Source organism: Aeromonas sp. 602396 (assembly GCF_049173735.1).
GTDB lineage: Bacteria > Pseudomonadota > Gammaproteobacteria > Enterobacterales > Aeromonadaceae > Aeromonas > Aeromonas veronii_A.
Genome location: NZ_JAAKSD010000009.1, coordinates 1 through 57,671, shown reverse-complemented (window position 1 = coordinate 57,671; position 57,671 = coordinate 1). Strand labels below are relative to the sequence as shown.

At 58.5% G+C, this 57,671-nt stretch carries 50 protein-coding genes; 29 read left to right on the top strand and 21 right to left on the bottom strand.

What is annotated here, in order from left to right:
* Positions 1 to 168 precede the first annotated feature (168 nt).
* The 15 genes from argS (at position 169) to mgtE (ending at position 17,949) form a co-directional block, all read left to right on the top strand.
* The gene (gene argS, locus G5229_RS12245) at positions 169 to 1,914 is read left to right on the top strand and encodes an arginine--tRNA ligase (RefSeq protein ID WP_421209205.1); all 1,746 of its coding nucleotides are present in this window, start codon (positions 169 to 171) and stop codon (positions 1,912 to 1,914) included.
* A 3-nt stretch (positions 1,915 to 1,917) separates the two neighbouring features.
* The gene (locus G5229_RS12240) at positions 1,918 to 2,760 is read left to right on the top strand and encodes an SPOR domain-containing protein (protein ID WP_421209204.1); all 843 of its coding nucleotides are present in this window, start codon (positions 1,918 to 1,920) and stop codon (positions 2,758 to 2,760) included.
* A 35-nt stretch (positions 2,761 to 2,795) separates the two neighbouring features.
* Entirely contained in the window at positions 2,796 to 2,990 is a 195-nt protein-coding gene (locus G5229_RS12235; protein WP_216952631.1) for a DUF1737 domain-containing protein, read from the top strand.
* A gap of 186 nt (positions 2,991 to 3,176) precedes the next feature.
* The gene (gene hslV / locus G5229_RS12230) at positions 3,177 to 3,710 is read left to right on the top strand and encodes an ATP-dependent protease subunit HslV (protein ID WP_005342555.1); all 534 of its coding nucleotides are present in this window, start codon (positions 3,177 to 3,179) and stop codon (positions 3,708 to 3,710) included.
* A 66-nt stretch (positions 3,711 to 3,776) separates the two neighbouring features.
* On the top strand, positions 3,777 to 5,105 hold the full coding sequence (gene hslU, locus G5229_RS12225) for an HslU--HslV peptidase ATPase subunit (RefSeq protein WP_033136355.1): 1,329 nt from the start codon (positions 3,777 to 3,779) through the stop codon (positions 5,103 to 5,105).
* A 259-nt stretch (positions 5,106 to 5,364) separates the two neighbouring features.
* Positions 5,365 to 6,006, top strand: coding sequence for a TetR/AcrR family transcriptional regulator (locus G5229_RS12220; protein ID WP_320656266.1), 642 nt, complete (start codon positions 5,365 to 5,367; stop codon positions 6,004 to 6,006).
* Positions 6,003 to 6,971, top strand: coding sequence for a secretion protein HlyD (gene hlyD / locus G5229_RS12215; RefSeq protein WP_216979734.1), 969 nt, complete (start codon positions 6,003 to 6,005; stop codon positions 6,969 to 6,971). Before G5229_RS12220 ends, hlyD begins: the two co-directional genes overlap by 4 nt.
* Complete coding sequence (locus G5229_RS12210; protein WP_421209203.1) at positions 6,968 to 8,737, top strand: ATP-binding cassette domain-containing protein; 1,770 nt, start codon at positions 6,968 to 6,970, stop codon at positions 8,735 to 8,737. The genes hlyD and G5229_RS12210 overlap by 4 nt, the downstream gene beginning before the upstream one ends.
* Complete coding sequence (locus G5229_RS12205) at positions 8,734 to 9,843, top strand: ABC transporter permease (RefSeq protein WP_323945981.1); 1,110 nt, start codon at positions 8,734 to 8,736, stop codon at positions 9,841 to 9,843. Before G5229_RS12210 ends, G5229_RS12205 begins: the two co-directional genes overlap by 4 nt.
* Positions 9,844 to 9,846: 3 nt before the next feature.
* Positions 9,847 to 10,935, top strand: coding sequence for an ABC transporter permease (locus G5229_RS12200; protein ID WP_421209202.1), 1,089 nt, complete (start codon positions 9,847 to 9,849; stop codon positions 10,933 to 10,935).
* Positions 10,936 to 11,231: 296 nt separating this feature from the next.
* Positions 11,232 to 13,778 carry a nitrite reductase large subunit NirB gene (gene nirB, locus G5229_RS12195; RefSeq protein WP_421209201.1) on the top strand — a complete coding sequence of 849 codons (2,547 nt, stop codon included), beginning with the start codon at positions 11,232 to 11,234 and terminating at the stop codon, positions 13,776 to 13,778.
* Entirely contained in the window at positions 13,778 to 14,095 is a 318-nt protein-coding gene (gene nirD / locus G5229_RS12190) for a nitrite reductase small subunit NirD (protein WP_039039697.1), read from the top strand. Before nirB ends, nirD begins: the two co-directional genes overlap by 1 nt.
* A 57-nt stretch (positions 14,096 to 14,152) precedes the next feature.
* Positions 14,153 to 14,965 carry a nitrite transporter NirC gene (nirC, locus tag G5229_RS12185; RefSeq protein WP_005340778.1) on the top strand — a complete coding sequence of 271 codons (813 nt, stop codon included), beginning with the start codon at positions 14,153 to 14,155 and terminating at the stop codon, positions 14,963 to 14,965.
* Between the two features lie 12 nt (positions 14,966 to 14,977).
* Positions 14,978 to 16,378, top strand: coding sequence for a siroheme synthase CysG (gene cysG / locus G5229_RS12180; protein ID WP_421209200.1), 1,401 nt, complete (start codon positions 14,978 to 14,980; stop codon positions 16,376 to 16,378).
* A gap of 146 nt (positions 16,379 to 16,524) precedes the next feature.
* The gene (gene mgtE / locus G5229_RS12175) at positions 16,525 to 17,949 is read left to right on the top strand and encodes a magnesium transporter (RefSeq protein WP_421209199.1); all 1,425 of its coding nucleotides are present in this window, start codon (positions 16,525 to 16,527) and stop codon (positions 17,947 to 17,949) included.
* A gap of 81 nt (positions 17,950 to 18,030) precedes the next feature.
* Here mgtE and G5229_RS12170 read toward each other — a convergent pair whose 3' ends face one another.
* A complete protein-coding gene (locus tag G5229_RS12170; protein ID WP_421209198.1) occupies positions 18,031 to 18,972 on the bottom strand; it encodes a hypothetical protein in 942 nt (313 codons plus the stop codon).
* A 358-nt stretch (positions 18,973 to 19,330) separates the two neighbouring features.
* Between G5229_RS12170 and G5229_RS12165 the strand changes: the two genes are divergently transcribed.
* Entirely contained in the window at positions 19,331 to 21,322 is a 1,992-nt protein-coding gene (locus tag G5229_RS12165) for a bifunctional 2',3'-cyclic-nucleotide 2'-phosphodiesterase/3'-nucleotidase (protein ID WP_421209197.1), read from the top strand.
* A 266-nt stretch (positions 21,323 to 21,588) separates the two neighbouring features.
* On the opposite strand, the gene G5229_RS12160 is transcribed toward G5229_RS12165, so the two are convergent.
* The 4 genes from G5229_RS12160 to G5229_RS12145 form a co-directional block, all read right to left on the bottom strand.
* Positions 21,589 to 22,554, bottom strand: a complete 966-nt coding sequence (locus G5229_RS12160) for an ABC transporter permease (protein WP_021230728.1) — start codon at positions 22,552 to 22,554, stop codon at positions 21,589 to 21,591.
* 2 nt (positions 22,555 to 22,556) lie between these two features.
* On the bottom strand, positions 22,557 to 23,675 hold the full coding sequence (locus G5229_RS12155; protein WP_005357011.1) for an ABC transporter permease: 1,119 nt from the start codon (positions 23,673 to 23,675) through the stop codon (positions 22,557 to 22,559).
* Positions 23,675 to 25,240 (bottom strand): ABC transporter ATP-binding protein, encoded by a 1,566-nt coding sequence (locus G5229_RS12150; RefSeq protein WP_075116180.1) that lies wholly within the window; start codon positions 25,238 to 25,240, stop codon positions 23,675 to 23,677. Before G5229_RS12150 ends, G5229_RS12155 begins: the two co-directional genes overlap by 1 nt.
* A gap of 85 nt (positions 25,241 to 25,325) precedes the next feature.
* Positions 25,326 to 26,324: a BMP family lipoprotein gene (locus tag G5229_RS12145; protein ID WP_005340803.1), complete on the bottom strand. Its 999-nt coding sequence runs from the start codon at positions 26,322 to 26,324 to the stop codon at positions 25,326 to 25,328.
* 506 nt (positions 26,325 to 26,830) lie between these two features.
* Between G5229_RS12145 and uvrD the strand changes: the two genes are divergently transcribed.
* Together uvrD and G5229_RS12135 are read left to right on the top strand one after the other, a co-directional pair.
* The gene (gene uvrD / locus G5229_RS12140; protein WP_041209786.1) at positions 26,831 to 29,002 is read left to right on the top strand and encodes a DNA helicase II; all 2,172 of its coding nucleotides are present in this window, start codon (positions 26,831 to 26,833) and stop codon (positions 29,000 to 29,002) included.
* Positions 29,003 to 29,182: 180 nt separating this feature from the next.
* Positions 29,183 to 30,142: a hypothetical protein gene (locus G5229_RS12135; RefSeq protein ID WP_421209196.1), complete on the top strand. Its 960-nt coding sequence runs from the start codon at positions 29,183 to 29,185 to the stop codon at positions 30,140 to 30,142.
* 91 nt (positions 30,143 to 30,233) lie between these two features.
* On the opposite strand, the gene G5229_RS12130 is transcribed toward G5229_RS12135, so the two are convergent.
* Entirely contained in the window at positions 30,234 to 30,764 is a 531-nt protein-coding gene (locus G5229_RS12130; protein WP_421209195.1) for an REP-associated tyrosine transposase, read from the bottom strand.
* 210 nt (positions 30,765 to 30,974) lie between these two features.
* Positions 30,975 to 31,412 (bottom strand): DUF2846 domain-containing protein, encoded by a 438-nt coding sequence (locus tag G5229_RS12125; protein ID WP_346215095.1) that lies wholly within the window; start codon positions 31,410 to 31,412, stop codon positions 30,975 to 30,977.
* Positions 31,413 to 31,454: 42 nt separating this feature from the next.
* On the opposite strand from G5229_RS12125, the gene G5229_RS12120 reads away from it, so the two are divergent.
* Positions 31,455 to 31,586, top strand: a complete 132-nt coding sequence (locus G5229_RS12120) for a hypothetical protein (protein WP_421209194.1) — start codon at positions 31,455 to 31,457, stop codon at positions 31,584 to 31,586.
* A gap of 31 nt (positions 31,587 to 31,617) precedes the next feature.
* Here G5229_RS12120 and ydfZ read toward each other — a convergent pair whose 3' ends face one another.
* Complete coding sequence (gene ydfZ, locus G5229_RS12115) at positions 31,618 to 31,815, bottom strand: putative selenium delivery protein YdfZ (RefSeq protein WP_421209193.1); 198 nt, start codon at positions 31,813 to 31,815, stop codon at positions 31,618 to 31,620.
* A gap of 310 nt (positions 31,816 to 32,125) precedes the next feature.
* Between ydfZ and G5229_RS12110 the strand changes: the two genes are divergently transcribed.
* Positions 32,126 to 32,626, top strand: a complete 501-nt coding sequence (locus tag G5229_RS12110) for a DUF1993 domain-containing protein (RefSeq protein WP_213387864.1) — start codon at positions 32,126 to 32,128, stop codon at positions 32,624 to 32,626.
* Positions 32,627 to 32,727: 101 nt separating this feature from the next.
* On the opposite strand, the gene G5229_RS12105 is transcribed toward G5229_RS12110, so the two are convergent.
* The 7 genes from G5229_RS12105 to G5229_RS12075 all read right to left on the bottom strand — a co-directional run bounded on the left by G5229_RS12105 (position 32,728) and on the right by G5229_RS12075 (position 38,971).
* Positions 32,728 to 33,240: a cupin domain-containing protein gene (locus G5229_RS12105; RefSeq protein WP_421209192.1), complete on the bottom strand. Its 513-nt coding sequence runs from the start codon at positions 33,238 to 33,240 to the stop codon at positions 32,728 to 32,730.
* A 125-nt stretch (positions 33,241 to 33,365) separates the two neighbouring features.
* Entirely contained in the window at positions 33,366 to 33,728 is a 363-nt protein-coding gene (locus tag G5229_RS12100; protein WP_421209191.1) for a cystatin domain-containing protein, read from the bottom strand.
* A 100-nt stretch (positions 33,729 to 33,828) separates the two neighbouring features.
* Positions 33,829 to 34,485: a DUF3313 domain-containing protein gene (locus tag G5229_RS12095; protein WP_421209190.1), complete on the bottom strand. Its 657-nt coding sequence runs from the start codon at positions 34,483 to 34,485 to the stop codon at positions 33,829 to 33,831.
* A 390-nt stretch (positions 34,486 to 34,875) separates the two neighbouring features.
* Positions 34,876 to 36,006, bottom strand: a complete 1,131-nt coding sequence (locus tag G5229_RS12090) for an ABC transporter substrate-binding protein (protein ID WP_219296747.1) — start codon at positions 36,004 to 36,006, stop codon at positions 34,876 to 34,878.
* A gap of 57 nt (positions 36,007 to 36,063) precedes the next feature.
* Positions 36,064 to 36,699, bottom strand: a complete 636-nt coding sequence (locus G5229_RS12085) for a LysE family translocator (protein WP_058059345.1) — start codon at positions 36,697 to 36,699, stop codon at positions 36,064 to 36,066.
* 40 nt (positions 36,700 to 36,739) lie between these two features.
* A complete protein-coding gene (locus G5229_RS12080) occupies positions 36,740 to 37,561 on the bottom strand; it encodes a helix-turn-helix transcriptional regulator (protein ID WP_005357044.1) in 822 nt (273 codons plus the stop codon).
* A 198-nt stretch (positions 37,562 to 37,759) separates the two neighbouring features.
* Positions 37,760 to 38,971: a 3-deoxy-D-manno-octulosonic acid transferase gene (locus tag G5229_RS12075; protein WP_421209233.1), complete on the bottom strand. Its 1,212-nt coding sequence runs from the start codon at positions 38,969 to 38,971 to the stop codon at positions 37,760 to 37,762.
* A 236-nt stretch (positions 38,972 to 39,207) separates the two neighbouring features.
* Here G5229_RS12075 and G5229_RS12070 point away from each other — a divergent pair, with 236 nt between their 5' ends.
* The gene (locus G5229_RS12070; RefSeq protein WP_421209189.1) at positions 39,208 to 40,269 is read left to right on the top strand and encodes a glycosyltransferase; all 1,062 of its coding nucleotides are present in this window, start codon (positions 39,208 to 39,210) and stop codon (positions 40,267 to 40,269) included.
* Between the two features lie 52 nt (positions 40,270 to 40,321).
* Positions 40,322 to 41,299, top strand: a complete 978-nt coding sequence (locus G5229_RS12065; protein WP_421209188.1) for a hypothetical protein — start codon at positions 40,322 to 40,324, stop codon at positions 41,297 to 41,299.
* 38 nt (positions 41,300 to 41,337) lie between these two features.
* On the opposite strand, the gene G5229_RS12060 is transcribed toward G5229_RS12065, so the two are convergent.
* The 4 genes from G5229_RS12060 to rfaD form a co-directional block, all read right to left on the bottom strand.
* A complete protein-coding gene (locus G5229_RS12060; RefSeq protein WP_421209187.1) occupies positions 41,338 to 42,414 on the bottom strand; it encodes a glycosyltransferase family 9 protein in 1,077 nt (358 codons plus the stop codon).
* On the bottom strand, positions 42,411 to 43,637 hold the full coding sequence (locus G5229_RS12055) for an O-antigen ligase family protein (RefSeq protein ID WP_421209186.1): 1,227 nt from the start codon (positions 43,635 to 43,637) through the stop codon (positions 42,411 to 42,413). Before G5229_RS12055 ends, G5229_RS12060 begins: the two co-directional genes overlap by 4 nt.
* Positions 43,638 to 43,640: 3 nt before the next feature.
* Positions 43,641 to 45,401 carry a polysaccharide deacetylase family protein gene (locus tag G5229_RS12050; RefSeq protein WP_421209185.1) on the bottom strand — a complete coding sequence of 587 codons (1,761 nt, stop codon included), beginning with the start codon at positions 45,399 to 45,401 and terminating at the stop codon, positions 43,641 to 43,643.
* 118 nt (positions 45,402 to 45,519) lie between these two features.
* Complete coding sequence (gene rfaD, locus G5229_RS12045) at positions 45,520 to 46,476, bottom strand: ADP-glyceromanno-heptose 6-epimerase (protein WP_005340846.1); 957 nt, start codon at positions 46,474 to 46,476, stop codon at positions 45,520 to 45,522.
* 158 nt (positions 46,477 to 46,634) lie between these two features.
* Between rfaD and G5229_RS12040 the strand changes: the two genes are divergently transcribed.
* The 5 genes from G5229_RS12040 to G5229_RS12020 all read left to right on the top strand — a co-directional run bounded on the left by G5229_RS12040 (position 46,635) and on the right by G5229_RS12020 (position 52,690).
* Positions 46,635 to 47,279 (top strand): TetR/AcrR family transcriptional regulator, encoded by a 645-nt coding sequence (locus G5229_RS12040; protein ID WP_100644767.1) that lies wholly within the window; start codon positions 46,635 to 46,637, stop codon positions 47,277 to 47,279.
* A 115-nt stretch (positions 47,280 to 47,394) separates the two neighbouring features.
* The gene (locus G5229_RS12035) at positions 47,395 to 48,585 is read left to right on the top strand and encodes a glycine C-acetyltransferase (protein WP_216952604.1); all 1,191 of its coding nucleotides are present in this window, start codon (positions 47,395 to 47,397) and stop codon (positions 48,583 to 48,585) included.
* Between the two features lie 55 nt (positions 48,586 to 48,640).
* Complete coding sequence (gene tdh, locus G5229_RS12030; RefSeq protein ID WP_005340852.1) at positions 48,641 to 49,669, top strand: L-threonine 3-dehydrogenase; 1,029 nt, start codon at positions 48,641 to 48,643, stop codon at positions 49,667 to 49,669.
* Between the two features lie 197 nt (positions 49,670 to 49,866).
* Positions 49,867 to 50,322 carry a c-type cytochrome gene (locus tag G5229_RS12025; protein ID WP_227341639.1) on the top strand — a complete coding sequence of 152 codons (456 nt, stop codon included), beginning with the start codon at positions 49,867 to 49,869 and terminating at the stop codon, positions 50,320 to 50,322.
* Between the two features lie 85 nt (positions 50,323 to 50,407).
* Positions 50,408 to 52,690 (top strand): putative bifunctional diguanylate cyclase/phosphodiesterase, encoded by a 2,283-nt coding sequence (locus tag G5229_RS12020; protein ID WP_216979758.1) that lies wholly within the window; start codon positions 50,408 to 50,410, stop codon positions 52,688 to 52,690.
* On the opposite strand, the gene rep is transcribed toward G5229_RS12020, so the two are convergent.
* Positions 52,687 to 54,699: a DNA helicase Rep gene (gene rep / locus G5229_RS12015; protein WP_421209184.1), complete on the bottom strand. Its 2,013-nt coding sequence runs from the start codon at positions 54,697 to 54,699 to the stop codon at positions 52,687 to 52,689. The two genes, G5229_RS12020 and rep, sit on opposite strands and share 4 nt — an antisense overlap.
* Before the next feature lie 181 nt (positions 54,700 to 54,880).
* On the opposite strand from rep, the gene G5229_RS12010 reads away from it, so the two are divergent.
* Complete coding sequence (locus G5229_RS12010) at positions 54,881 to 56,101, top strand: SufS family cysteine desulfurase (RefSeq protein ID WP_421209183.1); 1,221 nt, start codon at positions 54,881 to 54,883, stop codon at positions 56,099 to 56,101.
* Between the two features lie 13 nt (positions 56,102 to 56,114).
* Entirely contained in the window at positions 56,115 to 56,549 is a 435-nt protein-coding gene (locus G5229_RS12005) for a SufE family protein (protein ID WP_227341642.1), read from the top strand.
* A 21-nt stretch (positions 56,550 to 56,570) separates the two neighbouring features.
* Here G5229_RS12005 and tcdA read toward each other — a convergent pair whose 3' ends face one another.
* Entirely contained in the window at positions 56,571 to 57,407 is an 837-nt protein-coding gene (tcdA, locus tag G5229_RS12000) for a tRNA cyclic N6-threonylcarbamoyladenosine(37) synthase TcdA (RefSeq protein WP_421209182.1), read from the bottom strand.
* Positions 57,408 to 57,671 lie beyond the last annotated feature (264 nt).

The following is a 57,671-nucleotide window of genomic DNA, read 5'->3' as shown; positions in this document are numbered from 1 at the left end:
AGCACCATAATTTCCGTCCAATATTCTGGAATATGGCGCCAAACGCAGTGAAATATCCGCCCGACAGCGAGCGGCGGGTCATCCCTATAGTTTTCTCGAGCCGATGCGGGTAAAATTCACGCCCTTATATATCAGTCATTTTTCGACGCGCAACCTTGGTGGTCAGTTATGAAAGAGCATATTCATCATCTACTTGAACAAACGGTAGCCAATCTCAAGTCAGCAGGCGTCCTGCCGGCGGACCTGGAAGCCCGCGTGCAAGTAGACCGATGCAAGGAAAAAGCTCACGGTGACCTGGCCACCAACCTGGCCATGCTGCTGGCCAAGCCGGCCCGCAAGAATCCCCGTGAGCTGGCGGCGGCCATCATCGAGCACCTGCCTGCCTCCGACCTGATCGCCAAGGTCGAGATCGCCGGCCCCGGCTTCATCAACTTCTTCTTCGACCAGCGCTGGCTGGCCGGTCAGGTCGAGGCCATGGTGACCTCTGCCAACGCCAACGTACGGTTGCCCACGCCACAAACCGTGGTGGTGGACTACTCCGCCCCCAACGTGGCCAAAGAGATGGCGGTGCACCACATCCGCTCCACCGTACTCGGTGACGTGGCTGCGCGTGCGCTGGAATTCCTCGGCCACAAAGTGATCCGTGCCAACCACATCGGTGACTGGGGCACCCAGTTCGGCATGCTGATCGCCTATCTGGAGAAGATGTCCAACGAGCATGCCAGCGACATGGCGCTCAAGGATCTGGAAGCCTTCTATACCCAGGCCAAGCGTTGCTACGACGAAGACGAAGCCTTCGCCGAGCGCGCCCGTAACTACGTGGTCAAGCTGCAGGGCGGCGACGAGTACTGCCGTACCATGTGGAAGAAGCTGGTCGACATGACCATGGAACAAAACCAGATCAACTATGACCGCCTGAATGTCTCCCTGACCAACAAGGACATCATGGGCGAGTCCATGTACAACGACATGCTGCCGGAGATCGTGGCCGACCTGAAAGCCAAGGGGCTGGCGGTCGAAAGCGAAGGCGCCACCGTTGTCTTCCTGGACGAGTTCAAGAACAAGGATGGCGAGGCCATGGGCGTCATCATCCAGAAGAGCGATGGCGGTTTCCTCTACACCACCACCGACATCGCCTGTGCCAAATACCGTTATGAAACCTTGGGCGCCGACCGTGTCATGTACTTCATCGACTCCCGTCAGCACCAGCACCTGATGCAGGCCTGGACCATCACCCGCAAGGCGGGCTATGTGCCGGAATCCGTGCCGCTTGAGCACCACGCCTTCGGCATGATGCTGGGCAAGGATGGTCGTCCCTACAAGACTCGTTCCGGTGGCACCGTCAAGCTGGTTGACCTGCTCAACGAAGCGGAAGAGCGCGCCGCTGCCCTGCTGGAGAGCCGCAACAGCGACCTCTCTGCCGAAGAGAAGGCCAACGTGGTCAACGCAATCGCCATGGGCGCGGTCAAGTATGCGGATCTCTCCAAGAACCGCACTACCGACTACATCTTCGACTGGGATCTGATGCTGTCGTTTGAAGGCAACACCGCCCCTTACCTGCAGTATGCCTACACCCGTATCCAGTCCATCTTCCGCAAGGCTGGCGTCGATGCCGCTACCCTGACCGGCAATGTGACCCTGAACGAAGAGGCCGAAGAGGTGCTGGCCCAGAAGCTGATCCAGTTCTCCGACGCGGTCAATGGCGTGGCCGACAAAGGCATGCCGCACCTGCTCTGTACCTACCTGTACGAGTTGTCCGGCAACTTCATGACCTTCTATGAAGCCTGCCCGATCAACAAGGATGGCGTGGACGAGGCAACCCGTCAGAGCCGTCTGCTGCTTTGCGCCGCCACCGCCAAGGTGCTGAAACTGGGCCTCGGCGTACTGGGCATCCATACCCTGGAGCGCATGTAATAGATGGCAACCCGGGATTATGTCGGCAGCCGCCCACGACGTCGGGCGGGTGGTCGAAACAGCAAGAAAGCGGCCCCTCGCCGCTTTCCTGTTATTCCAGTGCTGCTGGTCGTGGCACTGCTGGCAGGCTTTGGTGGCTTCCTTTACATGATCAATGGCAAGGGCAGCGACGCCCCCACCATCGAAGAGCAGGTAAAGGCCAACAAGCCAAAACCACAGAACAACGGGTTGCCACAGGAGAAGTGGAGCTACATCGAACGGCTTGAGAACAAGCAGGTCGATGTTATCGAGCCACCGCCCCAGCCGGGCGTGCTGCCACCGCCCCCCGCCGATACTCTGACCCTGCAGCCGGAAAAGCTGCCGCAACCGGTACCGACCGACATTCCCCAACCGGGGACGCCCATCGGCCAGTCCAAACCCTATCAGACCAATCCGGCGACCACGCCTGACAACGGTGCGCCCGTTGCCAGCGCTCGGGAACAGGTGATCGATCGCCAGGCCGAACGGGAGCGAATGGAGCGGGAGATCCGTGCCGAGCTGGAGCGGGAGCAGGCCGAAGCGGCCAAGGCCAAAGCGGCTAACCCGCCAGCCCAGACCGCAGCCGCCGACAGCGGTCGCTATATGATGCAGTGCGCGGCTCTGCGCTCGCAGGATTCCGCAGAGTCGCTCAAGGCACGTATCGCCTTCACCGCCGGTCTCTCTTCCAGCCTGCAGGTGGTCAACACAGCCAACGGTACCGTCTACAAGGTGATGGTGGGCCCCTTCAACGGCAAGGCGGCCGCCGACGCGGCCAACGGCAAGCTGCAGAGCTCCGGCATCAGCGGCTGCATTGCCAAGAAGGGTTAGCATACTGTCAGGCTGAACCAGCAGAGAACCAGAACATGACAAATTCGAAACAGCCACCAAATGGCCTTCCGGTTTACCGCTTGATTACTGGGCCTGATGACGCGACATTTTGTTTTCGTGTCAGCGAGGCACTAGCTCAAGGCTACACGCTGTATGGTTCTCCCTCGGCGACGTTCAATGGCCAAACTGTGATCGTGTGCCAAGCGGTAGTCTGGTCTGAAACAACATAATGCGGACAGTGTGCAGCAGGGCCGGGTGGCAACACCCGGCCCTGTTCTTTTGGTGTCACTCGCACCCACGCTCTTTATTACCCCGTTTATCCCGACCAAAGGCAGGGTTGAAAAGCCCGTTTGCCATCCCCATCTTTCTTGCCATGCACAGTCAGGCCGTCATTCGGCTCAAGCGAGGTAAGTAAAGTGACTACCATAGTTTCAGTTCGCCGCAACGGTCAGGTCGTCATCGGTGGCGATGGCCAGGTCTCTCTTGGCAACACCGTCATGAAGGGCAACGCCCGCAAGGTTCATCGTCTCTATAACGGCAAGGTGCTGGCCGGTTTCGCTGGCGGTACCGCCGACGCCTTCACCCTGCTCGAGCGTTTCGAAGCAAAACTGCAGGCCCATCAGGGTAATCTGGAGCGCGCCGCCGTGGCGCTGGCCAAAGATTGGCGCACCGATCGCGCTCTGCGCCGCCTCGAAGCACTGCTGGCCGTGGCCGACGAACACAAATCCTTCATCATCACCGGCAACGGTGACGTGGTGCAGCCGGAGCACGATCTCATCGCCATCGGCAGCGGCGGCAACTTTGCCCAGTCCGCCGCCATCGCCCTGCTGGAAAACACCGAGCTGGATGCCAGGACCATTGTCGAGAAGTCCCTCAAGATTGCGGGCGACATCTGCGTCTTCACCAACGGCAACCACACCATCGAAGTGCTGGACTACGCCGCCAAATAAGGCCACCAGCCAAACCCAATTTCCCAAGGGGTGGGCACTGCCCGCCCCGGATACAGGAACACCATCATGTCCGAGATGACCCCGAGAGAAATCGTCCACGAGCTGGATCGTCACATCATTGGTCAGGCCGATGCCAAGCGCGCCGTTGCCGTTGCCCTGCGCAACCGCTGGCGCCGGATGCAGCTCAACGAAGAGATGCGCCATGAAGTGACCCCGAAAAACATCCTGATGATCGGCCCGACCGGTGTCGGCAAGACCGAGATCGCCCGTCGTCTGGCCAAGCTGGCCAACGCCCCCTTCATCAAGGTGGAAGCGACCAAGTTCACCGAAGTGGGCTATGTCGGCAAGGAAGTGGACAGCATCATCCGCGATCTGACCGATGCCGCCATCAAGCTGGTGCGCGAAACCGAGATGGAGAAGATGAAATACCGCGCCGAAGAAGCCGCCGAAGAGCGCATCCTCGACGCCCTGCTGCCCAACCCGCGCAACACTTGGGGTGAGGAAGAGAAAGCCGACAACTCCAACACCCGCCAGATCTTCCGCAAGAAACTGCGGGAAGGTCAGCTGGATGACAAGGAGATCGAGCTGGAGCTCTCCGCCTCCCCGATGGGCGTCGAAATCATGACCCCGCCGGGCATGGAAGAGATGGCCAACCAGCTGCAGGGGCTGTTCCAGAACCTGGGCCAGAACCAGAAGAAGAAGCGCAAGATCAAGGTCAAAGAGGCCATGAAGGCGCTGATCGAAGAGGAAGCGGCCCGTCTGGTCAATCCTGAAGAGCTGAAGCAGAAAGCCATCGCCGCTGTCGAGAACAACGGCATCGTCTTCCTCGACGAGATCGACAAGATCTGCAAGCGCGGCGAGAGCTCGGGCCCCGACGTCTCCCGTGAAGGGGTACAGCGCGACCTGCTGCCGCTGGTTGAAGGTTGCACCGTCAACACCAAGCACGGCATGGTCAAGACCGACCACATCCTGTTTGTCGCCTCCGGCGCCTTCCAGATCGCCAAGCCGTCCGACCTCATCCCCGAGCTGCAGGGCCGTCTGCCGATCCGGGTCGAGCTGACCGCTCTCACCACCGATGACTTCGAGCGCATCCTGACCGAACCGAACGCCTCCCTGACCGATCAGTACAAGGCGCTGATGGCCACCGAAGGGGTCAACATCGAGTTCACCAAGGATGGCATCCGCCGTCTGGCCGAAGCGGCCTGGCAGGTCAACGAGCGTACCGAAAACATCGGTGCCCGTCGTCTGCACACCGTGATGGAGCGCCTGATGGAAGATATCTCCTATGACGCCTCCGAGAAGTCCGGCGAGACCTTTGTCATCGACACCGACTACGTCAACGCCCATCTCGGCAAGCTGATTGAAGACGAGGATCTGAGCCGCTTTATTCTGTAAGCGCGCCCCTCCCGATAAAACGCCTCCCTTCGCGGAGGCGTTTTTATTTCTCCACCACCTCCGTCATCTGCCCGGATTCTGGCCCACACCTGCGGCAACCCGTTCAATCCCAAGCCGTTTCCAAACTTCCCCTTGCCAACGCCCGCCGTTTTTTCATCCCCGCTGAAATCTGCTCAAAAAAAGATCTTTCCTATTCTCGGCGGCTGATTTATACACACGTATAAATCAGATCAAAATCTGTGCAGCAGGAACCTGAAAGATGAATCCAACCCGGCAGAAACTGCTCGATACCGGCCTCGCCATCGCCACCGAGAAGGGGCTGCGCGGCCTGACGGTGCGCGAGCTGGCGGCGGCGGCAGAGGTGAACCTCGGCTCCTTCGTCTACCACTTCGGCAACCGCGACGCCTTCATCGACGAGCTGGTCGAGCTCTGGTATGCCCCCCTCTATGACGAGCTCAAGGCAGTGGCAGCCAAAGGCTCCTACCCCTCTGCCATTGCCATGTTCGAGGCCACCATGAAGGCGCTGATCGGGCTGGTGGCGCGCCAGCGCGGCTTTATCAACCACCTGTTTGGCGATGCGCTGGCGGGTGAAGGGGCGGCCCAGCGCTTTCTGCTCAGCCTGCCGCGCCGCCACCCCCTGCTGCTGATCGAGCAGGTACGGATGGCACAGGCGGAAGGGTCACTGGTCGCCGGTCACCCGCTCCAGCTGATGATCTTCATCATGGGGTCGGTCGGCCTGCCGCTGGTGATCGCCGGCAGCGGTCGCCAACTCGGCTGGCTGCCCGAACAGGCAGCCCCTTTTCTCAGCCAGATAGACAACCCCGAGGCCGCCAGACAACGGCTGGTATGGGCACTGCGCGGCCTGCGCCCCACCGACATGAAAGAAGGAGAAGCGGCATGAAACAACGCATTGTAATCGCAGCCCTGCTGCTAACCGTTATCGGTGGCTACCTCTGGTGGCAGGGGCGCCCCACCGACGGCTCCATCCTCTACGGCAATGTCGATATTCGCGACGTCAATCTGGCCTTTCGGGTCGGCGGTCGCGTCGATCAGGTACTGGTCGATGAGGGGGATAGGGTAAAAACCGGCCAACTGCTGGCCCGCCTCGATCCGGCGCCCCTCACCCACAGCCGCGACAGTGCCCGCGCCAATCTGGCTGCGCTCACTGCCGCCAACACCTTGATCCACAAAGGCTATCGCAGCGAAGAGACCGACCGTGCCCGAGCCGCACTGGCCGCCGCCGAAGCCGCTGCGCTGGAGGCCGACCAGCAGTGGCGCCGCCAGAGCGCACTGGCCGCCACCGGTGCCATCTCCCGCGGTCAGCTCGATACCGCCCGCTCCCAGCGGGATCAGACCCAGGCGCAGGTGCGCTCCGCACGCGAACAGCTCGCCCAGCTCGAAACCGGCTACCGCCCGGAGGAAATTGCCCAGTCCGATGCCCAGCTGGAAGGGGCCAAAGCGGCGCTCGCCAGTGCCGAACTGGCGCTGGCAGATGCCAGCCTGACCGCCCCCAGCGACGGCATCATCATCAGCCGCGCCGTCGAGAACGGCAGCATGGTGCAGAGCGGAGCGACCGCCTTCAACCTCTCCCTGACCGCGCCAGTCTGGGTGCGCGCCTATGTGGAGGAGCCCTGGCTCGGCCACTTCCCGAGCGGCGCCAAGGTAACCCTCACCACCGACTCGCGGCCGGATCAGCCCTATCACGGGGTGGTGGGCTTTGTCTCGCCGACCGCCGAGTTCACCCCGAAATCGGTGGAGACGCCGGACCTGCGCACTCACCTCGTCTACCGGCTGCGCATCGTGGTGCAGGATCCCGACCCGGCCCTGCGCCAAGGAATGCCGGTCACCGTCAGGCTGGCGCCATGAGCTGCGCCATCTCCCTTGAGGGGCTCACCAAACGCTTTGGTGAGCGGGTCGCCCTCAACGCCATCTCGGCCACTATTCCGGCTGGCGGCATCACCGGGCTGGTCGGCCCCGACGGCGCGGGCAAGAGCACTTTGCTGCGCCTGCTGGCCGGTTTGCTGATCCCCGAAGCGGGCACCATCCGGGTGCTGGGGCTGGATCCGGTGAGCGAGGGGGATCTGCTGCGCCAGCGCCTCGGCTACATGCCCCAGCAGTTCGGCCTCTACGAGGATCTCAGCGTGCTGGAGAACCTCACCCTCTACGCTGACTTGCGCGGCGTACTGGAGCCCGAACGCACGCCCACCTTCGCGCGGCTGCTCGCCTTCACCGATCTCGCTCGCTTCACCGCACGACCGGCAGGCAAGCTCTCTGGCGGGATGAAGCAGAAACTCGGGCTGGCCTGCGCCCTGCTCGGCACCCCGGATATGCTGCTGCTGGACGAACCGGGGGTCGGGGTCGATCCCATCTCCCGCCGCGCCCTCTGGCAGATGGTGCGCGAGCTGGCCAAGGGGGGGATGACGGTGCTCTGGAGTACCGCCTATCTCGATGAGGCGGAGCTGTGCGACCACGTGCTGCTGATGGCGGATGGCGAGGTGCGCACCAGCGGCACACCGGCCAATCTGATGGGGGCCATGGCCAGCCGCTGCTGGCTGCTGGAGGCGGGGCAGCTGGATGGCCGCGAGCGGCGCGCCCTGCTGCGCCGGGCACTGGCTCACCCGGCGGTGATGGATGGCGCGGTGGCGGGGGAGCGGGTTCGCCTGCTGCTGCACCCGGGCATGACGCCCCCACCGCTCCCGGAGCTGCAACTGGCCAACGGCGCCTTTCAACCGGCCCAGCCCCGGCTGGAGGATGCCTTTATCGACCTGCTCGGCGGCGGCCCCGGCGGGGAGTCGAGTCTGGCAGCCGGGATGCGCGAAGCGGAACTGCCGCAGGGGGTCTCCCCCGAGGCGGTGATCGAGGCGCGCCACCTCACCAAACGCTTCGGCGATTTTGCCGCCACCGATGATGTCAGCTTTGCGGTGCGCCGCGGCGAGATCTTCGGCCTGCTCGGCCCCAACGGGGCGGGCAAGTCCACCACCTTCAAGATGGAGTGCGGCCTGCTGCGCCCGAGCGAGGGGCAGGCCCTGGTGACCGGCATCGATCTGGCCCACAGCCCCTCGGCGGCGCGCCAGCGCCTCGGCTACATGGCGCAGAAGTTCTCCCTCTACAAGCAGCTCACCGTGGCGCAGAACCTCTCCTTCTTCGCCGGTATCTACGGCCTGTTCGGCCGCCACCAGCAGACGCGGATCGACGCCATGGTGACTGCCTTTGCCCTCACCCCCTGGCTCGATCAGAAGGCGGAATCCCTGCCGCTCGGCCTGCGCCAGCGCTTATCGCTGGCCTGCGCCCTGCTGCACGAGCCGCCGCTGCTGTTCCTCGACGAGCCCACCTCCGGGGTCGATCCGGTGACCCGGCGCGAGTTCTGGTCGCACATCAACGCGCTGGCCGACCACGGCGTCACCGTGCTGGTCACCACCCACTTTATGGATGAGGCGGAGTATTGCGACCGCATCGCCCTCATCTATCGCGGCAAGCTGCTGGCGCTCGGCACCCCGGACGATCTCAAGGAACTGGCCGCCAAAGAGGCGGCGACCTCTTTGCCAACCGGCTCCTTGCCGACCTGTTCTTTGCCAACAATGGAAGAGGCTTTTATCACCCTGGTCGAGCGGGCCAGCGAGGAGGACGCATGAGCATCAACCGTCGGCGACTGCTGGCCCTCTGCCGCAAGGAGACGCTGCAAATCGTCCGTGACCCGAGCAGCATCCTCATCGCCTTCATCATGCCGGTGGTGCTGCTGGTGGTAATGGGTTACGCCATCAATCTCGATGTGGACCATCTGCGCCTCGGCATCTGGCGTACCGATAGCGGCGCTCCGGCGGTGCGGCTGGAGCAGGCCCTGCGCGGCTCTACCGCGCTGGAGATCCACAGCGGGCCGAGCAAAGAGTCCCTGCTCGCCAGTCTGGCCCGTGGCGAGATCCGCGGCCTGCTGGTGATCGATGACGGCTTCTCCCGCGCCATGGCCGGTCAGGGCAATGGCACGCCGCAGGCACTGCTGCTGACCGACGGCTCCGAGCCCAACACCGCCAACTTCGTCACCAACTATGTGCAGGGGATCTGGCAGGGGTGGCTCGCTGGCGAGGGGGTCGCCATGCCGGTGTCGATAGAGAGCCGCGCCTGGTTCAATCCGGCGCTGGTGAGCCGCAACTTTCTGGTGCCGGGCTCCATTGCGGTGGTGATGACCATCATAGGGGCCCTGCTCACCTCGCTGGTGGTGGCGCGGGAGTGGGAGCGCGGCACCATGGAGGCGCTGCTCGCCACCCCGGTCACCAAGGGGGAGCTGCTGCTCTCCAAGCTGTTGCCCTACTACGGCCTTGGCATCATCGCCATGCTGCTCTGCCTGCTCTTCTCGGTGGCGGTGATGGGCGTGCCGTGGCGCGGCTCCCTGCTGCTGCTCTTTCTGGTCACCAGCGTCTTTCTCGGCAGCGCCCTCGGGCTCGGGCTGTTTCTCTCCACCGTGATGCGCAGCCAGTTCAACGCCGCACAGGCAGCGCTGATCGCCGCCTTTCTGCCCGCCGTGATGCTGTCGGGCTTCGTCTTCGAGATCGCCAGCATGCCGCCTTGGCTTCGGGCCATCACCCACCTCATTCCGGCCCGCTACTTCGCGAGCTCCTTGCAGACCCTCTATCAGGCGGGCAGCGTTTTTTCGATCCTGCTGGTCAACGGTTTCTGTCTGCTGCTGCTGGCCGGTTTCTGGCTGGCCCTGACCGCCCGCAAGACGCGGCGCACTCTGGAGTAACCCATGCTGATCCGACTCTGGTGGCTGATCCGAAAAGAGCTGCAGGCCCTGATGGGCAATACTCAGGGGCGCTTTCTGCTCATCATGCCGGTGCTGCTGCAGACCGCCCTCTTCCCGTTCGCCGCCACTCTGGAGGTGACCGGCAACACGCTGGCCATCTACAACCAGGATGGCGGTGCCCAGAGCCGCGAGCTGCTGGAGCGCCTCACCCATATGCCCGCCTTTACCACCATCATCCCGGTACAAGGCGAGGCGGGCATGACCGAGGCCATCACCGGGCAACAGGCACTGCTCGGGCTGATTATTCCGGGCGATTTTTCGCGCCGGCTGGCACGGGGCGAACAGGCCAAGGTACAGCTGATCATCGACGGACGCCGCTCCAACGGTGGTCAGGTGACGGCTGGCTACATCAGTCAGGTGATCGCCCGCTGGCAAAGTGAGGGCAAGGGGCAACCCGAGCTGGCGGTACGCAACCTCTACAACCCCAACGTCGAGTTCCACTGGCATATCCTGCCAGCGCTGGTGGCCATCATCACCACCACTGGCTGCCTGATTGTCACCGCCCTCTCGGTCGCGCGGGAGCGGGAAGAGGGCACCTTCGATCAGCTGCTGGTCTCCCCCCTCACCGCGGGCTGGATCATGGCGGGCAAGGCGGTGCCCGGCATCATGGTGGCGGTGGGGCAAGGGTGCATAGTCGCGCTGGCCGCCCGTTTTGTCTTTCACCTCCCCTTTGCCGGCAGCCTCAGCCTGCTGATGGCGGGCATGGTCTGCTACGGGCTGGCACTGGCCGGGATCGGGCTCTTCATCTCGTCGTTCTGCTCGACCCAGCAGCAGGCCTTTCTCGGGGTCTTCTCCTTCACCGTCCCGGCGGTGATCCTCTCGGGCTACATCTCGCCGGTGGAGAACATGCCGCAGGTGTTCCAGTGGCTGGCGGCCATCGACCCCCTCACCCACTTCATCGTGCTGCTCAAGGGGGTCTTCCTCAAGGGGTTTGACTGGTCGGCCGCCTGGCCCCTGCTCTGGCCGCTGCTCGCCATCGCCGGCGTCACCCTGTCGCTAGCGCTCGCCATGTTCCGCCGCCATATCGCCTGACGCGCCACCTTGTTCAGCTGATGCCGGTCTCGCCCAGTGCGAGGCCGGCCATTTTCCGCCAGAAGTTTTCACTCCCCGGCCGTGGGTAAACCGGGCTTTCCCTCCACCACCCCTCACTCCAAGCCAGCGCAGAAATCATCAACTGGTATACCTATTTTTGTATATCTTTGAATTTTATCGAATTACCCCTGACGAGATATATAAATAGACACTTGATTTGCATCAATTGCCCGCCCCGACTGACTGGGTAGCCTAGCCCCAGAATGATGTTTTATTACTCCAAACTAGAGGCAATCATGAGCAAAGTCAGACTGGTCGTTGTGGGCAACGGCATGGTGGGGCACCGCTTCATCGAAGAGTTGATCGAGCGGGCCGAGCCGGGCCGCTACGAGATCACCGTCTTCGGTGCAGAACCCCGTCCCGCCTACGATCGCGTCCATCTCTCCTCCTACTTCTCCCATCACACCAGCGAAGATCTCTCCCTCGTCAAACCCGGCTTCTACGACAAGCACGGCATCCGCCTGCTGCTCGGCGAAGCGGTGAAAAAAATCGACAGGGCCAACCGCGAAGTGCACTCCAACAAGGGCACTGTGGTCGGGTACGACAAGCTGGTGCTGGCCACCGGCTCCTACCCCTGGGTGCCGCCCATTGCGGGCAGTCAGCACCACGAGTGCTTCGTCTACCGCACCATCGAGGATCTGAAAGCCATTCGCAGCGCCGCCAGGAGTGGCAAGAGCGGGGTGGTGATCGGGGGCGGCCTGCTTGGCCTCGAAGCGGCCGGTGCCCTCAAGGCGCTGGGTCTCGAGACCCACGTTGTGGAGTTTGCTCCGGTACTGATGGCCGAGCAGCTCGACGGTCAGGGCGGCCAGCTGCTGCGCCGCAAGATTGAATCCATGGGCGTGCAGGTGCACACCAGCAAGAGCACCAGCGAGATCCTGATGCATGGCGGTGAGCAGGCGAAACACCGCCTCTCCTTCGCCGATGGCAGCCAGCTGGAAGTGGATGTGGTGGTCTTCTCCACCGGCATTCGCCCGCAAGATACCCTCGGCCGTTACGGTGATCTCGCCATCGCCGAGCGCGGCGGCATCGTCATCGACGATCACTGCCTCACCTCAGACCCCGACATCTATGCCATCGGCGAGTGCGCCGCCTGGCAGGGCCGCTTCTTCGGGCTGGTAGCGCCGGGCTACAAGATGGCCCAGATCACCGTCGACCATCTGCTCGGCGGTGACAGCCGCTTCGAAGGGGCAGACATGAGCGCCAAGCTGAAACTGCTCGGCGTCTCCGTCGGCTCCATCGGCGATGCTCACGGCCGCACCCCGGGCAGCCACAGCTATGTGTTTCAGGACGATCAGGCTGGCGTCTACAAGAAGATCGTGGTGAGCGAAGACAACAGCCGATTGCTCGGCGCCGTGCTGGTGGGTGACGTGGAAGATTACGGCAACCTGCTGCAGATGATGCTCAACGCCCTGCCGCTGCCGAGCCACCCGGACACCCTGATCCTGCCCGCCTACGCCGGAGCCAAACCGACGCTGGGGGTGGATGCCCTGCCGGAAAGCGCCCAGATCTGCTCCTGCTTTGACGTCTCCAAAGGCGACATCGCTCAGGCGGTGGCCGAGGGTCACACCACCCTGGCCGCCATCAAGCAGCACACCAAGGCCGGAACCGGCTGCGGCGGCTGTGTGCCGCTCATCAGTCAGGTACTCAACGCCGAGCTGGTGAAGCAGGGCATCGAGGTCAACAACCACCTCTGCGCCCACTTCCCCCACTCCCGTCAGGAGCTGTTCCATCTGGTCAAGGTGGAGGGGATCAAGAGCTTCGACGAGCTGCTGGCCAAGCACGGTCAGGGCTATGGCTGTGAGGTGTGCAAACCGACCGTCGGCTCCATCCTCGCCTCCTGCTGGAACGAGCATGTGCTGAGCCCGCGCAACATCCCACTGCAGGACACCAACGACATCTTCCTCGGCAACATGCAAAAGGACGGCAGCTACTCCGTCATCCCGCGCATGGCCGGCGGTGAAGTGACCCCGGAAGGGCTGCTGGCGGTGGCCGAAGTGGCCCGCGACTACAAGCTCTACACCAAGATCACCGGCGCCCAGCGCATCGGCCTGTTCGGGGCTCAGAAGGATGACCTGCCCGCCATCTGGCGCAAGCTGCTGGCAGCCGGATTCGAGACAGGTCAGGCCTATGCCAAGGCGCTGCGTATGGCCAAGACCTGTGTCGGCAGCACCTGGTGCCGCTTCGGCGTGCAGGACAGCGTTGGCCTCGGGGTCTTCCTCGAGAACCGCTACAAGGGGATTCGCACCCCGCACAAGATGAAGTTCGGCGTCTCCGGCTGTACCCGCGAATGTGCGGAAGCCCAGGGCAAGGATGTCGGCATCATCGCCACCGATGCGGGCTGGAACCTCTATGTGGGCGGCAACGGCGGCATGAAACCGCGCCACGCCGATCTGCTGGCTTCTGACCTTGACCGCGAAACCCTCATCAAGCTGATCGACCGCTTTATGATGTTCTACGTCACCAGCGCCGACAAACTGCAGCGCACATCGGTCTGGCTCGGCAATCTGGAAGGGGGTGTCGACTACCTGCGCGAGGTGATCGTCGACGACAAGCTGGGGCTGGCCGAGACGCTGGAGCGCGATATCCAGACCCTCATCGACAGCTACGAGTGCGAATGGTCGCGCACCCTTAATGAAGAGGAGGCGCTCAAGCGCTTCAGCCACTTCATCAACAGCGACAAGCGTGACCCGGACGTCCAGTTCGTCAGCGAACGCGACCAGCACCGACCGGCGACCCCGGCCGAGCGCATCCCCGTCTACCAGATCGAAGTGGAAACCAAATGATGAAATTCGCCTGCCAACTCAACGACATCCTGCCGGGCACCGGCGTCTGCGCACTCATTGAGGGTCGCCAGATCGCCCTGTTCCGCCCGAGCGCGGCCGCCGAGGTGTTCGCCATCGACAACCGGGATCCCTTCTTCGCCGCCAACGTGCTGTCGCGGGGTTTGATCTGCGAACACGACGGCGAGCTCTGGGTCGCCAGCCCGCTCAAGAAGCAGCGCTTTCGTCTGAGCGATGGCCACTGTTTCGACAACCCCGCCATGTCGGTTCAAAGCTACCCCGTTGAAGTGCGCGACCAGCAGGTCTGGGTCGCTGTCTAAAGACAAATTCACTCTCTTTCGGGCTGCCTGTGGGCAGCCCTTTCAAGGACTCACAAGATGTACACGGAAACCATCAACAAGTGCGCCGCCAACGCGGCCCGCATCAACCGCTTCGAGCGCAGCGACAAGCTCGGCTTCTGGCTCAGCTCCGCCATGGCGGGGGCCTATGTGGGCCTCGGCATCATCCTGATCTTCACCCTCGGCAATCTGGTGGATCCCGCCATCCGGCCGCTGGTGATGGGGGCCACCTTCGGTATCGCCCTGACGCTGGTGATCATCGCCGGCTCCGAGCTGTTTACCGGCCACACCATGTTCCTCACCTTCGGGGTGAAGACGGGCAAAATCACCATGGCCGACCTGCTGCGTATCCTGCCGCAGACCTGGGCGGGCAACCTGATTGGCTCCGTTGTGGTGGCGCTCATCTACTCCTACGGCGGCAGCCTGCTGCCGGATGCGGGCAGTCTGGCCCACAAGGTGGCGCTGGCCAAGACCCAGGCTCCGGCCCTGACCCTGTTTATGAAGGGGATCCTCTGCAACTGGCTGGTCTGCCTCGCCATCTGGATGGCGCTGCGCACCGAAGGGGCCGCCCGCTTCATCGCCATCTGGTGGTGCCTGCTGGCCTTTATCGCCTCCGGCTACGAGCACTCCATCGCCAACATGACCCTGTTCGCCCTCTCCTGGTTTGGCGCCCACTCCGAGGCCTACACCCTGGGCGGCATCGGCCACAACCTGCTGTGGGTGACCCTGGGCAACACCGTCTCCGGCGTCCTCTTTATGGGCCTCGGCTACTGGTATGCCACCCCGAAAGCTGAACGCCCGGTTGCAGTGAGCGAGACCACCAGCACCGCCAACCAGACCCGAACCGCCTGATCCGGAGGCCCCATGGACTACTTGCCCATCTTTTGCCGACTCGACAACAAACCCGTGCTGCTGGTCGGCGGCGGCGAGGTAGCGGAGCGCAAGGCGCGCCTGCTACTGGATGCCGGTGCCCACCTCACAGTAGTCGCGCCCGAGCTCGACCCCGAGCTGGCGGAACTGGCTGCCAACGGGAGCATCGAGTGGCTGGCCGGTGAATTTGTGCCGGAACAACTGGCGGGCAAGTGGCTGGTGGTGGCCGCCACCGATCGGCGCGAGGTGAATGCGCTGGTCTACCAGAGCGCCAATCAGGCGCGGATCTTTGCCAACGTGGTGGATGACCCGAAACGCTCCAGCTTCATCATGCCGTCGATCATCGACCGCTCGCCGCTGATGGTAGCCATCTCCTCCGGTGGCAAGGCACCGGTGCTGGCCCGCTTGCTGCGGGAAAAACTGGAAGCCCTGCTGCCGCAACATCTGGGGGCCGTGGCGACCTTCGCCGGCAGCCTGCGGGAACGGGTCAAGGCGCGCTTCACCAGCATGGGCGAGCGGCGCCGCTTCTGGGAGCGGCTGCTCGGTGCGGATCGGCTCGGTCAGGCGCTGGCGCGGGGCGATAGCGCCTCTGCCAACCAGCTGGCCGACAACCTGTTTGCCGACGAGAGCCAGAGCGGTGGCGAAGTGGTGCTGGTGGGTGCCGGCCCCGGCGATCCGGGTCTGCTCACCCTGCACGCCCTGCGCCAGATGCAGCAGGCGGACGTGGTGGTTTACGACCGGCTGGTCTCGGACGAAGTGATGGCGCTGGTGCGCCGGGATGCCAAACGCATCTTCGTCGGCAAGCAGGCGGGCAACCACTGCGTGCCGCAGGAGGGGATCAACCAGCTCTTGCTGGAGGAGGCGAAGAAGGGGCAACGGGTGGTGCGGCTGAAGGGGGGCGATCCCTTTATCTTCGGCCGTGGCGGCGAGGAGCTGGAGACGCTGGTCGGCACAGGCATCGGCTTTCAGGTGGTGCCCGGCATCACCGCGGCCAGCGGCTGCGCCGCCTACGCCGGCATTCCGCTCACCCACCGCGACCACGCTCAGAGCGTGCGTTTCGTTACCGCCCATGGCAAGGGGGGCGCCCGGGATCTCGACTGGCCGCTGCTGGCCAAGGACAAGCAGACGCTGGTGTTCTATATGGGACTCTCCTCCTGCGCCACCATCCGCGAGCAACTGCTGGCCCATGGCAAGGGGGGCGACACTCCGGTGGCGCTGATCGAGCGCGGCACCCAACCCTGCCAACGGGTTATTCGTGGCACCCTCGATGAGCTGCCCGCGCTGGCGATGGGGGTCGAGAGCCCAGCGCTGATCATGGTGGGATCTGTGGTCACTTTGGCCGACCGACTCGCCTGGTTTGGCGAGGCCCCGCAGCGCCAGCGAGCCCTCGCCTGAGGGATCATCGGCAACTCACCATGAGGCCACCAGCAGGTGGCCTCACTTTTACCCCCCTCTTCTCCCATCACGGTCATAACCTGTTGTTTTAAGTCTGGTATCCTATGGGCATTGAGCCCTTGGCTACCATCTCAGGAATTCATCCCATGTCTCTTCCCATCAAGAACAGCGCCCGGCAGCGCGCGGATGACAGATCCCGCATTCTCACCCTGCTGCTGCGCGATGATGCCCTCACCGACAGCCTGCTCGATCCGCAGGTAGTGCAGGATGCCGAGCAGCGCGATCAGACCAGCGAACTCACAACGCTGGTCAACGGGTTGCCCGCCGCCGACGTCGCCGATGCGCTGGAATCGCTGCCGCCCGATGAGCGTCATGCCCTGTGGGCACTGGTGGAGGAGGAGAAGCGCGGCCAGATCCTGGTCGAAGCGTCGGAGACGGTGTGGGACAGCCTCATCAGCGGGATGAGCGACAAGGAGCTGCTGCACGCCCTGCGCACCCTGGATATCGACGACCAGATCTATCTGGGCCAGTACCTGCCGCGCAACCTGATGGGACGGCTGCTCACCTATATGGCCCCCGCCGACCGGGATCGGGTGCGGGAGGTGATCCGCTACGGCAAGCACACCGTCGGCGCCATGATGGACTTCGAGATCATCACCATCCGCCCCGAGGTGACGCTCGCCACTGTGCAGCGCTATCTGCGCCTGCGCGGCAAGATCCCCGCCAACACCGACAAGCTGTTCGTCATCGATCGCCGCAACCACCTGCTGGGGGAGCTGGCCCTCACCACTGTACTGCTACACAAGCCCGCCACCCTGGTGAGCGATGTGATGGAGCGGGATCCGGTCACCTTCGATCCGGAGGATAACGACGAAGCGGCAGCCCGCACCTTCGAGCGGGATGACCTGCTCTCCGCCGCCGTGGTGGATGGCAAGGGCAAGCTGATGGGCCGCCTCACCGTCGAAGAGGTGGTGGATCTGGTCTATGAGGAGAGTGACACCGACCTGCGCCGGATGGGGGGTATCAGCGAGGATGAAGACGTGTTCGCGCCCGTCTCCAAGGCGGTCAAGACCCGCTGGGCCTGGCTTGCCATCAACCTCTGCACCGCCTTTGTCGCCTCGCGGGTGATCGGCCTGTTCGAGCACACCATCTCCCAGCTGGTGGCACTGGCGGCGCTGATGCCCATCGTCGCCGGGATCGGCGGCAACACCGGCAACCAGACCATCACCATGATAGTGCGGGCGCTGGCGCTGCAGCACATTCAGGCGGGCAACCTCTCCTTCCTGCTGCTGCGGGAACTCGGCGTCGCCTTTATCAACGGGCTGGTGTGGGGCGGCACCATGGGCATCGCCACCTATCTGCTCTATCAGGATGCGGCGCTCGGCGCCGTGATGACCCTGGCCATGATGCTCAACCTGCTGGTGGCGGCGTTGATGGGGGTGATTATCCCCATGTCCATGACCCGCCTCGGCCGCGACCCGGCGGTGGGAGCCAGCGTGATGATCACCGCCATCACCGATACCGGCGGCTTCTTTATCTTCCTCGGGCTGGCAACCCTGTTCCTGCTGTAAACCGTGCGTTGCAAACAACAAGGGAGCCACTGGCTCCCTTGTTGTTTCAGGCGCGTTTGCCCGCCCCTGCCGTAGGGCTGCTTATCGCTTGTCAGCGGTGATCAGCAGGCCATTGGTGTCGGGGAAGCCGATGACCAGCGCCTCTTTTTTGGCATCCGTGGTAAAGGTGGTGACATAGGCGACGCGGTTATCCATCGCCCGGGCCAGAGCGGCATTCCAGAGGTTTTCGATCGGCGTGGCGGCAGCGGATTGCTTGAAGTTGCACTTGCCAAACCCGGTCATGGTCAGCTTGCTCAACCCGGCAGTGGCACTCCCCTCGCCCACCAGCGTACAACCTGCCGCCGGGAACTCGATCGCCACCGTCAGCTTGCCACCGTTGTTGGTGGTATCCACCTTGCCCACCATGTCGCTACTGAAGCCATCGCTGCCCGTGGCACTCCAGCTGGCCGTGGTCACCGCTTTGGTGGTCAGGGCCGTCACCGCCACATGACCGCTGAAACCGGAATAGATGGGTGAGTTGTCGGAGAACTTGGTGCCGGTCCGGGTGAAATCAAAAACCCAGCGCTTGATCTCCTTGCCCTGCAGATCGATGACCGGCTGATCCTGGAAGGTGATGAGGTTGTGGTCGTTGGTCACCGAGCTGAGCGCCGTGCTGGTACCGAGCCGTTCGCTGTTGCGGATCAACTGCACCGGGTAGATCCCGTCTTTGTCGGCTTTCTGGTCAGCCTGGCCCAGCCACTGGCTGTTGGTCTCGACCTTGCCCACCTGATGATCCACCCAGACACCCCAGTACTGCACGGTTTCACCCTTCGGGTAGACCAGCGCCAGACCATCCAGATCCTTGATCATGCGCGGCGTCGCCTTGTCGCCGTCGCGGCTCAGCAGATTCGCATGGTAAAGACCCGCCTCCGGCAGAGCCAGCGGCACCCGCTTGGCAATGCTGTTGGCAGCTTTTTCGCTGTCACAGGCAGACAGGGCGGCGGCGCAGGCGATGGCCAGCAGCGCTTTGTTGTGCATTTTCATGAGTTTTTATTCCTTGCTGTCGCTTTGTAATTTTTAGATGCAATCAATCGCCGCTGAATTTAAGGGAAAGGTCATCTATCAGTCGAATGGAGATCTGTAACCAACCATTACAGCCTCGCAGGAGCGGCAGACCGCGCCGCTTGCCCCGACCGCACGGCGGTGACTACCAAGTGACTCACTGCGGAAAAGCAGCGAGGGTGGTGGCCCTGAAGGAAGAGAAAAAAGAGATGAAAATCAGAGCCATAACTCTATTAACAGGAAGGCAATTAACCCGAATTGCCAGCCGGCTCACAATAGGATTCTTTTGCTATCGATAGAATGCACCACGCTGGCATACCCATAACAAGAGAATTCAACAATGAAAACCACCCTCAAACTGAGCGCGGTGGCAGTTATCTTTTTGCTGTCCGGCTGTGACGACAACAACTCTCAGGCCCCCGGTGATCTCACCCTGCGGCTGATCGAAACCTCTGATATCCACTCCAACCTGCTGAGCTACGACTACTACCAGAACAAGCCGGATGACTCGCTGGGCTTTGCCCGCACCGCTGTGCTGATCCGCAAGGCCCGCGAAGAGAACGCCAACAACTTGCTGATCGACAACGGCGACCTGATCCAGGGCACCCCGCTGGCCGACTATATCCACGACCAGCAGGTCAAACAGCAGTGGCTGAGCAAGCAGACCCATCCCGCCATCAAGGCGCTCAACACCATGAGCTATGATGTCGGCAACCTGGGCAACCACGAATTCAACTTCGGTCTCGACTTCCTCTCAGAGACCCTGAAAGGGGCCAACTACCCCTACATCAACGCTAACGTCTTCCAGGCCGATGCCTTCAGCCGTGGTGGCAAGGGCACCATCGACTGGAGCAAGCAGAAGTTCAAACCCTATGTAGTGCTGGATCGTCAGGTGAAGGATGCCAACGGCAATACCCAGACCATCAAGGTCGGTGTGCTGGGCCTGACCCCGCCCCAGATCACCCAGTGGGACAAGCGCAATCTGGAAGGCAAGGTGGTGGTGGCCGATATGGTCGAGACCGCCGAGCACTATGTACCCGAAATCCGCGCCAAGGGCGCTGACATCGTCGTGGTCGTGGCCCACACTGGCATCATTGGTGACCCGCGCGAACCCATGATGGAGAACGCAGCCCTGCCGCTGGCCAAGGTAAAAGGGGTCGATGCCCTGCTGCTGGGTCACGCCCACCGCACCTTCCCGGGTGACTACCCCAACATGACCGACGTGGACAACGAGAAAGGCACCCTGGCGGGGGTACCGACCGTGATGCCGGGCGTCTGGGGTAACCACCTCGGCATCATCGACCTGCACATGACCTGGAAAGAGGGTCGCTGGGAAGTGGCCTCCAGCCAGTCCCAGCTGCGCAAGATCGACAGTAGCGCCACCAGCACCGAAGATCAGGCGGTAGTCGATCAGGTCATTGCCGAGCACGAGCAGGCCAACCAGTGGCTGGACGAGCCCCTCAGCAAGATCACCAAGCCAATCCACAGCTTCTTCGCGCTGGTACAGGATGACCCCTCCATCCAGATCGTCAGCGACGCCCAGCTGTGGCATGCCAAGAAACTGCAACAGGATGGTCAGCTCAAGGAGAAATGGCCCATCCTCTCCGCCGCCGCGCCATTCCGTGGCGGTCGCAACGGTCCGACCGACTTCACCTATGTACCGACTGGCGATATCTCCCTGCGCAACGTGGCCGACCTCTATGTCTACCCCAACACCCTGCAGGTGGTCGCTATCAATGGCGCGACCGTACAGGAGTGGCTGGAGAAGAGCGCCGTCCAGTTCAACAAGATCGATGCCGCCAGCACCGCTACCCAGTGGTTGGTGAACGAGAAGTACCGCACCTACAACTTCGACGTGATCGACGGGGTGAACTATCAGGTCGATGTGACCAAACCCGCCCGTTACGATGTGGATGGCAACAAGGTGAGCGACAGCTATCGCATCACCAACCTCACCTATCAGGGCAAGGCGATCGACCCGACCCAGATGTTCTACGTGGTGACCAACAACTACCGCGCCAGCGGTGGTGGCAACTTCCCGGGCATCAACGCCAAGGTGATCGTCCATGAAGATCAGTTCGAAACCCGCGAAGTGCTCTCCGAATACCTCAAGGATCTGGCAGAGAAGAATCCGGCCGGTTTCGAGCCCCCGGCAGACAACAACTGGCAGCTGGCACCCCTGCCCGCCAATCTGGATCTGCGCATCTACAGCTCGCCACGCAGCGAGGCGCAAGCCCTGACCGGTGGCAAGCTGAACTATGTGGAGACCCTGCCACCCACCGATGCCAAACACCCCGGCTTTGGCGTCTACAAGCTGGTGCTGGCACCCTGAACCTCAGGGTTAATCCGGCAATAACCTCTGCAACCCCCTCCTGATACGAGGGGGTTTTTAATGGTACTGGCAGCGGGATATGCACCTGTAAGCCAGCCGCTCCCCGCAGCAACTCACGCAGCCCCTTTATCCCTTCACGCCATCGCCTCCCTCTATCACACCATCCAGATCCCGACTGATCTGTCCCATCCCGCCCATAAAAAAACAGGCCCACCGAAGTGGGCCTGCTGTTATCTGTGTAGTCGGGACTATCGCGATAGAGGGCGCTACTCCCGTTCCTTCACATAGGGGGTGCCGAGCGCCTTCGGCGCCACCGCACGGCCGATAAAGCCGGCCAGCAGGAACACGGTCAGGATGTAGGGCAGTGCCTCGATGGCCTGCACCGGAATGGCGAAGCCGCCGATGCTGACCCCTTGCAGCCGGATGGCGACCGCATCGAGGAAGCCGAACAGCAGGCAGGCTGCCATGGCATTCCAGGGACGCCACTTGCCGAACACCAGCGCCGCCAGTGCCATAAAGCCCTTGCCCGCACTCATGTTGGGGATGAACTGGGCCGTCTGGGCGACCGCCAGATAGGTGCCACCGATACCGGCCAGCAGGCCGCCGATAAGGAGCGCTGTGTAGCGCATCCGCACCACAGAGATACCGGCGGTATCGACCGCTGCGGGCGCCTCGCCCACCGCCCGCAGACGCAGACCGAAGCGGGTACGGAACATCACCCACCAGGCCAGCGGTACGCAGGCAAACGCCACGTACTCCAGCAGGGAGTGGCCGCTCAGCAGCTCGCTGTAGAGCTGGCCGATCACCGGCACATCCCACAGCTCCTTGGCATAGGGCAGATCGATGGGGGCGAAACGGGCATCACCGGAGAGCGCCGGGGTCTGGCCACCCTGATCGAACCAGTAACGGCCCAGGGTAACGGTCAGACCGGCCGCCAGAATGTTGATGGCCATGCCGCTCACCACCTGATCACCGCGGTGGGTGATAGTGGCAAAACCGTGCATCAGGGCAAACAGGATAGAGACTCCCACCCCGGCACCCAGACCTATCCAGGCGGAACCGGAGACCGCCGCAGCCGCGCCACTGGCGAACGCCGCTGCCAGCAGTTTGCCTTCCAGCGCGATGTTGACCACCCCGGAGCGCTCGCAGAACATGCCCGCCATGGCGGCCAAAATGAGCGGCGGCGCGGTTCGAATGGTCGCATCCAGCATCAGGATCAGAATTTCAAACATGATCAGACTCCTTTAGCTTGCGCGGCTGAGCGGTTGGCAAACGCCAGATAGAGCTGCTCGATGCGCGGACGCATCATGTGCTCAAGGGCGCCACAGAACAGGATCACCAGACCCTGCAACACCACCACGATGTTGCGGTCGACACCGAACTCGAAGCTGAGCTCGGCGCCCCCCTGATAGAGGAAACCGAACAGCAGGCTGGCGATGATGACGCCGACCGGATGGTTGCGCCCCATCAGCGCCACCGCGATACCGGTGAAGCCGAACCCTTCCACGAAGTTGAGCTTGATCTGGTGCAGTTCACCCTGCAGCACGTTGAGGGCGAAGAAGCCCGACAGCATGCCGGAGATGACCATCGCCAGGATCACTACCTTGGGATAGGAGATACCGGCGTAGGCGGAGGCACTTTGGCTGGCGCCGACCGAGCGGATTTCGTAACCCCAGCGGGTGTGCCAGATAAAGACCCACACCAGCGCCGCACAGATCAGCGCCCAGAAGAAGCTGATGTTAAGGGGGCTGTTGGGGATCTCCATCCCGAACAGGTTCGCCAGCCCGCTCATCTTGGGCAGCCAGCTTGCTTCGGCAAACACCTTGCTCTCGGTCGCCATCGAGCCGGGCGGCTTGAACACCTCCACCAGCAGATAGGCCATCAGCGAGGCGGCGATGAAGTTGAACATGATGGTGGTGATCACGATATGGCTGCCGCGCTTGGCTTGCAGCCAGGCCGGAATAAAGGCCCAGGCGGCACCGAACAGACCACCGGCAATGATGGAGAGCGGCAACAGCAGGGCAAACGGCAGCACATCGCCGAGCATCAGACAGACCAGACCGACACCGAGACCGCCGATATAGGCCTGACCTTCACCGCCGATATTGAACAGACCGGCGTGGAAGGCGACCGCCACCGACAGACCGGTAAAGATAAAGCCGGTTGCGTAGTAGAGGGTGAAACCAACCCCTTCACCTGTGCCGAACGCGCCGTACCACATGATCTTGGCGGCATCGACCGGGTTGATGTCGAGGTAGTAGAACAGAATGGCCGACACCAGGAAGGCCAGCAGGATATTGACCGCAGACAAGACGCCTACGGAGACCCAGGCAGGAATACGTACTTGGCTCATCAGTGGGCCTCCTTGGCAACTTCGTCCGGCACTATGTTCGCCATCATCAGACCAATGGTGCGCTCGTCCGCCTTGGCACCATCCAGCTCGCCGACGATGCGACCATCGGCAATGACCAGAATCCGGTCAGCGAGGCTCATGATCTCGTCCAGCTCCACCGAGACCAGCAGCACCGCCTTGCCCTTGTCGCGCATGGCGATGATCTGCTGGTGGATATATTCGATGGCACCGATGTCGACCCCGCGGGTCGGCTGGCCGATCAACAGCACATCCGGGTCCTGCTCCACTTCACGGGCGATCACCAGCTTCTGCTGGTTGCCACCGGAGAAGTTGGCGGTCTTGTGATCGGGATGGGGCGGGCGCACGTCCCACTTCTCCATCTTGGCCTGACAATCCTGCTGGATCGCCTCCTTGTTCTGCAGCCAACCCTTGTTGTATTGCGGGCGGCGGTGATAACCGAGGATAAAGGCCTCTTTCGCCTCGAAGCGGTTGATCAGACCCATCTTGTGGCGATCTTCCGGCACATGGCCGAGGCCGTAGTTGCGCACCAGCTCGGGATCGGCCGGGTGCTCCGCGCTCACCTTGTGCACGCCGCTGCGACTGCTGATGGTAAAGCTGCCCTTGCTCGGCTTGAGAATGCCGCCAAGCAGGCTGAGCAGTTCGGACTGACCGTTGCCGGAGACCCCGGCGATGCCGACCACTTCACCGGCCCGCACCTCGAAGCTGACCGATTTGACCCGCTCCACCTTGCTGGCGTCGAAATAGCTGAGCCCTTCGATCTTCAGCTTGGCTTCACCGGGCTGGGTTGGCCCCTTGTCGACCTTGAGGCGTACCTTGCGGCCCACCATCAGTTCGGCCAGTTGCTCCTTGTCGGTATCCTTGGTGGCGACGTGCGCCACCATCTCGCCACGGCGCATGATGGAGACCTGATCGGTAATGGCCAGGATCTCGCGCAGCTTGTGGGTGATAAGGATGATGGTTGCCCCCTGATCTCGCAGCTTTTTCAGCACCTCGAACAGGTGATCCGCCTCTTGCGGGGTCAGTACCCCGGTCGGCTCGTCGAGGATCAGGATGCGAGCGCCGCGATAGAGCGCCTTGAGAATTTCGACCCGCTGTTGCAAGCCAACCGGCAGATCTTCGACCTTCTCGTGCAGCGGCACGTCGAGGCCATAGTCTCGCGCCAGTTCGCCCAGCAACTTTTCGGCTGACGCCACGCTCTGCTGAAGGTGCCAGCCGTTCTCAGCGCCGAGGATGACGTTTTCCAATACGGTGAAGTTGTTGACCAGCATGAAGTGCTGGTGAACCATGCCCACGCCTGCGGCAATCGCATCTTGTGAGCCATGGGGTTTGAAAGGATTCCCGTCGATCAGCATCTCGCCTTTGTCGGCATGGTAGAAACCATAAATGATGCTCATCAGGGTGGACTTACCGGCGCCATTTTCGCCGACAATGCCGTGGATACTGCCTTTGCGAACCTTAAGGTCGATCAGCTTGTTGGCGTACACTTCGCCGAACCGCTTATCGATACCTCTTAATTCGATGGCATAGCGATCTGTCTGGTCCATGATGCAGCCCTGCGTTTCATGAAATAAGACTAAAAACCGGCCCGTGCGGGCCGGTGGTGCGTTGAGAGTCGTAGCAACTATCTAATTAGTATTTGCAGGTGTTATCGCTCATGTAGTCATGAACCTTGACCTTGCCAGCGATGATTTCAGCCTTGATGGCATCTACCTTGGCTTTCATTTCCGGGGTGATCAGCTTCTCGTTGTCCTTGTCGAGAGCCCAATCCACACCGCCTTCGGCCAGACCCAGGTTCTTGATACCCGGCTTCCACTCGCCTTTGGCAGCGTCATCCCAGGTCTGGTAAGCAGCCAGACCCACAGACTTGACCATGGAGGTCAGCATGGTGCCCGGTTGCAGGTGGTTCTGGTTGGAGTCCACCCCGATGGCGAACTTGCCGCTGTCCTTGGCTGCCTGATAGACACCGATACCGGTACCGCCAGCTGCGGCGTAAACCACATCAGCGCCCTTGGCGAACTGGGACTTGGCCAGCTCGGCACCTTTGGCCGGGTCAGCAAACGCGGCCGGGGTAGAGCCCGCCATGTTCTGGAACACTTCGATCTTCGGATTGACGAACTTGGCACCCTGCTCGTAACCGCACTGGAATTTGCGGATCAGCGGGATATCCATGCCGCCCACGAAGCCGACCTTGCCGCTCTTGGAAGCGATGGCAGCCAGCGCGCCCACCAGGAAGGAACCTTCATGCTCCTTGAAGATGACGGACTGGACGTTCGGCTTGTCGACCACCATGTCGATGATGGTGAACTGGGTTTTCGGGAATTCGGTCGCAACCTTCTCTACCGCAGAACCCATGTTGAAACCGACCGCCACGATCGGGCCGTTGCCACGGCTGGCCAGACGACGCAGACCCTGCTCGCGCTGGGCTTCGTTCTGGGGTTCAAACTCTTTGACCTTGACGCCCTTGTCCTTGTTGTAGAGCTCGACGCCGTTACGGAACACGGCTTCGTTGAATGATTTGTCATACTTGCCCGCGGTGTCATAAATGACGGCTGGCTCGGAAGCAGCCTGAGCAGAGAGAGCAGCGAGAGTGAGGGAGGCCACAGTGGCCAGCTTGAGCACTTTAGTCACGATCGTATCCTTGATTGTTATTAAGTGAGGGAACTTGCTTGCCTGTCAGAGCAGGCTATCTAGCACGCAGGCTTACTCTAAGTCAGCCCCGATGCGGGTCAAGCAAATGATAAGGGAAAAACGTTTGCGTTAACGGTTTGAATTCTAAGCAAATAACCTTATAAGCAGTTGTTTTTTAGCTACTTTTCAGTTTTTTATGCTAACAACCAAAAGACCCAAACGACATTTCTCTTATTGTTCAGCAAGTTACTGTAAACCGTTTTCCCCTCTTATTCATCCAGCCCCCCGGCAAGCCCGTGATCCGGCTCGCAAAATCCCCACAAACCGCGCGAGCAAGGATTGGCTACAGCTGGAAACCTCCCCGTCCCGTTCTCTCTGCGCCAGCCAAAAATGGCCGCACCGGCGCCCCTGCAAGACCCCATCTCGCCCCTCCCCCCGAGTTTGGATTTGGTCTGGCAGAGGGATGGCCGTATAATCCCCGCCTGTATAAATAAACAGGAGTGGTGATGGACGTTTCAACCCTGCTCGACGGGCTCAACGACAAGCAAAGAGATGCCGTTGCGGCGCCCCGCAGCAACCTGCTGGTGCTGGCCGGTGCCGGTTCGGGCAAGACCCGGGTGCTGGTGCACCGTATCGCCTGGCTGATGCAGGTGGAACGCTGTTCACCCTTCTCCATCATCGCGGTCACCTTTACCAACAAGGCGGCGGCCGAGATGCGCGGCCGGGTCGAAAAAGTGATCGGCGACGGCGTGCGCGGCATGTGGATCGGCACCTTCCACGGTATCGCCCACCGTTTGCTGCGGGCCCACCATCTGGATGCGGGCCTGCCGCAGGATTTCCAGATCCTCGACTCCGACGACCAGTACCGGCTGATCCGCCGGGTGCTCAAAGCGCTCAACCTCGACGAGAAGCACTGGGCCCCGCGCGCCGTGATGGGCTACATCAACGGCAAGAAAGATGAAGGGCTGCGCCCCGGCGACATCGACCTCTACGGCGATCCCGTCACCCGCACCTATCAGCAGATCTACAAGACCTATCAGGAGACCTGCGATCGCTCCGGACTGGTGGACTTTGCCGAACTGCTGCTGCGCGCCCACGAGCTGTGGCTCAACAAGCCGCACATCCTCGAGCACTACCGCGACCGCTTCCAGAACATCCTGGTGGACGAGTTTCAGGATACCAACGGCATCCAGTACGCCTGGCTGCGGATGCTGGCGGGCAACAGCGGCAAGGTGATGATCGTCGGCGACGATGACCAGTCCATCTACGGCTGGCGCGGCGCCAAGATCGAGAACATCCAGCGCTTCCTGACCGACTATCAGGGCGCCGAGACCATTCGCCTCGAGCAGAACTACCGCTCCACCGCCAATATCCTCAAGGCCGCCAACAGCGTCATCGCCAACAACGCCGAGCGTCTTGGCAAGGAGCTGTGGACCGAAGGGGCCGAGGGTGAGCCGATTTCGCTCTACGCCGCCTTCAACGAGGTGGACGAAGCGCGCTTCGTGGTCGGCCGCCTCAAGGATTGGAAGGAAAAGGGCGGCCTCTTGGCCGACTGCGCCATCCTCTATCGCTCCAACGCCCAGTCACGGGTGCTGGAAGAGGCGCTGATGCAGGACGCCATGCCCTACCGCATCTACGGCGGCCTGCGCTTCTTCGAGCGGCAAGAGATTAAAGACGCCATGGCCTACCTGCGTCTTATCAACAACCGTGGCGACGACGCCAGCTTCGAGCGGGTGGTCAACACCCCGACCCGCGGCATCGGCGATCGCACCCTCGAGATCCTGCGCGGCAACGCCCGCGATCAGGGGCTCAACCTGTGGCAATCGGCCAAGGCGCTGCTCAACGACAAGGTGCTGACCGGTCGCGCCGGCAATGCGGTGCGCGGCTTTGTCGAGCTGATCGACGCGCTGGAGGAGCAGGTCGCCATGCTGCCGCTGCACCAGCAGGCGGATATCGCCATCCAGAACTCCGGCCTCAAGGCGATGTATCTGGCGGAAAAGGGCGAGAAATCCCAGGCGCGGGTAGAGAACCTGGACGAACTGGTCACCGCCTGCCGCCAGTACCAGCGCCCGGACGAGCTGGAGGATATGAGCGATCTCTCCGCCTTCCTCGCCCACGCGGCGCTGGAATCCGGCGAGAATCAGGCGGACGAATATGCCGATGCGGTGCAGCTGATGACCCTGCACAGTGCCAAGGGGCTGGAGTTCCCGCTGGTGCTGCTGGTCGGCGTCGAGGAAGGGATGTTCCCCAGCCAGCAATCGACCGAGGAGTCGGGCCGGCTGGAGGAGGAGCGCCGTCTCTGTTACGTCGGCATGACCCGCGCCATGGAGAAGCTCTACATCTGTTATGCCGAGAGCCGCCGCATCTACGGCCGCGAGATGTTCCACAAGCCGAGCCGCTTTATCCGCGAGATGCCCGCCGAGTGCCTGGAAGAGATCCGGCTGCGCACTCAGGTCAGCCGCCCCACCCAGTACGGCCGCTTTAGCCAGAACGAGGTGCAGCAGAGCTTCGACGCCAGCGGCATCAAGCTCGGCCAGCGGGTACTCCATCCGAAATTCGGTGAAGGGGTGGTACTCAACTTCGAAGGGGTCGGCCAGCAGAGCCGGGTGCAGATCCAGTTCGACGACGTCGGCGCCAAGTGGCTGGTGACGGCGTATGCCAGATTGGAAGCGCTCTGATTTTTCCCGCCTTTTGATACAACCAACCCGGCTTAGGCCGGGTTGGTTTTTATATGACCCATCGCGACAACTTTAAATACGCGATCGTCCGAATACGCTTCGCTATTCGAACCTACGATGCTGGCATCAGGTTACAACAAGTGTTATTAATGCATTAAAATTAATTACCAGGCAACGCTAATGAATAACGTTTACTTTTTAGGTTTTACACCAAAACCATATGTTTGGGTTGTAGTAGATGCTGATGAGCATTGGTATGACTTTAATGCCAGAAAAAATAAATCTCTTTTTATAAGAGAGGTGGTTTTTGCTGCTGAAGGGAAAGATCTTTCTATAATAGTAACAAGACCGGGTATGGTTTGGATATCAAGCAACACAAAGAGACTAGCAACAACACAAGAGGATGACTTTTTCAAAACTGTTGAATTGCGTAAAAATTTAATTAAGGTCGCTAATGTCTATAACTATCTACTAGCTTTGACATCAAAGGATTACACTTCAGGCTGTGCCACGCCAATTATCCCAATAGAAATCACCATTCATGAAACCATGTGCATGAAATTCTTCGGTGAAAGCGGTCAAAACCTTGATGAGCCAACAACATTCATCCCGACATGCCCTAATGTAACCTCAGCTATGAATCTTGAGTTCAAAGAATTAGAAAGTCGAGATGGCCAAATTTATGTTGATGCATACAAAAAGGCTTTTGATGTTTTAGAACGTTTAGATGAGAAGGGAATTGAATGCTTAAACATTCTATCAAAATCTGAAAGCGAGTATTTAAATAGTGACTACAGTACCTCATTAATTCTCTCTTGGTTTATCATAGAGCATATCATACTTGATATTTTCTTAAGAGAAGCAAATGGCAACATGAATAAAAATGGGAACTCACCGAAGTTTGATGACATGCTATCAAAAGTACAAAGCACTGCTAACTATCGTGAGTATTCATCTGTTATTGCATTGATAACGCAAGCTAAAAATGCACGAAATGGTTTTGCGCATCGAAATGAGAAAGTGGATAAGGATTCAGCAGAAAAGTCCTTGAATGCAGCATTCGCTTTAGCTTCCTACAAATTAAAGATCGATTTGAAGCACAGTATTTATGTACCCCAGATTCTTTCTTACGGTAGGTAGGACCGTAGGTTCGATTAGCGAAGCGTAATCGGACGATCGCGTAAGACGTTCGCATTATCGGTCGCTTACAACGGAACAACCCTTTTAGGGTTCACTCCAATCCCCCCGATGCCCCATCCACCGACCCACACCACTCCGGCGGATAGATACCGCTCGCCACATAACGATGGAAGGTGGAATACGGCCAATCGGCCACCCGCGTGACATGACCATGCTTGAGCGGGTTGATATGGACGTAATCCATATGGCGGCGGTAATCCTGCTCATCCCGGATCAGATGTTCCCAATAATGGCGTTGCCAGATGCCCCGCTCCCCGTGACGTAACCGCGTCTGGCTGCGCCGCTCATTGACCGGCAAGGCGCGGGAAAAGTGGCTTTTGATCAGCCGCCACCGCAGGGGGAAATCGGTGTCCCCTTCCGGCAAAGAGAGAATGCAGTGGAGATGGTCGGGCAACACCACCCATGCATGAATGGCGAAGGGGTGAGCCTGTTGCACCTTGGCAACGCTGTGGCGCAGCAGGTCGATCTGCTCCACCAGCAACCGGTTGTTACGCCGCTCCAGCAGGTTGACGGTAAAGAACCAGGTTCCTCCGGGCCACCATGCCCGCCGCCAATTGGCCATCCCTTTCCCCTCGTTGAGACCGAAAAGCCAAGCATAGCCTTGCCTCACTTCGATCTGCTTGCGGGCCGTGATGACGCGGATGTTCCATTACGCGATCGTCCGATTACGCTTCGCTAATCGAACCTACATGGACAGGAAATCTGGAACACCCACTTTCGGGCAAAGGCGTAACTGGTGGAGCTACGCCTTGTTTTTGGTGAAAGCCTCTGGTCACTTGACCAACTTGCTCTCCATCACCCCTTGCTTGCCCTCCTCCTCACCGACCTGACTCAGCTTGGAGCGGGCCATCAGCAGGCCCATCTTGACCTCCTGCCATACGTAGTAGTTTTTACCCGCCTCGGTGCTGAGGGTCAGGGTGGCATCGTTCTCCGACTTGGAGGTGATGGTGTGGCTGCCCGGTGTCACCTGCTTGAGGATGTAGGTGTGGGCCACGGTATCGCCGACCGCCATACCATCCACCAGCAGCGGCATTTTCACCGCCGCACCGAAGGTCTCGTTGCGATAGATATAGAGGTTGGCCGCATCCTTGGGGGCTACAAACTGCTTGGCCTGCGCGTCTGCGGTGGCATCGGCCATGGGTACGGAAGCACAACCGGAAAGCAGCGCCGCCGACAGCAGGGCGGCACCCATCATTATTTGCCTGAACATAGTCGTTATTTTTTAGTGGGTTAACGGGATTTAAAGGTTCGCATGAGCCTGCGCTGGCTGACAATCGCTCAAATCGAGCGGGATGTGACCCGGTTCAATTTTTCAGCATTTGGTGGGATGAAGGTGGGGGAAATCAGAAACCCGGCCGCCAGATGGGGCGCGGCGGCCGGGTGAATTGTAAAGAGTAGGGTGACAGGGAAAGGGATCAGCCTAGTCTAATCAACTCGATGGGGGCGTAACGCTCTCCGGAGTTTGCCAGCAGCACGCACTTCTCATGCTCCGCCTGATAGGGGGTCATATTGTCGGTGTGGGCCTCTTTCAGAAAATCGACTGCGCCAGTGGTGGCAATCATGACGCGCTGACCCAGGTTCAGCACATTGCGGTTACGGTCATAGATCTTCATCTCATTCTCCTTTTCTTGTGTCCTGGCGGATGCGCAGGCGCGTGTCCAGGACAACGCATTCAGCCTACGCCCCTGAAAAAAGGTGATTTATGTCACAGATCAAAAAAGGGGTGATAAGGGACTCACAGGCTCAAAAAGCGAGCGCTGCCCCTTGGCCAACGGTTGTCGCGCGAAGTAGCGCTGCCCTGCCGTTTTCATCGTGGTAGGCTCGAACCCGGCAGCGGTTGGGGTATATTGGTGGCCGATTAGCCAGTCTCATTCACCGTGGCCGCACACGCGGGCCGCTGTTTCAACAAGATGGAGAGTGCTCATGAATCGCGATATCACCGCCCAGTTTATCAAGATGCTGACCAACCTCGACCACTGTCTGGTCAAGGCCGAGGCTCACGCCGCGGCGAAGCAGTTCAACGTGGAGAACTTCTTCGGCGAGCGGCTGATCGTCGATATGCTGCCGCTGTCCAAGCAAGTGCTGATCTGCTGCGATTCGGCCCGCGCCGTGGTGGCCACCGCCAGCCACAGCGAGCTGCCGGTGCTGGGAGATGACCCCAAAACCATGGCCGATCTGCGCGCCCACATCGGCAAGACCATCAGCTATCTGCAAGGCAAGCTGGACGCGGACTACAGCCAGTACGCCAGCGGCCGTTACGTGCCCCACTGGGCGGGCGGCAAGGGGATGGATGGCCATACCTGCGTCCATGAGTACGGCATTCCCAACTTCTACTTCCACCTCACCATGGCCTACGCCCTGCTGCGCCGCGCCGGGGTCGATCTCGGCAAGCGTGACTATCTGGGCGGGCTCAACCTGCAATAAGCGCGGCACGCCACAGGCGGCAAACAGATAGCAAAAGCCTGCCACGCGGCAGGCTTTTTTATGTCGGGTGGTACGGGGCTGGTGCGCAGAAAGGCTGCGCCCTAGAAGGGGCCATTGCTCTCGCGCAGCTTGTCGGGCAGGCCGTCGTGACCACCCAATTCACGCTCGGGCACGTCATCCCAGTGCAGCTTGCCGAGGGTGATATTGCGCTCGGGATGCACGGCGTAGTGGATGCGGTTGTCCTCCCGATCGGTATCGCCAATGCAAAGCAGCCTGACGATCTCCTCGGTGTTGTTGATAAAGGCGTGGGCCAGCCCGTCACCGGCCTTGAAACCCACCGAATCCCCCGGTTGCAGCCGATAGAGGACACCATCGAGCCAGACATCCGGCGTCCCCTCCAGCACGTGAACAAACTCATCTTCGGTCTTCTCGGCATGGGGCCAGCTGGTGCGATGGCCGGGCTCGACGATCTCGTGGTGAATTCCGATGCGGCTAAAGCCGAAGTGCTTGCCGAGGGCGCAGCCGCGGGAAAGGGGCTCCTGACTGCCGGAGTAATAGCGCGGCGTCTGCTCTTGCAGCTCGCTCCAGTGTTTGATGCAGGGGTGGCGATTCATAGTGGTTCCTTTTCTATGAGGATGCAGTCACGGGAAGGGTCATCCTGACTGTCAGAATGCGGGGAGAACAGCAGAAATTTTCTGGTCAGATGAGCCCCTCTGACGAGGGGCTCAACAAGCAGGAATTACTTGGCCTTGACGCAAGGCAAGGGAGGAAGCTCGCCCTGTGCAGCCGGGCGGGTCATCTGGTAGTTGCCGGCAAGATCCCGATAGACACGGGTGTTCCACACCTCTCCGTTGTCGAGCTGGAACTCGATGTCGTAGTTGACCCCGGAGACCACCTGGCTGCGCACCTCGCGGATGCTCTGCAGCTTGGCGGCCGTGTTCATGCGAGCCAGCACGCTGGCCAACGCAGCCTCCCCTTCAGCATTGGGCAACGTCTGACTCTGCCAGCCACCCGCCATCGGTGCACACTCAGGCGTGGGTGACGAGGTGCTGCAGGCACTCAACAGGCCAGCAACAAGGATGGTTAACAACACGCGTTTCATATCATTTTCTCCTGCCTGCAAAATGACCACCTTATCAACATCTTGCCATTATTGCAGCCCAAAAGGCTCCCGCTGCGCCCCGCTTGGACGCGCCAGTCGATCAGCGCCCCAGATTGTCCGCCAGCTGTTTGGCACGGCTGGCCGCCCACTGGTCGATCATCTTCTCCATCTCCCCGGCGGTGATGGGCTCATCCTTGTGGGTGCTGTCCGTGCTCTCACGGGCATCCATCACCCGTACCAGCAGCTTGCCGCTCCGGGAGTCGAGCAGCTGGGCCATGCTGCCCACCTTGAGCAGATAAGGCTCCTTGCCGATCACTTCGCGGGTGACGTTGATGGCGATCTTGGCGGGCAGCAGGTCACGCAGCTTGGGGTCGGGGCGGGTCAGGTCGAAGTTGGTGACAGCGGCCTGGATCCGCATCACTTTCGGGCCGGGGGCGGTGGCGATCTTGACGCCCTGCTTGATCAGCTCGCTCTGGAACTTGTCGTGGTAGTAGCGGCCAATCTGGTTCTGTTCATTGGCGGTCAGCAGATACCACTGACCGTTCTCCTGACGAATAAACTGCAGCGGATCGAGCAGCACCTCATTGTATTGGCGCAGGTCAACGCCCGGCTCCTTGTAGACGCGCTGATTGGGGTTACTCTCGCTCTGCTGGAAGGCTGTCAGCGGGATTGCCTGCAAGCTGTGGGATACCTGATTCTTGACGGCGCAGCCACCCAGAAGGGCCGCAGCCACGGCAACCATCACGACCTTTTTCATATTTGCTCCTGCATTTTACTGTTTGTTTTTGCGGTGGATTTCGCACCACATGGCTGGATAACCCGTGCCGGATGCCGCCAATGTCACAGAGAAATAACCTATTCATCACCTTCCCACAAGGGACAGATCAGGATTGTTCAGCTCACATCCAAGTTGTCACAATTGAGGCACTTTTGTACAGGGTCAGCCAGGGTATGAACGGCAATCTGGCGAGGGTTCGGTTGTTTAATCCGGCTAAATGGGATTGCGGAAAGCGCGCAGTTTTTTCAAACGATGGGGGCCAACGAGCGGCGTGAGTTGAACGGGGAAATGCCCTGGAACGGGCGATGACCGATCATCAGCCATCTTGCGCAAACTTGCCTGCCGCCGGAGAAGCGGCAGGCTCATTCATCAGTTATCGAGATCCCAGGGGCACTGCTTGACCAGCCCCTCTTTGCCGCTGGCGACGATCGCCTGCTGCACCATCCGTTTGTAGCGATTCTTGATATGGGCGGGCAACGCGGGCACCAGCAGTCGCTCGTCAAACTCCGGCAGCGGGCGATCCGGCAGCACCGCCTGCTCCTGCGGGCTGAGGGGTGGCCGGGAGGCAATATTGCTGGCCGAAATGGTGGGCGTGCCCACCAGCATCTGGCGTTGCAGCGGCGCGCTCAGCAGAAAATCCACCAGCAGGTAGGCGGCCTTGAGCCGTGCAGGATCATCCCCGACATGGCGAGCGATGGAGAGGGCATCGAGGGCATAGATGGCCCCCTCCTGCACCATGGCGATCCGCCACTGCTGATCGTTCTGCTTGTTGCACTCCACCAGCTCCAGCCCCCAGGTGGTGGCAAAGGTCTGCTGGCGCAGATCCTCGCAGCGGTTGGCCTGATTGAACCAGAAGCCACGACTGGCTTGCAGCCGCTGCGAGAGCTGCTGCTCCACCTCTTGCTGCAAGGTTTTGTCGGCCAGCATCTCGCCGCTGGCAAACAGGGCGGGCGACTTGCCCAGCGAGAGCAGCACCGAAAAGAGCAGTGGCTCGAACTGGTCGCAGAACTCGGCAAACTGGCCCGGCGGCGAGCTGTTGGCGAGCACCTGCCAACTGGTGGGCGCTTGCGGCACCTGCTTGCTGTCATAGGCGAGGCTGAACATGGCGTAGGAGAAGGGCACCGAGTAGTTGCGCTCCCCCTGCTTGTCATACTCGGTGTTCTTGAGGGCGGGCTTCACCTCGGGGTAGTGCTGCAGGCGATTGAAATCGATGGGGAGCAGCAGCTTGAACAGCGGCTGGTGATGGGCCTTGTAGAAGTAGCTGGTCGGCAGCACCACATCGGCGCTGCGGGTGCGCAGGGCGCGGTAGACGCTGTCGAAATCGGTCAGCAGCGGCTCGATCCGGCTGACCGTCGCTTCCACCCCATGGGCTTTGGCGTAGTCGGCAAACTGTTGTTCATAACCCGCTGGCAGATAGCCCCACTCCAGCAATTTGAGCTGAACCGGGGCCGCCAGCGCTGGGGTCATCCCCAGCAACCAGCAAAGAGGCAGTAGACGCATGGCCGGGCACTCCTGACAGGCAAACCTTGTTGGAGTATAGGCCCATGCGCCGACTCGTCAGGCCACCAGCTCGGCGCCCATGCTCGCCAGAATGGAGAGGCTGACCACCGCAAACAGCACGCCGGTCACCAGATTGAGCGGTCGCTGCACCCGCAGCAGCAGGCGCTGGGCACGATCGGTGGAGAGGCTCCACGCCAGCAGCCCGAACCAGCAGAGGGAGATGATGAAGAGCTCGCCCACCAGCAGGCTGCGGGTCATTCCATCCACCTCTGGCGTCACCATGGCGGCCAACAGACCGATAAAGAACACCAGCGCCTTGGGGTTAAGCAGGTTGGTGGCAAGGCCAGTGCGCACGCCCCTGCCCCAGCCGCGCAGCTCGTTGGCGGCGCTGGCCATCACGGTACTGCTCTGCTGCCGAGCCGCCATCAGGGCGCCCCACCCCAACCAGCCCAGATAGAGGGCGCCGCAGCACTTGATCACCATAAACAGCAGCGGGTGACTGGCGATCAGCATACTGATCCCGGTCAGGCTCAGGGTGGCGTGCACCATGATCGCCAGCGAGATGCCCAGCGCCGCGCCAAGGGCGGTCGGCCGGTGCAGGCTGGTGCGCAGGATCAGGGCGAAATCGGGGCCGGGGCTGGCCAGTGCAATCAGGTGCATCAGGCCGAGGGTAACGAACAGACTGGTCAGCATAACAACTCTCGCTTTAACGACGGAGAGCCAGCATGGCGGATCAGCGGGGGGCGCGGCTTGTAAAAGATTGCATCTGGGCACGAAATTCGGCGGGTGTCAGACCGAATGCCTGGCGAAAGCCGTGATGGAAGTGACTCTGATCGAAGAAACCGACCGCCAGCGCCACCTCGCTCACCGCCATGCCGCTCGCCAGCAGCCGCTTGCCCTGCTCCAGCCGCAGCCGTTTCAGCCAGGCATAAGGGGTCATGCCGCTGCGCTTCTTGAACTGGCGTAGGAAGGCGAAACGGTCAAGCCCGAGCAGCCCCGCCAGCTCTTCCAGCGAGTGGGGCTCGTCGAGGGCCGCCATCAGGTAGTCGCGCAGAAATCGCAACTGGGGATCCGCCAGCTGGTGTACCTCGGGGGCCAGATGCAGCAGCTCCCCCAGCAGGGCGAGCAGCTGGCTCTCGATCAGCAGGCCATCGGCCTTGGGGTTGTCGAGATAGCCGTGCAGTTGGGCAAAGCCCTGATAGAGGTCGGGGCGGCTCTGCAATCCCTTGTCGAAGAAGGGTTCCGGCTGCTCCGGCAGCCAGAGCGCCAGCTGCTGCGGATCGATGGCGAAGACCCGTACCTCATACCCTTCCGGCAGCAGGCTGAGGCCGTCGTGCACCTCGTCCGGGTTGACGGTAGAGAGCACCCCGCGCACCAGATGGTGGCTATTTCCCTTATGGATAAACTTCTGGCCACCCCGCTGCACCAGCCCGATATGGTAGTCGAGATGGACATGGCGGCCGTAGCTGAACGCCCTGTGGTGAGAGTGCGACAGCTCGACCCCCGGCAGGTGCGGGGATTGCCAGTAGCGGATGAGGGAATCGGTGGTATTCATGGGTTATAGATACACCGCAAACAAGCTGAAAGCTTGTAGATTATTGCATTCCGGCTATGCCTTTGCAGCTGGTGCAATGGCAACCAAAGCAGGTCGGCTACGCCACCAGCGATAACCGGCAACCACAACCCGCTTATTGAGCTACGGAAAAAGCAAAGGGAGGCATTACGCCTCCCTTCGACTGATCACACAACCCAGTTACTTGGGTTGCAGCTTCATCTCCTGCAAATACTCCTGCACCTGCTGCTTGTAGTCCGCCTGATAGGAGAACTTGGTGCTGTCGCTCGCCGCAATCAGGTTCACAGCGGTGCAGAACAGGGTGGCTGCCAGCAGCCCCTTGCCAACCCACTGAGGATGGTTGCGGCTCCAGCTAACCAGCAACAGCAGGATCGGGAACAGGGCATAGGGGAATATCAGCATCAGGTGCCAATAGTTAAAGATGATGGGCGAGAGCGCCGCACTCACCAGCACAGCCAATACGGCCGCCAGCGCATAGAGGCCGAGCCAGCTCGTGCCGTCCACTGATGCACGGTCGCTGCGCAGCAGACGCGGCTTGAGATCCCGCCACAGTTGCCAGTTGGCCTTGGCCGCCAGCAACACGGTGGCAGAGCCCACCCCGTAGATCACCACCCGCCACAGCCAGACTGCTGTCATCTGCAAATATTCATGACCCGCCAGCCAGATGAACTGGGTGTCGTTGACCAGCTTGCTGGCAAACAGCCAGGAGCCGTAACGCAGCCAGTAGATCACCGATTTCAGCACCGGATAGACATGCACCAGCCCCCATCCGATATAGCGCTGACGCGCTTCGGGATCGACGTTCTGGGTGATATGGCTGTTGCTCATCACTTCCATGGCGTAAGGGATCAGAGATGCACCGATCAGCAGGGCTGCGACCACCGCCCCGCTCCAGCTCACCTTGAGGATTCGGCGCCAGAAGAGGTAGGTGGAGATCACAGCCAGCAACGGCCAGGAGTAGTGCAACTGCATCGCCATACCGATAGCCAGCAGATGAACAATCATGTGCCAGAAGGAGGCCCGATCGCGCATATGCCAGGCCGACCAGCAGTGCATGGCCGAGAAGAGGAAGAGATAGGAGGGGTTGTAGAGCAAACTCTCATACTGGAACCAGGGGTTGAGCCAGCAGAGCACCAGAAACAGCAACCGCGCATTGCCCTTCGATACGGGGTCAACAAACACCTGGCGGATAACCGCATCAAATAGCAGAAAACCGACCAACCGCATCACCAGCAGCAACACCATGGGGGCATAGGGAGAATCCCACAGTAGCAGCGGCCCACCAATCAGCCAGGCCGACAAGCTCCCCGGCACATTGCCCACCGCACTCGCCGCATTGCCATAGCTGAGCCAGACCCCCTCATAGGCTCCAAGGTAACCCTTGTAGAGCATCTGGGTCTGGTCGCCGGTGAGGAGCTGATTAACAGAAAACAACCAGGAGAGCAGCAGCCCGGCAAATATACAGGCCGCGAATAATGCGTTATGGTAGCGCCCACTAAGACCAATCATTGATCCACACCTATTGAAAAAATTGCTAACGACTTTAACAGTTGCCACCTGATTTTGCTCGTTTACGATTCACATTTTTAGTAGATTTACCAGTCAGTTATGAGACCCGCGGAGCAGTTATGACCCCACCAGTTAAAAAGTTTTTATTCATTGTTGAAGACTTGTATGGTGGTGGTGCGGAAAAGGTTCTGCTCAATACCGCATCCTTGCTAAAAGATGCAGGTGTCGATGTTACCTTGTTTACCTTGCGGGAAAAAATAGACCATACGCTACCTGACAACATTCACCCGATTAATCTTGGCATTGTCACAAAGCTGACTAAAGCCATATCCAATGTTGCGGTTGAAAAAATACAAGCATCTCTGATCTTGAAAAAAGTCCAAGAGATCTCGCCTGACGTAATTATCTCATGCTCATGTGACAAAATTACCAGACACCTGCCTGATACACTGAATATTTATTACTGGATCCACGGAAATGTCACCGGCTTTGCCAAAGACAATGCCAAAGGATATGAAAAATTCAAGCGTTTCTATAATGGCAAGAAACTGATCTGCGTATCTCGTGGCATCGCGGACGACATTTTGCACAATGTAAGAGCCACACCAAAATCGTGTCAGGTTATCTACAATCCGTTTGATATCGAGAAAATTCAGGCGTTGGCCGATGAGCCTTTCAACAAGCCATTTGAAAAGTATTTTATCCATGTCGGCACCTTCGAAGAACGAAAACGCCACGATCGTCTCTTGCAGGCATATCAGCTAAGCGGCGTTGCTACGCCACTCGTTCTGATGGGCAAAGGGGAGCGACGCCCTCACATTGAAGCCATGATCGAGGAGATGAACCTTGCCAGCAAGGTGAAGATCATCGACTTTCAGAAGAACCCCTACCCCTATATCAAAGCCGCTCAGGCGCTCATCCTGACATCCGATGCTGAAGGGCTGCCAACAGTGCTTATTGAAGCACTCATCTGCCATACCCCGGTGATCAGCGTGGATTGCCCGTCTGGACCGGCAGAAATTCTTACTGGGCCACTGCAAGATAACCTTTGCGCCCTTTTTGACATTCCCAAAATAGCGCAAAAAATATCTCGTATGGATATTGATAAAATGCATATACCAGATCATTTTTACAGCCCATTCTCTAGTACAGAGACCATAAAATCATTTATGTCACTTTAGTTTATTAAATTTAATGAAATAACATTGCAATGTCATTTTGAGAGCTAATCCAATGAATATCCTATTAATAGGTATTGATAACGCAGGGCTCATTACCCCGATAGTTGAAGAGATGCGACAACAAGGACACGTGGTTACATTTATTGAGAATGGAGAAATATCTAGATATGATTACCTGCACCCAGTAGAGAGAATATCAAACTTAATTTCAAAGGCTCTGTTTAAAAGAAATTTAAAACAAGAAAGAAGCTGGCTGTCGACCACCCAGTTTTTGAATGGTTTTACAAAAAACCGCCACTTTGATATCACTATCCTCACTAATCCTGATATTTACACGGCAGAACATCTGACACAGCTCAAAAAATGCACCAACAGGATGATTTGCCACCTGTGGGACAGTACTCTCAGAATGCCAAATAATATCAAAAACATTTCACTTTTTGATAAAGTTTTGAGCTTTGATCCGCAAGATGTTAAAAAATATGGCTTTACACCAGTAACTAACTACTATAAAAAGAATTTAACCCCACTCCAACCAAACAGAAACTATGATGGTGATGTGTTTGGTATTTTTAGCTTTGATCGTGAACGCTACGCCTTTATAACTGCATTTCTGGATGCCAACCCAGACTTAAAAATTAAAATCATGATTTATGTTGATCACCACCGAAAGATCAAAAAAATAAGAGACAAGAGAATCGAAATAATTACCAAGCCAATTACTGGTGATGAACTATTGGCAATCTCATCGGCTTATCACTGTATTCTTGATATAGGATACCAGTCACAAAAAGGCTTGTCTTTTAGATTCTTTGAGTCTCTTGCCTATGAAAAAAAGATAATATCAAATAACAATACCGCAGAGACATTTCCGTTCTTTCATCCCAACAATATATTTTGCATAACAGATACAGATCTAAAAGTCTCACCTGACTTTTTAACGATCCCTTATCATCACATATCTGACGATATAAAGAATCAATACAGACTAGATATATGGGTAAATAAATACATAAAGGCGATGCTTTAATTTTTATTCTGCACCAGGCTATGGTGCAGAAATCTAAATTATTGTGCTATGTACTGAACATACCAATCATTAAATTGATTCTCAAACTCATCCATATTAATGTAGTTTACATTTTGTTCTTTTTTAGCATCAACATACATTACCATGGCTTTCTCAAAATTTGGTAACCACTCCCGGTTTTCACCTTTACCAAAATTATCATTATATATTCCAAATATAGGTTTTTTAAGCCCTGCAGCAATGTGTACTGTCGCCGTATCTACAGACACGATACCGATACTATTTCTTATTTGAGCGAATAGAACACCTAAAGAATGGGATGAGTCATGTGTGATAACTCTTTCCCTTAAGATATCAGGCATTCTCCTGATATTGTGTTCTGTTTCAATTTTCTTTATCGGTGGATAGAGCAAACATACATTATATCCAGGCTTGCTCAACATAACCTTCAGGATCTCAATAATTTTTTCATCATTAAATGTTCGTGAGCTGCCACTACCGTAAGGATTAAAACAGATTGTGGGATTATCAGGCCAGCTATATTTAACGCTTGACTCATCTTCAAGATATTCTGGAACAATATAATCTGTATCGGGGTTATCAACCCCCATTTTATTAACGGCCAAGGCAAACTTCTGTGAGAAGTGAATATTCTTGGTTAAATGACCAATTTTAATATTCACACATTTTATTTTGTCATCTATACCAATAACATTTTTTACAGATAATTTTGAGATAAAGAAAATATCTTTCATCTTCATTTCATTAGTAAGATGAACAAGATATTCAATATCTCCTATATCTCTAGCCAATGAGGCGAGTGCTGCATAACTTGGTCTTTTCGGAATAGAATAAACTTCATCAAAAAGAAACTGGTTTTTAAATAAAGACCTCATCTCAGGGGTTGTAATTGCAACTACTTTTTTGCCTGGAAACTTCTTTTTTATTTCACGAGCGACCCAAGATGATACTATGGCATCCCCCAATTTGGCATCCCAACGAACAAAGACTATAGCACCATCTTCATTTGAAGACGATCTCAAAGATCGGTCAAAAAGCACAATCCCTATTTTACGACGAATGATATCGCGCCATGATTGCAATTTCTTAATCATTTTCTTCCCTCCAAAGGCGATACCTTTATTGTGGTAATTAAAGCCGAAAATAAAAACATGAAGAATATCATCCCGGAGTTATGACTTATAAATGCTTGACTTAAGCTATAATCAACAAGAGTTAATGATGAAACCGCCAACATACTACTGACCAATAAGTTATCTCTATTTTTACTCGCAACCCAAAGTGGATAAAAGTACAGCAGGGCTAACATCAAGAAGCCTATAATGCCGCGTTTAGCCAATTCATCTAAAAATTGATTATGTGCATGTGAGTTAAAATTATAAATGAACTCAGATATAGAACCATTATTATATTGGTTTAATTGTGATAAGCGAATTCCGTTATTTCCCCAACCAAAAATTGGTTTTTCCAAAAAAGAGTTATATGCACTTTCCCACAACTGCAATCGAATGCCTAGAGATGTATCCGGATTCACACCATCAAAATAATGAACAACATCCGCTTTTGCATTATATATCCTATCCATTACGCCACTTTGCGGAAGCATAGCCAAGAAAAGCAACAAGGCACATACAGTGCTTGCATAGAGACCATCTTTCAGGGATAGCTGTTTTCTAAAATAAAAAACTATTGTAAACAAGACGATTGGAAGTAAAACCCAGCCACCTCTGGTCCCGGAGAGAAAACTGCCTATACCCCCCATTAAAAATGAAAGAAGCATAAAGGCAGCAATGTTTTTCTTCCCTAAATGGCGGAACCAGAAAAAAGCACACAGACATAACAATGCCAATGTCATGCTGATGTTTCCTGACTGAATTGGCATGCTTTCATCAAAAGCTCGAGGCATTCCAAGATAAAACTTTTCATATATTGCGATTAGACCTGAACTCACTGCTCCTATAGAGAGGCCAGCAATAAGAACGTTTATGTTAATGGGGAACACACTTAATAAAGGTAAGGTCATTGCAGCCATTAACAAGCGACTTGGTCGGTCTAACTCTTTGAGAGCGCCACCATCAATCCCGATTGATACTGCTTGGATGACAAAAAAAGAGATGAATATATATGATAATATTTTCACCTCTGAACTCATTGCCAAATAATATTTTTTACGCCAAAAGACAAAAACACTTGCCAAAACTAAAATGCTGGGCCCATATCCATAGCCACTGGGGACCGTTAAAACTATTGCGCCAAATAAAAAAGCTGCAAATTGCACAATAATATTTAGTCGTAGGCAATTTTTATCTAAATTCACAAGTTATTTCCTGAACACATAATTCCCACGAATTTTTCGCCACAGCCCGAATACATCGGTACGGGGGAAGATGGCAATCCGGCGGATCTGGAAAGGGTCCTGGTGCATCGCTTTGGGGCCGCTATTGGTAGCGACGGCAAAACGATACCCGGCGGTGATAGCCTGTTCCTTGGCACTCTCGTTCATATCTCCGTAAGGGTAGGCAAACGAGAGCAACGGATGGCCAAGCAGGGCCTCCAGTTGGCGTTTATTCTCCTGAATTTCATGGGCTTGCTGTTCGGGTGTGAGCTTGCTCAAGCGGGGGTGAGTCAGGGTATGACCACCAATTTCCACATGACCGCTGGCGGCCAGCGCCTTGACCTGCTCGCCACTCATCAATGAAACCTTGGTATCCGGATTGGTCGGATGCTCCACATCCCAACGGTTATAGCCTGCACCGGTGACCACGTACACCACGGCTTTGTAACCATATTTTTCCAGCAGCGGCAGCATGCGGGTCAGGTTGTCCTGATAGCCGTCATCGGCGGTGATCATCAGGTACTTCTTGCCGTATTGCAGACGGTGGATAAAGCCTTTGTCCGCCAAATCGCGGAAAGTCAGGGTTTCGTAGCCGAGCCACTTCATCAGTCGCAGATGCTTCTCGAACATGGTGATCGGCATCCAGGTGCCATGCACCCCTTTCTCGCTATCCTGTTCGATAAAACGGTGGTACATGATGACGGGCATCTCGCGGCGCAGGGTTTCGACTACGGCATCCTGATAGATGGTTTCGAGGCCGGATACTACCCCCTGCAAGCCATACTCATCCTGAATGCGTTGGCGAATGGCTTCCGGCACCACATTGCTTGCGAGGGCGGATTCGATTTCGCCCTTCAGCGCGGCAAAATCGATGGCCAGATCCTTGGGGCCGATATCGCCAAAATTACTCGCCAGAGCATCATCCAGATTCTGTTCGGTTACCAGACCAACTGCCTTGGCTTCACCAATGGCAAAGGCGGGCCGACCACAGAGCAGTGCTTCCATCGCTACCCGACCGGCGCCGATCACCAGATCGCAACTCGCCAGCAGAGCGGGCACATCGTCAACATAGCCAACAAACTCGGCACGGCCTTCGAAACGGGCAAAGCGCTCAGGCACCTTGGTACCACTGACAATCCGCACCTTGTAGGCATCCAGATCGAGTACCTCGTCGAGCAGACGGTAACAGAGCTCCCCTTTGGGGCCGCTCAAACGGCCAATGATGGCAATCACCGGCTTTGGGTTGTCCGGCGCTGGCACAGGCTGGAATTTGTCGGTTTCGATACCGTTGCGCAGCACCTGCACGATCGCGGGATCGACCCCCAGATTGTCGACAATCTGATGGGCAATATCCTCACAAACGGCAACTGCCCGATAGCCGAGAGCATGGAATGCCTTGCGCGAAGCGTGCACCGGCTGGCGACCATGAACCGTGGTGATCATCGGGGTGCCAGTCAGCTTGCAGGCCACATAACTGCTCCAGCCGGAGGCGCGGGAGTGAGCATGCACCAACTGGATATGGTGCTTTTTGATGAGATAGATAAGGTAGAAGACGTGCCAGAAGCGGCGCAGAATGCTGCGCTTGTTGAATCTCAGCTTGAAGACTGGGCCAAGAGTCGGCTTGGTCAGGGTATCTGATACATAAAAGACGTTGTGACCACGCCGGGTCAGTTCGTTACCGACCGTGGTGGCATAGACCTCAGCTCCCGTTACCTCGAGCTGGGAGAGTGCCATCAATATATTCATCGCGCGGTTACCCGGTAGAGAAGAGAGGAACGGCAAGCAGCCACAGAGACCAGAAACCGGAAGCAGGCGAGTGCCCACTTCCGGTTTTGCGCTCAAACTGCCGCGTTGTGCTCACCCGTTAGCGGTTGAGCCAGGCCATGTAATCCGCTACCCCTTCGGCAACGGTTTTAAACTCGGCGTCATAACCCACGCTGCGCAGCTTGGTCATGTCAGCCTGGGTGAAGCTCTGGTAGCGACCCTTGAGGTGATCCGGGAAGGGAATGTACTCAATGGCTCCCTTCTGATGATGCTTGATCACCGCTTCGGCCACGTTCTGGAAAGGCTCGGCACGACCGGTACCGCAGTTGAAGATGCCGGAGTGCTGCGGGTTCTGCCAGAACCAGAGGTTTACCTTGCAGACATCGTCGATATAGATGAAGTCACGCATCTGGCCACCGTTCGGGAAGCCATCGCAACCTTCGAACAGCTTGGGATTCTCGCCCTTCTTCACCTGGGTATTGAGGTGGAAGGCGACGGAAGCCATAGAGCCTTTGTGCTGCTCGCGCGGGCCGTAGACGTTGAAGTACTTCAGGCCAACGACCTGAGAGTTGATCTCCGGCATCCAGCGGCGCACGTACTGGTCAAACAGCTGCTTGGAGTAGCCATAGACGTTGAGCGGCTGCTCGAACTTGGGATCTTCGATGAAGTTGTCGTTGCGGCCACCGTAGGTCGCGGCAGAAGAGGCGTAGATGAACGGAATTTCACGCTCGATGCAGTAGTGGAACAGATCCTTGGAGTACTCGTAGTTGACCTCCATGATGAACTTGCCGTTCCACTCGGTCGTCGCAGAGCAGGCGCCTTCGTGGAAGATCACCTCGATGCCGTTGTCCCACTCTTCAAACTCGTCACCGGAGACGATGCGAGCCTGAAACTCGTCTTTGTCCATGTAGTCAGCGATGGTCAGATCGACCAGGTTGACGAACTTGGTGCCGTCGGTCAGGTCATCAATGACCACGATATCGGTCCGTCCTTGAGCGTTCAGCTGCTTGACCAGATTGCTGCCGATAAAGCCAGCACCGCCAGTTACTACGATCATGGAGTTTGCCTCTCGTACGTTGATGGCTACATGTGACTGCTTGTTAAAGCTGTGTATAGTGAGCCAATTTGAAATTGCCGAAAAGTTTATCACGGGCCGTCCGGGGATTCGACCTTGTTCAAAACTGCCCCGAGCGGAACCTGTTGGAGGAATGAGTGATGAAAACCAGAGACAGGATCATTCACAGCGCGACCGAGCTGTTCAACGATCAGGGTGAACGCAACATCACCACCAACCATATTGCGGCGCACATGGGCATCAGCCCGGGCAACCTCTACTACCACTTCCGCAATAAAGAAGACATCATCCACTCCATCTTCGACCAGTATGCCCGCCACCTGAGCGAGAGCTTCGTGCCGACCCGCAACCGTGAGATCACCCTGCAGGACCTGATGGGCTATCTGGATGCCATCTTCTATCTGATGTGGCAGTTCCGCTTCTTCTACGCCAATCTGCCGGACATCCTGAGCCGTGACGAACCACTGCAGCAGAAGTACCTCAAGGCCCAAGAGCAGATGCGCTCCTCCGTGGTCGCCCTGCTCAGAAGCCTGCGCGAAGGGGGCATTATCGACGTCAGCGATGACGACCTGCCGGATCTGGGCCAGACCATCAAGATGGTGGTGACCTGCTGGATCCCGTTCCAGATTGCCCAAGCCCCCAACACCCGCATCACCAAACCTCTGCTCTATCAGGGCGTATTAAAGGTGCTGTTCCTGCTGCGCCCCTATGTGCAACCCCAGGTGGCCGGACAGATCCAGCAACTGGAACAGCACTACCGTCAGCTGGCCCAACCAGCTGGGTGAGATCTGTTTCACATTTGTTGAATATCAGCACAATCATTTGAATTTACCGCAACAGATTGCAGTAAAATGTCGCCCTCTGTTGATACGCAGCTGAAATAGCCACTAAGGATCGAGGATGTCTAACGGATTCTATCGTCACCTGACCGAGCAACTGAACCAGGTGCAAGCTGAAGGGTTGTACAAGCAGGAGCGCATCATCACCTCCGCCCAACAGGCCAGCATCGCCGTCGGCGGTGAGCAGGTACTGAACTTCTGTGCCAACAACTATCTTGGGCTGGCCAACCACCCGGATCTGATCGCTGCCGCCCATCAGGGACTCGACAGCCACGGCTTCGGCATGGCCTCGGTGCGCTTCATCTGCGGCACTCAGGACCAGCATAAAGCGCTGGAGCAGAAGATGTCCGCCTTCCTCGGCACCGAGGACACCATCCTCTACTCCTCCTGCTTCGATGCCAATGGCGGTCTTTTTGAGACCCTGTTCGGCGCCGAAGATGCCATCATCTCCGATGCCCTCAACCACGCCTCCATCATCGACGGCGTGCGGCTGTGCAAGGCCAAGCGCTATCGCTACGCCAACAACGACATGACCGAGCTGGAAGCCCAGCTCAAACAGGCTGACGCCGATGGCGCCCGCTTCAAGCTGATCGCCACCGACGGCGTTTTCTCCATGGATGGGGTCATCGCCGACCTCAAATCCATCTGCGATCTGGCGGACAAATACGATGCACTGGTGATGGTGGATGACTCCCATGCCGTCGGCTTTATCGGTGAAAACGGTCGTGGCACCCACGAATATTGCGGCGTGATGGATCGGGTCGACATCATCACCGGCACCCTGGGCAAGGCGCTCGGCGGCGCATCCGGCGGCTATACCTCCGGCAAGAAAGAGGTGATCGACTGGCTGCGTCAGCGCTCCCGCCCGTACCTCTTCTCCAACTCGCTGGCCCCCTCCATCGTTGCCGCCACCATCAAGGTGATCGACATGCTGGCGGAAGGTCACGACCTGCGCGCACGTCTGAAAGAGAACAGCCGTTACTTCCGCGAGCGGATGAGCGCAGCCGGTTTCACCTTGGCAGGCGCCGACCACGCCATCATTCCGGTGATGCTGGGGGATGCCAAACTCGCCTCCGAAATGGCAAGCCGCATGCTGGCAGCCGGCATCTATGTGGTGGGCTTCTCCTTCCCGGTCGTGCCCAAGGGTCAGGCGCGCATTCGCACCCAAATGTCTGCCGCCCATACCCGCGAGCAGCTGGACAAGGCGATCGACGCCTTTATCCGCATCGGCCGTGAACTCGGCGTTATCTGATTTGAATCAAGGGGCTGCAGCCCCTTTTTTCTGCATTCATATTGAAGGAACAGCCATGAAAGCACTCTCCAAACTGCACAAAGAGGTCGGCATCTGGATGACGGATGTACCGGCCCCCGAGCTCGGCCACAACGACCTGCTGATCAAGATCCGCAAAACCGCCATCTGCGGCACCGATATCCACATCTACAACTGGGACGAGTGGTCCCAGAAGACCATTCCGGTACCCATGGTGGTCGGCCATGAATATGTTGGGGAAGTGGTAGCCATCGGTCAGGAGGTGCGCGGCTTCGCCATCGGCGATCGGGTCTCCGGTGAAGGGCATATCACCTGCGGTCACTGCCGTAACTGCCGCGCTGGCCGCACTCACCTCTGCCGCAACACCATTGGTGTTGGCGTCAACCGCCCGGGCGCCTTTGCCGAGTATCTGGTGATCCCCGCATTCAACGCCTTCAAGCTGCCGGACAATATCCCGGACGAGCTGGCTGCCATCTTCGACCCGTTCGGCAATGCGGTGCACACCGCCCTCTCCTTCGATCTGGTGGGTGAAGATGTGCTCATTACCGGGGCAGGCCCCATCGGCATCATGGCCGCCGCCGTCTGCCGCCATGTGGGTGCGCGCCACGTGGTGATCACCGACGTCAACGAATATCGACTGGAGCTGGCCCGCAAGATGGGCGCTACCCGCGCGGTCAACGTGGCCAAGGAGAAGTTGGCCGACGTGATGAGCGAGCTGGGCATGACCGAAGGGTTCGACGTGGGGCTGGAGATGTCCGGCGTCCCGAGCGCCTTCCAGGAGATGCTCGACAAGATGAACCATGGCGGCAAGATCGCCATGCTCGGCATTCCCCCCTCCACCATGGCCATCGACTGGAACAAGGTGATCTTCAAGGGGCTGTTTATCAAAGGGATCTATGGCCGCGAGATGTTCGAGACCTGGTACAAAATGGCCAGCCTGATCCAGTCCGGGCTGGATCTCTCCCCCATCATCACCCACAGATTCCACATCGACGAATTCCAGCAGGGGTTCGATGCGATGCGCTCCGGCCACTCCGGCAAGGTGATCCTGAGCTGGGATAAATAGGCCGTTTCACCCCTTGGTTAACCGAAACCCGGCGAATGCCGGGTTTCTTTTTATCTCCACCGCCCGAATTGCCGTGATATCGACCAAAACTTTGTACGCAGAGTGTTTAACACTTCACACACAAGCGTTTAAATGGCTGTAACTATTCGGTTATAATCCCGTCGTTTACATGGATAATAAAAGACTGCTGGGAGTATATGAGCGTGTTGAAAAAACTGAGCTATTTGCTGGCTGTCGGGATGACGGCCGCCAGCTTGTCTGGGGCAGTGCTTGCTGCCGATGAGATGTCACCGGAGGCCATTGCCGAGCGGATCAAACCAATCGGTCAGGTCTATACCGCCAAGGATCTGGAAGGTATTGCCGGCGCGAGTGCTGCACCGACGGCGGCCGCCTCTTCCGGTCCCCGCGATGGCGAAACGGTATACAAGGGCGCCTGCTTTGCCTGTCACGACACCGGCGCCGCCGGTGCCCCCAAACGGGGTGACAAGGCCGCCTGGGATCCTCGCATCGCTCAGGGCATTGATACTCTCAAGAAACATGCCATCGAAGGCTTCACCGGCAAGTCCGGCATGATGCCTCCACGCGGCACTTGTGCGAGCTGCAGCGACGAAGAGATTGAAAACGCCATTCACTACATGACTGACAACCTCTAAGTATTTGAAAGGGCCGCAATTGCGGCCCTTTCAATCTATCGGCTTCCGACTACTCTTGTAGGGTAGGCATAGTCGGGAGTTGCTCATGTCGCCCCATTCCACCGAATCCCACTACTCAACTCCTCTGCTGGCGTTGGTCTCTGCCATTATGGATTTTCCGGCTCCCCCTACAGCGCAGAGCAGCGATTATGATGATCTGATAAAGCAGATAAACCAGCTCTGCCCGTTGCAGCATTTCGGCATGCTGGGCCTCTCCGACAGTGGTCTGAACTGGCTCTACGCCTACAAAATCAGCGATACCTTCAAGCAACAACTGGGGCGGGAGCAGTCCCGCATCACCGATCAGCTCACCCAGCTCGATGAGGCCGAAGGGTGGTGCGTCTTTCCTATCGAACATGGTCAGGTGCAGTGGCTGCTGGCTCGCGGCGAACCATCCGACCTGCCCACATTACGCCTGCTGCTGGAGTGTCTATCCAAACGGCTGACCGAAACCCAAGCGGGCTCCCATCTCACCGAGCTGCCTTCTCCGCTGATCCGCAAAGACCCGAACTGGAAAAAGAAAATCGAGAGCATCAGCCGCATCATGCGACTGGCCAACACCCTGCCCGGTCAGGCGCTCTTCTCCCAGCTGGAGGCGGTGCTGCGCCAGATGCTCGCCATTGAGGATATGCTGCTGGTCAGGCTCCACAGCCATACGCTTGAGAAGATTTATCCCGCACATCCTCGTCAAAGCGACGAATTCATCAGCGGTTTGTGCCACAGCACCAGCAATATCGAGGTCAACAGGGAGGCAACCTACTGGCACAGCATGCCGCTACGGCTGCAACAACAGTACTTCGCCCACTTCATCATCAGCACCGCGCAACCGCTGGAGACAGACGACAAGCTGTTTCTCGACTTCCTGCGTGGCCAGCTTACCCTGCTGTTGGAGCTGAAGCGGATCCGCCAGCAGCTTAACGACATCAATAGTGAAGACTCCATCAACCAGCGGCTGCAACAGCTGCGTCAGACCAACCTCAGGCTGCAAAAGCAGCTCAAGCAGCATCAGGAGCTGGAACGGCGGCTGCAATTCGATGCGCTTCACGACCCGCTGACCCAGCTACCGAACCGGGCGCTGTTGATGAACCACCTCAATCAAGCCATGACCCACTACAACCGCTACAAGTCACCGGGGTTTGCGGTGATCTTCATCGATGTGGATCACTTCAAGCAGATCAATGACACCCTGGGCCACAGTGCTGGTGATCAGCTGCTCAAGGAGGTAAGCCGCCGCCTGCAGACCTGCATCCGGCAAAACGATATGGTGGCCAGATTGGGGGGCGACGAGTTCGTCATCTATCTCGATAGCAGCAAACATGAAGATGACATCAGCCCGGTGCTCAACCGTATCATCAGCCGCCTCTCCTATCCGTTCCGGCTGCTTGGCAATGAGCTGAGTATTACCGTCAGCCTAGGGGTATCGAGTGTGTCCGAACAGACATCGGATATCAGCCAGTTACTCCACCAGGCCGATCTGGCCATGTACCAGGCCAAACGCAATGGCCGCAGCCGCATCGTCAGCTACTCGGATGATTGCATCAACCAGAACTGGAATTCGCCGGAAGAGATGCTGGCTCGGGCCCTGCGGGAAGGGCGTATCGTCCCCTACTACCAACCGGTGATCCGGCTACAGGATAGCCGCCTGACCGGTCTGGAGGTGATGGCGCGCTGGCTGACCGAAGAGGGAATTCTGAAGGATGCATTCGACTTTATTCCGCTGGCGGAGCAATGTGGCCTGATTCTGGAGCTGGATTATCAGATCCTGCGCCACACCTGCCAGCAACTGAAAGTGTGGCTTCCGATCTCGGGCCAGAGCAAGTTCAAGGTCGCCATCAACCTCTCCGGCAAACATCTGGTCAACCATGATCACATCATGCGGTTGGTGGACATTATCGATGAGGAGGGGATAGCACCAGGCTATCTGATCTTTGAATTCAACGAGCGGGAGCTGTCGCGGCAGGATTCCGATGCGCTGGCCTCCCTGCATGAACTGCGTGCCAAGGGCATTCAGATCAGCCTGGACGACTTTGGTACCGGCTTCTCCTCCCTCAACGCCCTGTTCCATTTCCCGGTAGATTACATCAAGGTGGATGACAGCTTTACCCAGCGGATGCTGCAGTCCCCCAAAGATCTGGCGCTGATCCGCGCCATGCGGGATATCTGTCAGGATCTCGATTACACCCTTGTGGTTGAAGGCATTGAGAACCAGCAGCAGTTACAGAAGCTGATAGATATCGGCTGCCGGATGGGGCAAGGACGCTATATATCTCCCCCCATGCCGGGAGCAGACATCATTCCACTGCTATCCCCCGGCAACGCAACCTCCTAATCTTTCTTGAACATGGCGCGCAGATTGGCCACCGCCATCTGCCCCTTCTGCTGGCGCTCCTCGGCAGTCACCTTCTTCTGGTTTTCCCATTCAAGATCATCCTGCGGCAGCTCCAGCAGGAAGCGGCTAGGCTCCGGACGTACCGACTCGCCAAACTGACGCCGCTCCTTGCAGAGGGTGAAGGTCAGTTCGGTCTGAGCCCGGGTGATCCCCACGTAGGCGAGACGCCGCTCCTCCTCCACATTGTCCTCGTCGATGCTGGTCTGGTGGGGCAGCAAGCCCTCCTCCATCCCCACCATATAGACATAGGGGAACTCCAACCCCTTGGAGGCATGCAGGGTCATCAACTGCACCTGATCGGCGTCGTCCTCCCCCTCGTTGCGCTCCATCATGTCACGCAGGGTGAGGCGAGTGACCACCTGAGCCAACGTCATCGACTCCTCCAGCTCATCCCCTTCCAGCATCTCGGTGATCCAGCGATAGAGGGTGGAGACGTTCTGCATCCGCATTTCGGCCGCTTTCGGGCTGGGGGAGGTCTCGTAGAGCCACTCTTCGTAGTGGATCTCCTTGATCATGTCCCGCACCGCCTCCACCGGATTGCCACGCAGCGCCTGATCGCCAAGGCGTACCAGCCAGTTGGTGAAGGCCTGTAATGCAGTGAGGCCACGGCCTGAGAGGTGCTGCTCCAGCCCCAGCTCGAAGCTGGCGGCAAACAGACTCTTGCCGCGCTGATTGGCATACTGACCCAGTTTTTCGAGGGTAGTGGGGCCAATCTCGCGGCGCGGCAGGTTGACCACCCGCAGGAAGGCGGTGTCCTCATCCGGGTTCACCAGCAGCTTGAGGTAGGCCATGATGTCCTTGATCTCGGTACGGGAGAAAAACGAGGTGCCGCCGGAGATACGGTAAGGGATCCGGTTGGTCATCAGCGCCTTCTCGAAGATGCGCGACTGATGGTTGCCCCGATAGAGGATGGCGTAATCCTTGAACCGGGTACGGTTCATAAACTTGTGGCCCATCATCTCGGCAGCGATCCGCTCCGCTTCGTGCTCCTCGTTCTTGGCGAACAGTACCTTGAGCTTCACCCCTTCATCCAACTCGGAGAAGAGCGCCTTGTCATAGACGTGCGGGTTGTTGGCGATCAGGATGTTGGCGCACTTGAGGATCCGCCGCTTGGAGCGGTAGTTCTGCTCCAGCTTGATCAGCTTGAGGCTGGGGAAATCTTCACTCAGCAGCACCAGATTCTGCGGCTTGGCACCGCGCCAGGAGTAGATGGACTGGTCATCGTCCCCTACCACGGTAAAACGGGCACGCTCGCCGACGATCTGCTTCACCAGCTCGTACTGGCTGGTGTTGGTGTCTTGGTACTCATCGACCAGCAGATAGCGGATTTTGTTCTGCCAGCGCTCACGCACCTCCTGATTGCTCTTGAGCAGCAGGGTCGGCATCACGATGAGGTCGTCAAAATCCAGCGCGTTATAGGCCACCATCTGGCGGTGATAGCGCTCGTAGAGCTGGGCCATCAGCACCTCTTCCGGCCCGCGGGCGATGCGCATGGCACGGGCGGGCAGGATAAGGTCGTTCTTCCAGTTGGAGATTTGGCTGATAAGGGCCGAGAGCTTGTCCTTGTCGTTGTCGAGCTCGTCTTCAGTCAATTCTTTCAGCAGCGCCAGCTGGTCGGTGTCATCGAACAGGGAGAAGTTGGCCTTGAGATTCAGGCTCTTGTGCTCACGACGAATGATATCGAGACCCAGTGTATGGAAGGTGGAGACCATCAGCCCCCGCGCCTCCTTACGTCCCAGGGTCTGGCCGACCCGCTCCTTCATCTCCCGCGCCGCCTTGTTGGTAAAGGTGACCGCAGCGATGTTGCGCGCACTGTAGCCGCACTGCTGCACCAGATAGGCAATCTTGTTGGTGATGACGCGGGTCTTGCCCGATCCGGCACCCGCCAGCACCAGGCAAGGGCCGGAGACATACTTGACCGCTTCGTTCTGATTGGGGTTGAGCTTCATGGGCCGGATCTCTTGGCTTATGATGAGGGGCGGCATTGTACCAGAAATCACCCGACGAGCCGTACCTGCTGCACGGCAGGCAACCGCCCATCTGGCTTATCGCGCCTTGTGTTCGGGCGCTATTTTCAGGATCATGGCCGACCTTTCGAGATGATGACTTTTTCCAGATGATGAGGGGAACATGAATCAGCAACAGCACGACCAACTGCGCAGCCAGTTTCCGGCCTTGGCGCAGGAGGTAAACGGCCACCCTCTGGTCTATCTGGACAACGCCGCCACCACCCAGAAGCCGCAAGCGGTACTGGATGCCATCGCTCACTACTATGGGGCCGACAACGCCAACGTGCACCGCGCAGCCCACGCCCTGAGTGGTCGCGCAACCCGCGCCTTCGAGGCCGCCCGCGAGACGGTCGCCCGCTTCATCAATGCACCCCGCAGCCAAGAGGTGATCTGGACCCGCGGCACCACGGAAGCGATCAATCTGGTGGCCCAGAGCTGGGGGCTGAACGAACTCAAGACAGGGGACGAAATCATCCTCAGCACGCTGGAGCACCACGCCAACATAGTCCCGTGGCAACTGGTCGCCCAGCGTACCGGCGCCCTGATCCGGGTTATCCCCCTCGATGAGCGGGGCGATCTCGATCTGGCCACCTATCACGCCATGCTGGGACCACGCACCCGGCTGGTGAGCGTAGCCCACGTCTCCAATGCCCTCGGCACCATCAATCCGGTCGCCCGGATGGTGGCGGCCGCCAAAGCGGTTGGCGCCGTGACACTGATCGACGGCGCCCAGGCGGTGGCTCATCTCGAGGTGGATGTGCAGGCCATCGGCTGCGACTTCTACGCTTTCTCCGGCCACAAACTCTATGGCCCGACCGGCATCGGCGTGTTGTGGGGCCGCACCGAGCTATTGGAACGGATGCCGCCCTGGCAAGCAGGTGGCGAGATGATCGATCGGGTCAGTTTCAGCGGCACCACCTTCAATAGCCTGCCCTTCAAGTTCGAGGCGGGCACTCCCCATATCGCTGGCGCTATCGGCCTCGCCGCCGCCATCGACTTTGTGATGGCGCAAGATCGGCAATGGCTCGCCCAACATGAGCAGGCACTGACCGACTATTTGGTCGCTGGCCTGCAACAGGTGCCGGGGTTGCGTCTGGTCGGCGAACCCAGCCAACGCGCCGGTGCTGTCTCTTTCTTGCTCGACGACATCCACCCGCAAGATGCTGCTACCCTGCTCGACATGCAGGGGATCGCCCTGCGAGTCGGCCATCACTGCGCCATGCCGCTGATGGAGTCGCTCGGGATCGGCGGCACCATGCGCGCCTCGCTGGCTTGCTACAACAATCGGGATGATGTCGACGCCCTGCTGGCCGCCCTGCACAAACTCAGTGACTTCTTCTAAGGCAGACAACCGAATGAGTGACCTCGCAAGCTATACCCAGATTGGCCTTGAGCCCAACGCCGACACCATCCGCCAGCAGTTTGCCGCCGCTCACGGCTGGGAGAACCAGTACCGGCTCATCATCCAGCTCGGCAAACAGCTGCCAGCGCTACCCGGCGAATGGCAGCAGGAGGAGTTCCGCCTCAAGGGTTGTGAAAGCCAGGCGTGGCTGAAGGGAGAGCAAAGCGAGGATGGTTGCTGGCACTTTGCCTGTGATTCCGATGCCCGCATCGTGCGCGGGTTGATCGTCATCGTGCTGGCGGCGCTCAACCACCAATCGTCTGTGGCGATCCAGGCGTTTGATATGGAAGGGTATTTTACCGAACTTGGGCTTGAGAAACACTTGAGCCCGTCACGAGGTAACGGGCTCAGAGCGATCGTGCTGGCGATCCGGGAGCAGGCTGTCTAACCCGCCTTGTTCAGTGGTCTATTACGCTTCGCCAATCGACCCTGCCTCTTCATTCCCGGCCTCTTTCTCAGCGCGGGCACCCCGCTCGGCAATCTTCTTCAATACCCGAGACGCGGCAACCAGTCCAAAAGTGGCCGTCACCGGCGTCACGGCGCCAAAGCCTGAGGCGCAATCCATCTTCATGGTGCCATCGCTGGCCGCCTTGGCCTGACAGGTGCCACCATTGCCATCCGGATAGCTCAGCTGCTCGGTTGAGAAGACACACTCCACCCCGAACTTGCGCGCCGGATTCTTGCTGAAGTTGTGCAACCGGCGCAGGTCGGAGCGCACCTTGGCTGCCAACGGATCTTGAATGGTCTTGGCCAGGTCCGCCACGGTGATTTGGGTCGGATCCATCTGCCCGCCAGCACCACCCGCCACAATCACCGGGATCTTGTTGCGCTTGCAGAAGGCAATCAGCGCCACCTTGGCCTTGACCGAATCGATGGCATCCACCACATAGTCAAACTCCCGCTTGATATGCTCGGCCAGGTTGTCGGCAGTAACGAAATCATCCACCTCGATCACTTCGCAATCTGGATTGATGGCGCGAATACGCTCGGCCATCACCTCGGTCTTGAGGCGACCGACCGTCCCCTGCATAGCGTGGATCTGGCGATTGGTGTTGGTGATGCAGATATCGTCCATGTCGATCAGGGTGATCTGGTTGATACCGGCACGGGCCAGCGCCTCGGCCGCCCAGGAGCCAACGCCGCCGATCCCCACCACACAGACCTTGGCCTGGCTAAAGGAATGCAATGCGTTCTGACCATAAAGACGGGCAATGCCCCCGAATCGCTGTAGATATTCTGCTTTCATACCACCACCTTGCTTGAGGGCGGCCATTATAGCGGCAACCAGAGCCAGCGGCGATGGCAGAACCGGAGAAAATAGGGGAGGAAAAACAGGGAAAACGGCAGAGAAGAGAGAATAAAAGGTCAATTTTCAGACTATTTGCTGAATTACACGCAATAAAAAACCCCGCTCGATGAGCGGGGTTTCTTGTATTGGGTGCCTGGCAGTGTCCTACTCTCGCATGGCGAATGCCACACTACCATCGGCGCTACCGCGTTTCACTTCTGA

Excerpts from the sequence above, each read along its gene's own strand:
- G5229_RS12075 (WP_421209233.1), bottom strand. The coding sequence starts at position 38,971 with ATGCTCTACAAGGGTTACCTTGGAGCCTATGAGGGGGTCTGGCTCAGC.
- tdh (WP_005340852.1), top strand. The coding sequence starts at position 48,641 with ATGAAAGCACTCTCCAAACTGCACAAAGAGGTCGGCATCTGGATGACG.
- G5229_RS12125 (WP_346215095.1), bottom strand. The coding sequence starts at position 31,412 with ATGTTCAGGCAAATAATGATGGGTGCCGCCCTGCTGTCGGCGGCGCTG.
- G5229_RS12095 (WP_421209190.1), bottom strand. The coding sequence starts at position 34,485 with ATGAAAAAGGTCGTGATGGTTGCCGTGGCTGCGGCCCTTCTGGGTGGC.
- argS (WP_421209205.1), top strand. The coding sequence starts at position 169 with ATGAAAGAGCATATTCATCATCTACTTGAACAAACGGTAGCCAATCTC.
- G5229_RS12070 (WP_421209189.1), top strand. The coding sequence starts at position 39,208 with ATGACCCCACCAGTTAAAAAGTTTTTATTCATTGTTGAAGACTTGTAT.
- G5229_RS12170 (WP_421209198.1), bottom strand. The coding sequence starts at position 18,972 with ATGAAAATGCACAACAAAGCGCTGCTGGCCATCGCCTGCGCCGCCGCC.
- ydfZ (WP_421209193.1), bottom strand. The coding sequence starts at position 31,815 with ATGAAGATCTATGACCGTAACCGCAATGTGCTGAACCTGGGTCAGCGC.
- rep (WP_421209184.1), bottom strand. The coding sequence starts at position 54,699 with ATGAAGCTCAACCCCAATCAGAACGAAGCGGTCAAGTATGTCTCCGGC.
- G5229_RS12110 (WP_213387864.1), top strand. The coding sequence starts at position 32,126 with ATGAATCGCGATATCACCGCCCAGTTTATCAAGATGCTGACCAACCTC.
- mgtE (WP_421209199.1), top strand. The coding sequence starts at position 16,525 with ATGTCTCTTCCCATCAAGAACAGCGCCCGGCAGCGCGCGGATGACAGA.
- G5229_RS12035 (WP_216952604.1), top strand. The coding sequence starts at position 47,395 with ATGTCTAACGGATTCTATCGTCACCTGACCGAGCAACTGAACCAGGTG.
- G5229_RS12005 (WP_227341642.1), top strand. The coding sequence starts at position 56,115 with ATGAGTGACCTCGCAAGCTATACCCAGATTGGCCTTGAGCCCAACGCC.
- G5229_RS12205 (WP_323945981.1), top strand. The coding sequence starts at position 8,734 with ATGAGCATCAACCGTCGGCGACTGCTGGCCCTCTGCCGCAAGGAGACG.
- G5229_RS12010 (WP_421209183.1), top strand. The coding sequence starts at position 54,881 with ATGAATCAGCAACAGCACGACCAACTGCGCAGCCAGTTTCCGGCCTTG.
- nirC (WP_005340778.1), top strand. The coding sequence starts at position 14,153 with ATGTACACGGAAACCATCAACAAGTGCGCCGCCAACGCGGCCCGCATC.
- G5229_RS12025 (WP_227341639.1), top strand. The coding sequence starts at position 49,867 with ATGAGCGTGTTGAAAAAACTGAGCTATTTGCTGGCTGTCGGGATGACG.
- G5229_RS12150 (WP_075116180.1), bottom strand. The coding sequence starts at position 25,240 with ATGGACCAGACAGATCGCTATGCCATCGAATTAAGAGGTATCGATAAG.
- G5229_RS12220 (WP_320656266.1), top strand. The coding sequence starts at position 5,365 with ATGAATCCAACCCGGCAGAAACTGCTCGATACCGGCCTCGCCATCGCC.
- G5229_RS12065 (WP_421209188.1), top strand. The coding sequence starts at position 40,322 with ATGAATATCCTATTAATAGGTATTGATAACGCAGGGCTCATTACCCCG.
- G5229_RS12020 (WP_216979758.1), top strand. The coding sequence starts at position 50,408 with ATGTCGCCCCATTCCACCGAATCCCACTACTCAACTCCTCTGCTGGCG.
- G5229_RS12210 (WP_421209203.1), top strand. The coding sequence starts at position 6,968 with ATGAGCTGCGCCATCTCCCTTGAGGGGCTCACCAAACGCTTTGGTGAG.
- hslU (WP_033136355.1), top strand. The coding sequence starts at position 3,777 with ATGTCCGAGATGACCCCGAGAGAAATCGTCCACGAGCTGGATCGTCAC.
- G5229_RS12130 (WP_421209195.1), bottom strand. The coding sequence starts at position 30,764 with ATGGCCAATTGGCGGCGGGCATGGTGGCCCGGAGGAACCTGGTTCTTT.
- G5229_RS12165 (WP_421209197.1), top strand. The coding sequence starts at position 19,331 with ATGAAAACCACCCTCAAACTGAGCGCGGTGGCAGTTATCTTTTTGCTG.
- cysG (WP_421209200.1), top strand. The coding sequence starts at position 14,978 with ATGGACTACTTGCCCATCTTTTGCCGACTCGACAACAAACCCGTGCTG.
- G5229_RS12120 (WP_421209194.1), top strand. The coding sequence starts at position 31,455 with ATGAGCCTGCGCTGGCTGACAATCGCTCAAATCGAGCGGGATGTGACC.
- G5229_RS12040 (WP_100644767.1), top strand. The coding sequence starts at position 46,635 with ATGAAAACCAGAGACAGGATCATTCACAGCGCGACCGAGCTGTTCAAC.
- G5229_RS12235 (WP_216952631.1), top strand. The coding sequence starts at position 2,796 with ATGACAAATTCGAAACAGCCACCAAATGGCCTTCCGGTTTACCGCTTG.
- G5229_RS12200 (WP_421209202.1), top strand. The coding sequence starts at position 9,847 with ATGCTGATCCGACTCTGGTGGCTGATCCGAAAAGAGCTGCAGGCCCTG.
- G5229_RS12105 (WP_421209192.1), bottom strand. The coding sequence starts at position 33,240 with ATGAATCGCCACCCCTGCATCAAACACTGGAGCGAGCTGCAAGAGCAG.
- G5229_RS12240 (WP_421209204.1), top strand. The coding sequence starts at position 1,918 with ATGGCAACCCGGGATTATGTCGGCAGCCGCCCACGACGTCGGGCGGGT.
- nirB (WP_421209201.1), top strand. The coding sequence starts at position 11,232 with ATGAGCAAAGTCAGACTGGTCGTTGTGGGCAACGGCATGGTGGGGCAC.
- uvrD (WP_041209786.1), top strand. The coding sequence starts at position 26,831 with ATGGACGTTTCAACCCTGCTCGACGGGCTCAACGACAAGCAAAGAGAT.
- G5229_RS12060 (WP_421209187.1), bottom strand. The coding sequence starts at position 42,414 with ATGATTAAGAAATTGCAATCATGGCGCGATATCATTCGTCGTAAAATA.
- tcdA (WP_421209182.1), bottom strand. The coding sequence starts at position 57,407 with ATGAAAGCAGAATATCTACAGCGATTCGGGGGCATTGCCCGTCTTTAT.
- G5229_RS12085 (WP_058059345.1), bottom strand. The coding sequence starts at position 36,699 with ATGCTGACCAGTCTGTTCGTTACCCTCGGCCTGATGCACCTGATTGCA.
- hlyD (WP_216979734.1), top strand. The coding sequence starts at position 6,003 with ATGAAACAACGCATTGTAATCGCAGCCCTGCTGCTAACCGTTATCGGT.
- G5229_RS12135 (WP_421209196.1), top strand. The coding sequence starts at position 29,183 with ATGAATAACGTTTACTTTTTAGGTTTTACACCAAAACCATATGTTTGG.
- G5229_RS12080 (WP_005357044.1), bottom strand. The coding sequence starts at position 37,561 with ATGAATACCACCGATTCCCTCATCCGCTACTGGCAATCCCCGCACCTG.
- nirD (WP_039039697.1), top strand. The coding sequence starts at position 13,778 with ATGAAATTCGCCTGCCAACTCAACGACATCCTGCCGGGCACCGGCGTC.
- G5229_RS12050 (WP_421209185.1), bottom strand. The coding sequence starts at position 45,401 with ATGAATATATTGATGGCACTCTCCCAGCTCGAGGTAACGGGAGCTGAG.
- G5229_RS12160 (WP_021230728.1), bottom strand. The coding sequence starts at position 22,554 with ATGTTTGAAATTCTGATCCTGATGCTGGATGCGACCATTCGAACCGCG.
- G5229_RS12100 (WP_421209191.1), bottom strand. The coding sequence starts at position 33,728 with ATGAAACGCGTGTTGTTAACCATCCTTGTTGCTGGCCTGTTGAGTGCC.
- G5229_RS12090 (WP_219296747.1), bottom strand. The coding sequence starts at position 36,006 with ATGCGTCTACTGCCTCTTTGCTGGTTGCTGGGGATGACCCCAGCGCTG.
- rfaD (WP_005340846.1), bottom strand. The coding sequence starts at position 46,476 with ATGATCGTAGTAACTGGCGGTGCTGGCTTTATCGGCAGCAATCTGGTC.
- G5229_RS12155 (WP_005357011.1), bottom strand. The coding sequence starts at position 23,675 with ATGAGCCAAGTACGTATTCCTGCCTGGGTCTCCGTAGGCGTCTTGTCT.